The sequence below is a fragment of the Bradyrhizobium sp. 482_C4_N1_8 genome, assembly GCF_052075965.1.
Classification (GTDB): domain Bacteria; phylum Pseudomonadota; class Alphaproteobacteria; order Rhizobiales; family Xanthobacteraceae; genus Bradyrhizobium; species Bradyrhizobium barranii.
The window spans coordinates 115,343-172,068 of the sequence record NZ_CP197231.1; the positions used below are offsets into that span (position 1 = coordinate 115,343).

Consider the following 56,726-nt stretch of genomic DNA (forward strand, 5'->3'; position numbering starts at 1 on the left):
TGATCTCTCGGCCGCTTCGGCGCGAGCTCCATCACCTTGGCGATGGCATGCGCGGGCTCGAGCGCGGGGATGATGCCTTCCAGCCGCGACAGCAACTGGAATGCTGCGAGCGCCTCGTCATCGGTCGCGGAGAGATAGTTGACGCGGCCGATCTCGTGCAGCCAGGAATGCTCGGGGCCGATGCCGGGATAGTCGAGGCCGGCGGAGATCGAATGCGCGTCCTGGATCTGGCCGTCCGCATCCATCAAGAGATAAGTGCGGTTGCCGTGCAGCACGCCGGGACGGCCGCCTGCGATCGAGGCCGCATGCAGTTGCGTGAGCCCATGGCCGGCGGCTTCGACGCCAAAGATTTCGACGGAGGGATCGTCGAGGAACGGATGAAACAGGCCCATCGCGTTCGAGCCGCCGCCGATGCAGGCGACCAGCGAGTCCGGCAGGCGTCCCTCGACCTCCTGCATCTGCGTCTTGGTCTCGTTGCCGATGATCGACTGGAAGTCGCGCACCAGCGTCGGATAGGGATGCGGGCCCGCCACCGTGCCGATGCAATAGAACGTGTTGTGCACGTTGGTGACCCAGTCGCGCAGCGCCTCGTTCATGGCGTCCTTCAGCGTGCGCGTGCCCGACTGCACCGGGACCACGGTTGCGCCCAGCATCTCCATGCGGATGACGTTGGGCTGCTGCCGTTCGACGTCGACGGCGCCCATATAGACCACGCATTCGAGGCCGAAGCGCGCGCACAGCGTCGCGGTAGCAACGCCGTGCTGGCCGGCGCCGGTCTCGGCGATGATGCGCTTCTTGCCCATGCGCCGTGCCAGCATGATCTGGCCGAGCACGTTGTTCACCTTGTGCGAGCCGGTGTGGTTGAGCTCTTCGCGCTTGAGGTAAATCTTGGCGCCGCCGAGATGCTCGGTGAGGCGCTCGGCGAAATAGAGCGGCGAAGGCCGGCCGACATAGTTCTTGAGATAGCCGTTCATCTCGGCCTGGAAGGCCGGATCGGCCTTGGCCGCCGTGTAGGCCTTCTCCAGATCGAGGATCAGCGGCATCAGGGTTTCGGCGACGAAGCGGCCGCCGAAAATGCCGAAGTGCCCGCGGTCGTCGGGGCCGCTGCGGTAGGAGTTTGGTTTGGCGATGTTCATCGAACGCTCAACTCTTGACTTGCATCTTGGGTGGCGCGCGCGGCGCGAATGAAGGCCTTGATCATCTCGGGATCCTTGACGCCGGAGGCGCTCTCGACACCGGAGGAAACGTCGACGCCGCCGGCGCGCGTGACCCGAAGGGCCTCGGCGACGTTGTGGGCGTCAAGTCCGCCCGAGACCATATACGGCAGCTTGAGTTCCAGGTTTTCGAGCAGGCGCCAATCGAAGGCCGCGCCGAGGCCGCCGGGACGTGTCGCGTCCTTTGGCGCCCGCGCGTCGAACAGGATGCGATCGGCAACCTCTGCGTAGCCAGGCAGCACGGCGAGATCGGCGGCGGTTGCGACCGGCACCGCTTTCATCACCGGGCGGCCGAACCGCTGCTTGATGTCGCGCAGCCGTGCGACGCTCTCCTTGCCGTGAAGTTGAAGGATATCCGGCGACAGCGCGTCCATGATGTTGTCGAGCGTGGCGTCATCGGCATCGACCGTGAGCGCGACCTTGAGCGCGCGCCGCTTCACCTGGCGGCCGAGGTCGCGGCCAAGCTCGAGAGAGACGTGCCGCGGCGACGGCGGAAAGAACACGAACCCCACCATGTCGGCGCCGGCGTCGAGCGCTGTTTCGAGCGTCTCGCCCGTGGACAGGCCGCAGATTTTGACGAGCAGGGACATGGTCTCGAAGCAGGTGAAGGCCGCGGGTCTGCGGCCGGAAAACCGGGTTTTCGGTTGCGGCCGCTTCTACAACGTCGCGCGCTGCTTGTCTCGTCCGATGGGCCCGTAAAGGCCCACCCCGGAGGGAACGGGGAGGCGCTGGGGCTGGGGCTTCGCTGCGGCCGCCTGGGCCCGCAGATCGGCCAATTCGGTCCTGGCAGCCCGTGCATCCGCATCATTCCGGCGCGCCGCGCGCCGCCAGCGCCGCTGGCCGAACCAGACCGCGCAGCCGCCCGCGAGGACCCCGAGGGCAGCCACCAGGATGAGGAGAAGGAACAGCGGCAGCGTCACCGAGAATGACGGGTCGTTCGTAATGAAGGGATCGAATGAGACCGTGACGAAATGCCGGTTGGCGACGGCGAAGGTCACCAGGATCAGGCCCAGCGGAATCACGATCAGCGCGGTCAGGAACTTTCGCATCTCGCTTCGCTCGCCTTGAATCAAGCTTCCGGCCGCATCGCTCGCGACCGCGGAAAACCCTGACGCCGGTCTCAGTCTGGCGCGCCTGGATCCGGATGGTCGCGGTTCAGCCGTTCGCGCATTTCCTTGCCGGTCTTGAAGAACGGAACGCTCTTCTGATCGACGGGCACATGGGCGCCGGTACGCGGATTGCGCCCTGCGCGCGCAGGGCGATGCTTGACCGAGAAGGCACCGAAGCCGCGCAACTCGACGCGATCACCGCGCGCGAGAGCCGCTACGATCTCTTCGAGAATCGCATTCACAATGTTCTCGACATCCCGCTGGTACAGATGCGGGTTGTGCTCGGCGATACGCTGAACAAGTTCGGATTTGATCATCGAGAGATAGGACCCGGAAGCGTGCGGATGACCATTTCCGTGAAAATACTGTGATCTGTCAAGACGCTAAATGAAGGTTGAGCGTCGGGAAAATGCGTGACAAATGCCGAAAAAGCGGGCTGCCCCGCTACCCGCCAGACGGGAAAAGCCTCTGAAGCTCGCCCGGTTCCATCAATTTGACGCGGCCGGCTGCCACAGGGCCAGCATTCCATCCATTCCGAGCCGATCGACGGCCTGCGTGACGCCGGTTTGCCCGATCTGATGCGCAATCGAGCCCAAACCAAGCGCTTCCAGCGTAACGACAGCAGCCGTTTTGAGGAACGGCAGATCGCCAAAGCGGGGCTGGAGCTTGTAATCGCGGACGGTGAGGCCCTTCTTGACGCCCTTCTGCTCGACCAGCCAGGTCACGGCGGTCTTCTCGTCGCCGAGCTGATCGATCAGCTTGAGATCGATCGCCTGGCGTCCGGTGAAGACGCGGCCATCGGCGACTTTTTCGAGCTGCGTGTCATCCATGCCACGCCGCTCCTTCACCAATCCCTTGAACCAGGCATAGGAATCCTTCACCAGCGCATCGAGCGCGGCGCGTGCCTCGGGGCTGGTCGGCTCAAAACCGTTCGGCGCGGCCTTCAGCGGCGAGGATTTGACCTCCTCGACCTTCACACCGACGGTCTTCAGCAGCTCCGTGACGTTGGGAAACTGGAACAGCACGCCGATCGAACCGACCAGCGAGCTCTGCTGGGCAATGATGTGGTCGCTCGCGATCGCGGTGATGTAACCGCCGGACGCGGCGAGGCCTTCGACCACGACGACGAGCGGCTTCTTCGCCTTTAGCCTCACAAGCGAATCGTAAAGCTGCTCGGAACCGGCGGTGGTGCCACCCGGCGAGTTGATGTGAATGATGACGGCGGCGGCCTGCGAGTTCTCCAGTCGCTCCAGCGCCTGGGTGCGATCGGAGTCGCTGCGGATCAGGCCATCGATCTGGACCCGCGCGATCGAGCCGGCGGATGCGAACGTGCCGCGCGCACCGGGTGTTGCGATCAGCGCAAAGCCCGCAATCGCCGCGATCGCGATCAGCGCAGCCATCACGCGCCAGAACGTCAGCTTGCGACGTATCCTGCGACGATCGACGATGATGTCCGAATCGAGCGACATCGGAATATCTCCAAATGAAAGGCTGGGCGCGTTGTGCCGTCACAGCGTGACCATTGGCTTATCTGGATACATCAATTGCGGCGTAATTTGAAGAAAACAAGGCTGGCGTAGCCCGGATGGTAGCCAAGCACTCAGATGTCATCCCCGCCTAGTGCGCAATTGCGCACGGGGCGCGGGGACCCATAACCACAAGAAGGAGTGTGACGCGAGGCGCCCACTCCGAGTCTTCGTCAAACCACTCCCCGTGGGTATGCGTCCCCGGATCGGCGCTCCGCTTCGCTGCGCTTGTCCGGGACGACAATGGTATGCCGCCGCAACAAAAAAGCCCCGGCTCGCGCCGGGGCTTTGATGGTTGCGAAACAGGCGTTTCGCTTACTTGTCGCGGTTCTTGAGCGCGGTGCCGAGAATGTCACCGAGCGTCGCCCCCGAATCGGAGGAGCCGTACTGCGCGATGGCTTCCTTCTCTTCGGCGACTTCGAGCGCCTTGATCGACACCTGGACCTTGCGGGCCTTCTTGTCGAACTGGATCACGCGGGCATCGACCTTCTCGCCGACGGCGAAGCGCTCGGCGCGCTGGTCGTTGCGGTCACGGGCGAGCTCCGAACGCTTGATGAAGGTCGAGAAGTCGGTACCGGTGATCTTCACCTCGATGCCGCTTTCCTTCACTTCGAGCACTTCGCAGGTCACGACCGCGCCCTTCTTGACATCGCCCGGCTCGGCGAAGGGGTCGCCTTCGAGCTGCTTGATGCCGAGCGAGATACGCTCCTTCTCGACGTCCACATCGAGCACCACGGCTTTCACCACGTCGCCCTTCTTGTAGTTGTCGATCACCTGCTCGCCCGGAAGCTTCCAGTCGAGGTCGGAGAGATGGACCATGCCGTCGACGTCGCCCTCGAGGCCCAGGAACAGACCGAACTCGGTCTTGTTCTTGACCTCGCCTTCGACCACCGAACCGGTCGGGTGACCTTCGACGAAGACCTCCCACGGGTTGCGCATGGTCTGCTTGAGGCCGAGCGAGATGCGGCGCTTGACGGAATCGACTTCCAGCACCTGCACTTCGACTTCCTGCGAGGTCGAAACGATCTTGCCGGGGTGCATGTTCTTCTTGGTCCACGACATCTCGGAGACGTGGATCAGGCCTTCGATGCCCGGCTCGAGCTCGACGAACGCACCGTAGTCGGTGATGTTGGTGACGCGGCCGGTGAAGCGGGCACCCAGCGGGTACTTGGCTTCGATGCCCTGCCACGGATCGTCCAGCAGCTGCTTCATGCCCAGCGAGATGCGGTGCGTCTCGTGGTTGATCTTGATGATCTTGACCTTCACGGTCTGGCCGATCGAGAGCACCTCGGTCGGGTGGTTGACGCGGCGCCACGCGATGTCGGTGACGTGCAGCAGACCGTCGATACCGCCGAGATCAACGAACGCACCGTAATCGGTGATGTTCTTGACCACGCCGTCGATGACCTGCCCCTCTTCGAGGTTCTGCACCAGCTCCTGACGCTGCTCGGCGCGGGTCTCTTCCAGCACCGTGCGGCGGGAGACGACGATGTTGCCGCGGCGGCGATCCATCTTGAGGATCTGGAACGGCTGCGAGTTGTTCATCAGCGGCGCAACGTCGCGGATCGGACGGATGTCGACCTGCGAGCGCGGCAGGAAGGCCACGGCACCGTCGAGGTCGACGGTGAAGCCGCCCTTGACCTGGTTGAAGATGACGCCGTTGACCTTCTCGTTGTTCTGGAAGGCCTTCTCGAGCTTGCCCCAGCTCTCTTCGCGGCGCGCCTTGTCGCGCGACAGCACGGCTTCGCCGAGGGCGTTCTCGATGCGATCGAGGAACACTTCGACCTCGTCGCCGACCTTGATCTCGCTCTCACGGCCGGGGCCGGAAAATTCGCGCAGGGCAACGCGGCCCTCGGTCTTCAGGCCGACGTCGATGACGGCCATGTCTTTTTCAATTGCAACCACCTTGCCCTTGACGACGGAGCTCTCCTGCAGGTTGCCACCTGCGAAGGACTCGTCGAGCATCGCGGCGAAATCGTCGCGCGACGGGCTATAGGTATCAGCAGAAATCGAAGCCATTTGTTCTCCAGTTGCGGATGTCGTGCCGGCCGTTGGGTTCATGGGCGCATCGCACACGCAGTGTCGGAAGGTCCGCAAGACCTTCGAGCGACCGCTCGTTGCTCCGGCATGGAGGCGGAACAGCGGAGGCGGGCCGGCTGAGGCCCGCGCGTTCGATACGTGGAAATCTTGGTCCGGAGCCTGGATCGCGCCGGGCCCAAACAGGGGACCGGGGTTATCGACCTCAAAGAGCGGGAGCGGGCGCTTCCTCCAATGACGGCGGCGGCTTAACCCCGCGACCGGCCCGCTCGGACGGCCTCGATAATGTCGATGGCGGCCCGGACGCCGCCTTCTATATCCAGTTGGGAGTTATCTAGCAAGTAAGCATCCGGGGCCGGTTTCAAGGGCGCAATCGGCCGGTTCTTGTCGCGCTCGTCGCGCCGGATGATGTCAGCGAGCACCGCCGCCTCGTCCGCCTCCTCGCCCCTCGCCTTGGCCTCCATGGTCCTGCGGTGGGCGCGGACCCTGGGGTCGGCCACGACGAAGATCTTCACGTCGGCATGGGGGCAGATCACGGTTCCAATGTCCCGGCCGTCGAGCACGGCGCCGGGCGGATCGGCGGCGAATTGCCGCTGGAAATTGAGCAGGACCTCGCGAACCCTGGGGATCGCCGAGACGATCGAGGCGCCCTCGCCGGCCTCCTGGGTCTTCAGGGCGGGATTGCCGAACTTTTCGGGATCAAGCTCCAGCGCAGCCTGCACCGCAGCCGCCTCGTCCCGGAGATCATGACCGGATTCCACCACGGCGTAGGCCACCGCGCGATAAATGACGCCGGTATCGAGATGACGATAGCCGTAATGGTGGGCGAGGCGCTTGCCGAGCGTCCCCTTGCCCGAGGCCGCGGGCCCGTCGATGGCGATGATCATGAAAACTCGGCCCCAAGCGAACGCATCATCGGGATGAAGTCCGGGAAACTGGTGGCGATGAAGGCGGTGTCGTCGACGGTCACGGGCTGGTCGGAGGCGCAGCCCATCACCAGCGCGGACATCGCGATGCGATGATCCATGTGCGTGGCGACTGTGCCGCCGCCGGGGACATGGCCGCGGCCTTCGACGATCAGGTCGTCGCCGGAGACCTCGACCTTGACGCCGTTGACGCGGAGCATGTCGGCGGTGGCCTCAAGCCGATCGGATTCCTTGACGCGCAGCTCCTGGAGGCCGCGCATGATGGTCGTGCCCTCGGCGAAGGAAGCCGCCACCGCCAGCACGAGATATTCGTCGATCATCGAGGGCGCGCGCTCCGGCGGCACCTCGACGCCGCGCAGTTTCGACGCGCGCACGCGCAGCTGCGCCATGGGCTCGCCGGCATCGCCCCGGACTTCGCTTTCCTCGATCGAGGCACCCATTTCACGCAGCGTGGTGAACAGGCCCGTGCGCAGCGGATTGGTCATCACGTCGGACAGGACGACATCCGAGCCTTCGACAATCAGCGCCGCGACGACCGGGAAGGCCGCCGAAGAGGGATCGGCGGGCACAACGACGGTGGCGCCGTGCAGCTCGGGCTGGCCAACGAGCGTGATGCGGCGGCCGTGCTGACCCTCCTGCGCGGAGGTGATGTCGGCGCCAAAGTGCTTCAGCATCAGCTCGGTATGGTCGCGGCTGGCCTCGGTCTCGATCACCGTCGTGGTGCCGGGCGCGGCCAGGCCCGCCAGCAGCACGGCGGATTTGATCTGGGCCGAGGCGACCGGGGTCTTGTAGGTGATCGGCAGCGGATCGCGCGCGCCCTGGACGGTCAGCGGCAGACGGCCGCCCTCGCCGCCGGACACCACTTTGGCGCCCATCTTCTCGAGCGGGTCGAGGATCCGGCGCATGGGCCGGCTGCGCAGCGAGGCATCACCGTCGAAAACCGCCGAAATCGGGCAGCCGGCGACGGCGCCCATGACGAGCCGGCAGCCGGTGCCGGAGTTGCCGAAATCAAGCGGCGCCCTGGGCTCGGCGAAGCCGGCGACGCCCACGCCGTTCACCCTCCAGGCGAAATCGCCGGTGCGCTCGACCCTGGCGCCCAGCGCCTGCATGGATTTGGCGGTGTTGAGGACGTCCTCGCCCTCGAGCAAGCCCGAAATCCGGGTCTCGCCGACCGCGAGCGCGCCCAGGATGAGGGCGCGGTGGGAGATCGACTTGTCCCCGGGGACCCGTACTTTCCCGGTCAGGGGACCGCTTGCGCGCGACTGAAGCGGCGTCGGCTTGTCGGAATCAGTCAAGTTTGTGTCCTTGGATAGGCCCGAAACGTCCCTGCGGGGCTCGCGGGGCAGGTACCACAAGGTCTGCCCGCCGTCACGGGCATGTCTTTCTCCCGTAATGCGCTATTGACAGCGGGCCGCCAACTAGCCAAGTGAAACACCGCTTTTCAGACATTCCCAGGATTCCTGCCGTGGCCAAGTCCGAACTCGGAACCAAACGTATTTGCCCGACCACGGGCAAGAAGTTCTATGACCTCAACAAGAATCCGGTGATCTCGCCCTATACCGGCGAAGTCGTCCCGATCGCGCCTGTGGCGCCGGCCCGCGCGACTCGCGGCGCCGAACCTCGCCACACGCCGGCTGCCGACACCACGCCGGAGCCGGCAGAAGTCGAAGAGGTCTCGCTCGAGGAGGCCGACGCCGAGGAAAACACCGGCAAGGTCAAGGCCGCGGTGCCCGAATCCGAGGACGACATCGAGGTCGACGAGACCATCGAGGACGATGACGACGATGATTCGACCTTTATCGCCGACGACGAAGAGGGCGATGAGGACGTCACGGACATCATTGGTGATGTCGGAGGTGATGAAGAGACTTGAGATCAGCCCTGATCTGTGAAAAAGGGTGCACCGCGCGAGTCACCAGGCTCGGCGGTCGGGAGTGATCCACCAGGATCCTCCCAACTGGAAGACTAAGGGGCCATAGCTCAGCTGGGAGAGCGCTTGCATGGCATGCAAGAGGTCGGCGGTTCGATCCCGCCTGGCTCCACCAGCCTTCGCTGGCTTCGCCAGCTTCGGCTCGGCAAGCCCTATCGTAGCGAAGGCTGCCGCGGCGTAGCCCGAAGGGCGAAGCCGGGCCTCGGCAAAAGCTGATCCTGAGAGATACTGTCCATCCACTGCGCAAGGCGGGGGATAGGATGAAGTACGTCTACATTCTCGAAAGCCTCGATTCCGGCCATTTCTACATCGGCATCACTGATGATCTGCGAGCCCGGCTCGCAAAGCACAACGCCGGCGAAGTGCCACATACATCAAAGTATGGCCCATGGCGCATCAAGACCTGCATCGCTTTCAGCGATGAGGCTAAGGCTGTTGCGTTCGAGAAATATCTGAAATCGGCTTCGGGCCGCGCATTTGCAAAGAAGCGGCTTTGAGGAGAGAAACTCGCGGCGAGGTACGAGAGGATTGAGCTCGCCGCCCCCCCTACTCCCCGATCACCGCATTCAACCGATCCCGCAGCGCCACGATCTCGTCCTTCATCGCGACCAGTTCCGAGACCGAGCAATCCGACGCCGCCAGGATCGATTGCGGCACGGCGCGCGCTTTTTCCTTCAAGGCATGGCCCTGCGGGGTCAGCGCGATCAGCACCTGACGTTCGTCCTCGCGCGAGCGCGTGCGCCTGACGAGGTGGGCGGCCTCGAGGCGCTTGAGCAGCGGCGTCAGCGTGCCCGAATCCAGGAACAGCTTTTCGCCGATGTCCTTGACCGGCACGTCGTCGCGCTCCCACAGCACAAGCATCACCAGATATTGCGGGTAGGTCAGGCCGAGCCGGTCCAGCAGCGGCTTGTAGACCCGGTTGAAGGCATGCGCGGCCGAATAGACCGCGAAGCAGATCTGATTGTCGAGGCGCTGCGGGTCCAGCGCCGATAATTTCCGGGGCATCGAGAATCTCACGCGGTTTCCTCCATTCTGGGACCGGGCGGCCGTACATTCAATTGCGAACAATTAAATGTGAGGCATGCAAATTTCAATTGCGCGCAATCTAATTGTTTGCGATGTAGGTTCCACCCCAACCCGAAGACCTAAGGAGACGAAAATGTCAGTAAACGTCCTGTATAAGACCAGCGCCAAAGCCACCGGCGGCCGTGACGGCCATGCGGCGACCCTCGACGGCGCGCTCGACGTCAAGCTCACCACGCCGAAGGAACTCGGCGGCGGAGGCGGCGCCGGCAACAATCCCGAGCAGCTGTTTGCGGCCGGCTATGCCGCCTGCTTCATCGGCGCGATGAAGTTCGTGGCCTCGCAGGGCGGCCCGAAGGTTCCGGCTGACGCCTCGGTCACCTCCACCGTCGGCATCGGCCCGCGCGCGGCCGGCGGCTTCGGTCTCGACATCGATCTGGCCGTCTCGCTGCCGGGCCTTGCCCGCGCGGAAGCCGAGGCGCTGGTCGAGAAGGCCCACCAGGTGTGCCCCTACTCCAATGCCACGCGCGGCAATGTCGACGTTCGCCTGACGGTCGTCTGATCAAACGGCGGATTGGCTGGCCCGAGATCCCCCTCGGGCCGGCCGCTTCCGCTTGATTTGCCACGTTGCGGGATAGCGCAGCGGCGGCGCATGCGGCCCTACGCAGCAAGCCATTGCTGGCGCAAAAAAACCTCGCTAGGCCTGTGATCAATGATCGACACAGGGGAAGCGAAGGCATGACTGAAGCCGTTTTGGGCGCAATGAGCGGACTGCGCGTCATCGATCTCACGCGCGTGCTTGGCGGTCCCTACTGCACCCAGATCCTCGCCGACCACGGCGCCGACGTGATCAAGGTCGAGCCGCCCGCCGGCGACGAGGTGCGCGACTGGGGCCCTCCTTTCCACGAGGAAGACGCGGCCTATTTCATCGGCATCAACCGCAACAAGCGCTCGATCGGCCTCGACCTCGCCTCCGAAGGCGGCCGCCTCGTGCTGCTCAAGATGCTCGAGACCGCCGACGTCCTGATCGAGAATTTCAAGCCGGGCACGCTGGAGAAATGGGGCATCGGCAACGATGTGCTCAGCAAGAAATTCCCGCGCCTGGTGCATTGCCGGATCTGCGGCTTCGGCGCCGACGGTCCGCGCGGCGGCAATCCCGGCTATGACGCCATCATCCAGGCCATGACCGGCATGATCGCGGCGACCGGCTCGCCGGAGAGCGGACCGATGCGGATCGGCGTGCCGCTGGTCGACATCACCACCGGCCTCTATGCGGCGATCGGCATCCTGATGGCGCTGTCGGAACGGCAGCGCTCGGGCCAGGGCCAGTTCCTGGAGACGACGCTGTACGAGACCGGCCTCGCCATCATGCATCCGCACACCGCGAATTATTTCATGCACGGCAAGCCGCCGTCGCTCACCGGCAACGAGCATCCCAACCTCGTGCCCTACGCGATCTTCCCGACCAGGACCGACAACATCTTCATCGGCGTCGGCAATGACGGCACCTTCCGCAAGCTCGCCAAGGAGATCGGCAAGCCCGAGCTCGGCACCGATCCGCGCTTTGCCCGCAACAAGGACCGCATCGCCAATCGCGAGGCGCTGCGGGCCGAGCTTGCCGCCGTGTTCAGCCAGCACGAGGCCGAGCCGCTGTGCAATCGTCTGCTCGCCGCCGGCCTGCCCGCAGGTCCCGTGCAGAAGATCGACCAGGCCTTGACCAACCCGCACACGATCGCCCGCGGCGATGTCATCGAGAAGGACTGGTACAAGGGCGTGGCCTCGCCGATCCGGCTCGATCGCAGCAAGCCGAGCCTGCGCCGCCTGCCGCCGAAATTCAGCCAGCACTCCCAGGAGGTGCTGGGCGAGTTCGGCTACTCCAAATCGGAGATCGACGCGATGGTCGAAAAGGGCACCGTCTGCGGCCCCGAGCGCAAGCGCTAAACGCCCTCGCCGCCTCACCCGAGCAAATGCCGCACTGCGGCGCGGGCACGCATGTGCGCCGCGAACGGAGGAGGCTGCGCGCTCGGCATTCGCCTATTTGACGGCTTCCCATTTGGCCGCGCTTGCTGCTTTCGTTTCTCCCGCTTACACAGTCATGTGAACGTCATATGGCGCTGCTAGCGCAAGCGCTTCTTTTTGACGGCCCAAGGGAGGTTTCTTGATGGCTCTTCGACACTTTGGCGCGGCTGCCGCGCTTGCAGTCACCGTTGGTTTTGGCGCTTCGCCGGCGTGGGCAGTGACCGAAATCCAGTGGTGGCACGCGATGACCGGCGCCAACAACGACGTCATCGTCAAGCTCGCCACCGACTTCAACGCCTCTCAGACCGACTACAAGGTGATCCCGACCTACAAGGGCAACTATCCCGATACGATGAACGCCGGCATCGCGGCGTTCCGCGCCGGCAACGCCCCGCACATCATGCAGGTGTTCGAAGTCGGCACCGCGACCATGATGGCCGCGACCGGCGCCGTAAAACCCGTCTACAAGCTGATGGCCGAGGCCGGCGAGAAGTTCGACCCCAAGATCTACCTGCCCGCCATCACCGGCTACTATTCGACCTCGAAGGGCGAGATGCTGTCCTTCCCGTTCAACTCGTCGTCGACCGTCATGTGGGTCAACCTCGACGAGCTCAAGAAGGCGAACGTCGAGATCCCCAAGACCTGGCCCGAAACGTTCGAGGCCGCCAAGAAGCTGAAGGCTGCGGGTCATGACACCTGCGGCTTCTCCGGCTCCTGGGTCACCTGGGTCAATCTCGAGCAGCTCTCCGCCTGGCACAACGTGCCGCTCGCCAGCAAGGCCAACGGCCTCGACGGCTTCGACACCGTGCTGGAGTTCAACGGCCCGCTCCAGGTCAAGCATCTCGAAACCCTGGTCGAGCTGCAGAAGACCAAGACCTACGACTATGCCGGCCGCACCAACACCGGCGAAGGCCGCTTCACCTCCGGCGAATGCCCGATCTACCTGACCTCGTCGGCGTTCTTCGGCAACGTCAAGGCGCAGGCCAAGTTCAACTTCACCGCCGTGCCGATGCCATACTATCCGGACGTCAAGGGCGCGCCGCAGAACTCGATCATCGGCGGCGCTTCGCTCTGGGTGATGGGCGGCAAGTCGGCCGACGAATACAAGGGTGTCGCGAAGTTCCTGACCTTCCTCTCGGACACCGACCGCCAAGTCTACATCCACAAGGCCTCGGGCTATCTGCCGATCACCAAGGCGGCCTACGCCAAGGCGAAGGAAGAAGGCTTCTACAAGGATCAGCCCTATCTCGAGACCCCGCTGATCGAGCTGACCAACAAGGAGCCGACCGACAATTCGCGCGGTCTGCGCCTCGGCAACATGGTTCAGCTCCGTGACGTCTGGTCGGAAGAGATCGAGCAGGCGCTGGCCGGCAAGAAGACCGCCAAGCAGGCGCTGGATGCTGCCGTCGAGCGCGGCAACACGATGCTGCGCCAGTTCGAAAAGACTGCCGTCAAGTGAGGCGATGAGCGGCAGGCCGCAAGCCGGCCTGCCGCTCACCTGACATCATGCAAAAGCAAGCCATTTTCCAAGCAAAACTATTGCCCTACGCGCTGGTTGCGCCGCAGCTCGCGATCGTCCTGATTTTTTTCTACTGGCCGGCCGCGCAGGCGGTGATCCAATCCTTCCTGCTCCAGGACGCCTTCGGTCTGTCGACAAGCTTCGTCTGGTTCGAGAATTATCAGGACCTGTTCAAGGACCCGGCCTATTTCGAGGCGGTTGTCCGTACGTTCGTCTTTTCGTTCGCCATCGCCGTCTCGTCGCTGTCCTTCGCGCTCTTGCTCGCCGTGATGGCGGACAAGCCGCTGCGCGGCTCAATGCTCTACCGCACGCTGCTGATCTGGCCCTATGCGGTGGCGCCGCCCGTCGTCGGCGTGCTCTGGATCTTCATGCTGCATCCTTCGCTCGGCGTGCTGTCGCGCTATCTGCGCAACCTGGGCGTCGACTGGAATCCGCTGCTTGACGGCAACCAGGCGGCTGGGCTGATCATCCTCGCCGCGGCGTGGAAGCAGATCTCCTATAATTTCCTGTTCTTCCTCGCCGGCCTGCAAGCCATCCCCCGAAGCGTGTTCGAGGCCGCCGCGATCGACGGCGCCCGTCCGATGCGGCGGTTCTGGACAGTGACCTTCCCGCTGCTGTCGCCCACGATCTTCTTCCTGCTGGTCGTCAACATCGTTTACGCCTTCTTCGACACCTTCGGCATCATCGACACCATGACCCGCGGCGGTCCCGGCACATCGACGGTCACGCTGGTCTACAAGGTCTATTCTGACGGCCTGCTCGGCGGCAATCTCGGCAGCTCGGCGGCGCAGTCGGTGATCCTGATGGTCATGGTCATCGTGCTGACGGGAATCCAGTTCCGCTTCGTCGAACGCAAGGTGACCTACTGATGGTCGAAGAAGAGGGCTTTCGGCGCTACGTCGCCCACGCGATTCTCTGGATCGGGATCGCGATCGTCGCATTCCCGGTCTACATCGCGATCGTCGCCTCGACCCAGGACAACGCCCTGATCGCGAACGGGCAGATGTCGCTGCTGCCGGGCGGCCATTTCTTCGAGGTCTACTACAAGACCATCTTCGTCGGCACGAGCGGCTCGACCCGCGAGCCCGTCGGCAACATGATGCTGAACTCGCTGGTGATGGCGCTGGCAATCGCGATCGGCAAGATCGCGATCTCGATCATCTCGGCCTATGCGATCGTGTATTTCCGCTTTCCGTTCCGGATGGCGATCTTCTGGATCATCTTCATCACGTTGATGCTGCCGGTCGAGGTGCGCATCTATCCGACCTACAAGATCGTCGCCGATCTGCACATGCTCGACAGCTATGCTGGCCTCGCGCTGCCGCTGATCGCGTCGGCCACCGCGACGCTGCTGTTCCGCCAGTTCTTCATGACCGTGCCGGACGAGTTGCTGGAGGCCTCGCGCATCGACGGTGCCGGCCCCTTGCGTTTCTTCTGGGATACGCTGCTGCCGCTGTCGCGCACCAACATGGCGGCGCTGTTCGTGATCCTCTTCATCCTCGGCTGGAATCAATATCTCTGGCCGCTGCTGATCACAACGCGCGACGACATGCAGACCATCCAGGTCGGCATCCGCAAGATGATCACCACTACCGATGCGCTGACCGAATGGCCGATCGTGATGGCCACCGCCGTGCTCGCCATGCTGCCGCCGGTGTTCGTCGTCGTCGCCATGCAGAAATTGTTCGTGCGCGGCCTGGTCGAGACCGAGAAGTAGGTTTTTGGGAATGAGTTTTCATGGCTAACGTCACCCTGCGCAACGTCCGCAAGACCTATCCCGGCGGCTTCGAGGCCATCAAGGGCGTCAACGTCGATGTCGGCGACGGCCAGTTCTGCGTGCTGGTCGGTCCCTCCGGCTGCGGCAAGTCCACGCTGCTGCGCATGGTCGCAGGTCTCGAGACCGTCACCGGCGGCGAGATCGACATCGGCGGCCGAATCGTTAACCAGATCGAGCCCGCCGATCGCGACATCGCGATGGTGTTCCAGAACTACGCGCTCTATCCGCATATGAGCGTCTTCAACAACATGGCCTACGGCCTGCGCAACCGCGGCATGAAGGAGGCCGAGGTCAAGACCCGCGTCGACGAGGCCGCACGCGTGCTCGAGCTCACGCCGATGCTGGAGCGCAAGCCGCGCCAGCTCTCCGGCGGCCAGCGCCAGCGCGTCGCCATGGGCCGCGCCATCGTGCGCCAGCCGAAAGTCTTTCTGTTCGACGAGCCGCTGTCGAACCTCGATGCAAAGCTGCGCATCGCGATGCGGGTCGAGATCCGCAAATTGCAGCGCCGGCTCAACACGACCTCGATCTACGTCACCCACGACCAGCTCGAGGCGATGACGCTCGCCGATATTCTCGTGGTCATGAATGGCGGCCAGGTCGAGCAGGTCGGCAATCCGCTGGCGATCTACGAGAAGCCGGCGACGACCTTCGTCGCCTCCTTCATCGGGGCACCGCCGATGAACCTGATGTCGACGCGCGCCGATGAGATCAAATCGCAGCTCGACGGCAGCGCGACCGAGGCCGGCATCCTCGGCATCCGCCCGGAAGATTTCGTCATCACCGACCAGACCCCGGCCGGCGGTGTCGCACTGCCGCTGACCGTGGAAGCGATCGAGCGCGTCGGCGCCGAAACTTTCGTCTACGGCACGCGGGCCCAGGACGAGCAGCGCGTCGCCGCCACCCCCGGCGAGCTGCCGCCCGGCGAGGTCATCGTCCGCATTCCCGGAACCGAGGCCCCAGCCATCGGTGAGAGGATCCGCGTCGCCGCGGTACGGCCGAAGCTGCACCTTTTCAGCGGCGACGGGCGGACGCGGATCGAGGCCTGACCGGTTCCGAGGGCCGGCCGATCAAAAACGCGAAAAACAACCCCATGCACAGTAGCCGGGGGTTTGATTTCATTGAGATAAATCGGCGGCCGACTCGTCATGCCCGGGCTTGTCCGAGCATTTGCGTTCCCGGTGACGAATTGGGCGCTTCCGCGCGACCGCGGGCGGGGTCAGGCGCGAAAATGGGCAATCCACAGGCTCCCGCTACGTCCTTGAACCGACACGGGGTTATGACCATATTGCTGACCAAGGGGCGCCGCTTCCGGGCCCCGAAATGCCAAAGTCGCTTCGAGAGGACTTTGTAAACTATGTCTCGTGTTCCCACGCTTTCCAGTCCGTTCCTTCTGGGCTTCGACGAGATCGAGCGCGTGCTCGACCGCGTCGTCAAAGGCGCCGACGGCTACCCTCCCTACAATATCGAGAGGTGCGACCGATCGGACGGCCAGCCCGAGCGGCTGCGGATCACGCTGGCGGTCGCCGGATTCACCCGCGACCAACTCGATGTAACCATTGAGGAAAACCAGCTCGTGATTCGCGGGCGTCAGCAGGACGACAAGTCCCGGCAATACATCCATCGCGGCATCGCCGCGCGCCACTTCCAGCGCACCTTCGTGCTGGCGGAGGGGATGCTGGTGCTGGGTGCGGATCTGAAGAACGGGCTGCTGTCGGTCGATCTTGCCCGGCCTGAACCGGAGAGGATCGTTAAGACAATCGCTATCAATGAGCACGAATAATGGAACGAGTAGCGGACTCGACCGCTTAGTTTCTGTGAAGGAGTCGAGACCATGAGTGAAGGTCACGTTGCGTTCGAATACGAAGCCAAGAACGTCTCGCCCGAGACGCTGGCAACCCTCGGCGAAGGTCATATCGCCTATGTGAAGCAGATCCGCTCCGAGGATGTGCCGGGCCTGTTTCCCGAGGCGCCGAAAATCGCGCCGGGCCTCAAGCTCTTCGCGCTCCACGCCGCCGACGGCACGCCGATCATGCTGACCGACAGCCGCGAAGCCGCGGTCGCCAACGCCTGGAGCAACGAGCTGCAAGCCGTGAGCGTGCACTGACGCACGCTTAGCGCGACATCTGCGAATTCAAATGCGCGGGCATGCCTCAAGGCGGCCCGCGCATTTTTTATGGGCCATCTGGCGAAGCGTCGACGTTCCGGCCTAGCATCGGGCTCAACGCCGAAGCGGGGTGCTCTGAGAAGAGAATCGAGAATGACGTCGGACGGTCCAAGTGCGGTGCTCTCATCCGAAGAGATCGAGGCGATTGCGCGCGATGCCATTGCGGAAGCTCAGGCGGGAAGAACACAGGCCGCGTTGCACAAGCTGATGCCGCTGCGAAAAGCGCAGCCCCGGCAGCCCGAAGCCGCCATGGCATTGCTGCGGGTCGTCCATGATCGATGCTTGCAAAGAGAAGCCGCGATAGACGTTCTGTCAGAGGTCGCACAATCTCACGATCAGGACTTCTGGATTCTCTCGACTGTAGGGCTCTGCCTTGAAGCAGCGCGCGACATTGACGATCTCAATGCACCGCCGCCCGATATTGCATTGTTCCGTTTGGTCGTCGAAAAACTGAGCGGGTTGGCCAAGGTCCACGAGGGGCAACCCGAACAGGAACCGATTCTCGAAGGTCTGGCCACTGCGGCGCGAATGCTGTCGCGCCAGCAAGATGCGATTGCCAAGAGCAGCTATCGGAAACTCACCGAACTCAATCCGCAAAACAGCACCCACCATTACAATCTGGGTCTTTTCTACAAGACACGCGGCAGATTCGCAGATGGCGCGACCGCAAACCAGATCGCAGCCAGCCTCGCGGACGAAGTCACCGAGAGTTACGAGTGGAATCTTGGTATCTGCGCCACCGGCGCAAAGAATGCCTCTCTGGCACTGGATGTCTGGAGGCGCATGGGGCTTGCGATCGAGATCGGGCGCTTTGGCTTGCCGGAATGCTCATTGTCTCAATGCAAGGTCAAGCTGGCGGAGCGGCCCCTGGCGGAGCGCACGGCCGATCAGGACGATCCGGGCGCGGAGGAAACCATCTGGATCGAACGGTTGAGCCCGTGCCACGGCATCGTCCGCAGTGTGCTCTACCAGAAGCTCGGCGTGGACTATGGCGACGTCATCCTGATCGACGGCGCGCCGATTACACATCACACGTATGGTGAGGTGCAGGTCCCGGTTTTTCCACATTTGGCGACGCTGGAGCGGCGGAACTATCAGCTATTCGACTTCGCCGGCACACAGGATTCGGCACGGCAACTGGCGGACTTGACCGCAGAGCTGGATGAGGACGCCGTCGTCTATTCGCATTCCGAGAGCTTCGTGATGATATGCGCGAATTGCTGGCGCGACCCCGATCTCGATCACGACCGTCACGAGGCAATAGAAAAGCACGTCGTCACGGGGCGAATTGCCGCTCCCGCGGGAATGGCCCCCGCACGACTGCTGGAGTTGATCGACAAGGCTATCGAGAAGCAGGAACGGCGCTGCCAACTCTATGCGCCAGATCTTTGCAAGGCGGCAGGGCTGGTGGCGCGTGAGGCGATCGACCGACGTCGGTTCGCTTTGCTGACGGGCAACTAGCGCATGATCCGTCGCCCGCGCTCCCGCCATTTTTCTTCGCCGACCAGACAGGACACCCGGGGCTCATTCTCGGCAGTTGGGACGATCCTCCCCTCCGGCGCGAGGCCCGCAACTTCGAGAACAAGCTTGGTCCGGATCGCTTCCTGGAATTTTTCGCGATCCTTGATTGTCATGATGAAGGCACCCGGCCCTCCGATCACGCAGTCCTCGTAATACAGATCGAGATTCTCGATATCGGTCGTCAAATAGGACGGCTCCTTCACCATGATCGGCAGGCCGTTGATGATGATGCCTTTCTCAACGGCAGCGTCGCGCGCGCCGGTGACGGGGGCTCCGTCGTTGTTCGGCCCATCGCCGGAAATGTCGATGACGCGCCGCGACCCGCGATAGGGATTTTCTTCGAACAGCTGCACTGCGAAATTGATCGCGCCGGAAATCGAGGTGCTCGAACCTCGGCGAATCGGCGTTTTCATGATCTCGGCGGCCACGGCGTCCGCCGATTCCGGGCCGTCGATCACGCGCCACGGAATGATGATCCTGTCGTCGCCCGACATCGACCACTCGAAATAGGTCAGAGCCACCTTGCTGGCCGGACGGGCCCTTAGCGCCTGAAGAAAGTCTTTCGAGACGATGGCCTGTGCATAGCCCTCGCGCTGAATGGCGAGTTCGTCCAGATCCATCGAATAGGAGACGTCGACGGCGATAACGAGCTCGACATTGACGGACAGTGCGCTGTGCCTGGCGTCGGCTATCCCTGATTTCGGGCTCGGCGCGGCAATGCTGGCAACGTCACCTCCGACGATCGCCCCCGCAACAAGCACCGCCCCGACCGAGACACACCAGCGCATGGCGGCCCTCCCGTCCGTTCAAAAGCATGGTGACACCCAAAACGCGCATCGAAAAGCGGAAACATGCCTTTGCCTGCCCGGACACGGATGAGAGTTCCAGGCCCGCGCGAATGTCCGCGTCAGCGCGTCTCGCGGATATCTTCGAAGCGATGGGCGCTGCAATAAGATGCGCCTCAGCCGCCTGAACGCTCCGCCAGCCGCGCGCGGATGTCCGGCTTCAAGACCTTGCCGACCTTGGAACGCGGCAGGTCGTCCCAGACTTCGATCTGCTTCGGTGTCTTGACGCTGCCGATCCGCGCCTTGACGAAGGCAGCCAGCGCCGTCGCATCGACGCTTTGGCCGGCGCGGGGCTGCACCACGGCGACGATCCGCTCACCCCATTTCTCGTCCGCCAGCCCGATCACGGCGCAATCCTGCACCGCCTCATGCGCCCGCAGCGCGTTCTCGACCTCGATCGAGTAGACGTTGAACCCGCCGGTGATGATCATGTCCTTGGCGCGATCGACGATATAGAGGTAGCCGTCGTCGTCGATGTAGCCGATGTCGCCGGTGTGGTGCCAGCCATGCGCGGAGGCCTCCGCCGTAGCCTCGGGATTTTTGTAATAGCCCTCCATCACCAGCGAACCGCGGACCACGATCTCGCCGCGGGCGCCGGTCGGCAGCAAATTGCCGTCGCTATCCATGATGCCGGCCTGCACCAGCGGGCTGATCCGCCCGGCCGAGGCGAGACGCTCCATCGCGATCGTGCCGTCGGCATTGTAATGCTCGCTAGGTGCCATCATCGAGATCATCATCGGCGCTTCGGTCTGACCGAACAACTGCGCCATCGGCCCGATACGCTGGAGCGCTTCCGCAAGCCGCGCGGCCGAGATCGGCGCCGCGCCGTACCAGAAACATTGCAGAGACCCGAGCCTCGCGGAGTCGAGCTTCGGATGATCGAGCAGCATGTAGATCACGGTCGGCGGCAGGAAGGTGTGCGTGATACGGTAGCGCTCGATCAGATCGAGAAATTCTGCGATGTCGGGGTGATGCATGATCACGATGCGGCCGCCGAGCGCCATGATCGGGAAACACAGCACGCCGGCCGCGTGGGTCAGCGGCGCAAGCGCGAGGTAGATCGGGCGGCCCTTGAAGGGATAGCCCATCAGCGTCAGGGCCGTCATCGCCTCGATGTTGCGGCCCGACAGCATGACCCCCTTCGGCTTGCCTGTGGTGCCGCCGGTGCCCGGGATCATCGCGAGATCGTCGACCGCCTCGCGTTGATAATGGTCGTCGGCGAGGCCGGCGAGCCAGCTGTCGAACGAAGGCGCGAAGGGCAACTCAGCATCGAGGCAGACGACGGCGCGCAGCTTTGGCAGCTCTGCACGCACCGCCTCGACCATCGGCGCGAAGCTTGAATGAAACAACAGCAGGCTGCAGTCGAATTGCTCGAGGATGAGCCGATTTTCGACCGCCTCGTTGCGCGGATTGATCGGGCACCAGACCGCGCCTGCGCGGGAAATGCCGAACACGCAGGCAAACGCGACCGGATCGTTGCCGGAGAGGATTGCGACCTTCTCGCCGGCAGCAATGCCCGATCGCGCGAGCCCGCGCGCGACGCGGTAGCTCAGCCCCTGCACCTCGCCATAGCTGAGGTCGCGTCCATCCATGGTGAGGCACGGCGCGTCGGCGCCGAGCGAGGCACCTTTGTCCAGGTAATCGATGAAGCGCATGATCAACACCCGAAGCGGTAGCGGGTGACGCGGAGGTCCGCGCCACCCGCGATTGACTTAATCGTGCACGGTCAGAACAGGCTTGCTGACGAGCCCGAAGCTGCGCAATTGCCCGAGCAGCTCGTGATGGCCGAACGCCTGGCAGCCGGAGGCGAAGCCTACGCGCTTGGGCGGCTGCTGCAACAGATGGGCCGCAGCATAGGCCTGCAACATGCCGGTCTGCTTGTAGTTGCTGTTGCCGTTGATGACGCAGTGCGCGCGCCCCAACGGGCCGGAGGCATGTACCGAATCCATCGACTTGTTGACGCGCGGGTTCTCGCGCGGCGGCATGGTGTTCATCACACCGGCGGCGGTCTGCGCCAATGCGGCGTAGCGGTCGTCGGGATTCATATCCTTGGTCGCCTCCAGCGCGGCCGCGACGATCTGCGGCACGCCCAGCATCAGCGCGCGATTGAACACGCCGCCCAGCACCTTCACGTTGGCCACGCGCGGATCGCGCTTGAACCACACCGGGTGCGAGGTGCCTCCCCAGGGCAACGCCAGCGCCAGCTCGTGCTGACCAGGGATGGCGAGGTTGTAGAGGCCGGCATCGGGCTGATGCTCGACGTACTTGTTCTGCTCCAGGTAGTAGGCCTTGGCCATCGCGGCGTTGACCAGGATGGTCTGCGTCGATGCGATGGTCGGGCTGCCACCCCAGAACACGGCAATGTCCAGCGTGTCGAGGCCGGGCGTCTCCAGGCACAGCTGCGCGGCGATCTCGCCGGTGGTGTACATCTGCGCGATGCCTGGCGCCAACAGCAGCCCGGCATTGGCGAACTTCGTGCCCCACTCCTGCTCGAGCGTGATCAGCCAGTCCTGCTCACCGGTGGTGTCGGTGTAATGACACTTGGAAGCGAGGCAAGCCTGCACCACTTCGCCGCCGAACTTGGCGAAGGGACCCACGGTGTTGAGCACCACCGAGGCGCCCTTGAACAATTCAGTCAGCGCAGCCACGGTGTGCGGCACCTTGACCACCTCGTAGTCGGCGGTCTCGATGCCCGCTACATTCGACTTCATCGCGGCGTTGAGCTTCTCATTGCTGCGGCCGGCGGCGATGAAGGGGATGTTGTATTCGCGTAAGTATTCACAGACCAGCCGGCCGGTATAGCCGGAAGCGCCATAGACGATGACGGGCTTCTTCTCGCTCATTGCGTTCCTCCGAAATGCTTGTTGTCGGCTTTGTCGTTACATGCCCATGCCGCCATCGACCGGCAGTCCGATGCCGGTGATGAAGCGCGCCTCGTTCGAGCACAGGAACACCGCGGCATCGCCGATGTCCGTGACCTCGGCGAGACGGCCGAGCGGGGTTTGCTCCACCACCGAGCCGACTGCGGCGTTGACGTCGGCCGCGAGCCCGACCTTGACGATGTCGTTGGCGAGCTGCATGCCCATGTCGGTCGGGATCAGGCCCGGATAGATGCAGTTTACGCGCACGCCGAAACCGAGCTTGCCGGCTTCCATCGCTCCGACCCGCGTCATGCGGTCAACCGCGGATTTGGTGCCCGAATAGACCGCGATGCTCGGGAAGGCGATCGTTGCCGCAACCGAGGCGATGTTGACGACGGCGCCGCCCTTGCCGGCCGGCCCGCCCGGGCGCATGGCACGGAAGGCGTGCTTCATGCCGAGCACGGTGCCAACGATATTGACGTCGCACATCCGCCGCGCGTCCTCGGCCTTGACCTCGGAGATCAGCGACGTGATCTCGATGCCGGCATTGTTGATCAGAATGTCGTAGCCGCCGAGGGTTGCGACGGTCTTGGCAACCGCCTGCTCCCATTGAGCGTCGTCGGTGACGTCGAGCTGGACGAAGCCCGTGGCGACGTCTTCCTTCGCGATAGCGGCTGCGCTGGCGCGGCCGGTCTCTTCCAGGATGTCGGCGATCATGATCGAGGCGCCGGCTCGCGCCAACGCTTGCGCGATGGCCGCGCCGATTCCTCTAGCACCGCCGGTGACCAGGGCGTTCCTGCCTGCAAGGCTCTTCCCACTCATGACGCACTCCTCCGTTGCTGGTGATCGATTCGTGCTGCGCCAATCGGCGCGCACCAGGTCGATGGGCGCAGGCCTTTCGGCGGCACCCAGCGAAGCGTTCCTCCATGGTCGGACGTCTTGACGACTGTCCAAATTCTTGGTGCGAACCTCCGCCAAAATCTTGACACTTGTCAAGAACGAATTTGACAGTTGTCAAAGGAAGTGGTTGTGAGGGATGGAGCATTCCGCGGTCGACGCGGTATAAGTCCTTGAAAGAACGGGACTGAGGAAGGAACGAGATGGCGCGGCAGGTGACGGGAGCGGCCCGGCGTGTGGCTGATGCGGCCGAGGTGCTGCGCGACGAGAAGTTCAACGCGCGGCGCGTCGAGCTTGCCGAGGCCGCGCTCGAAACGCTTGGAGAGCTCGGCTTCGCACGCACCAGCCTGCGCGAAATCGCGCAGAACTCGGCGTTCACGCACGGCGTGTTCCACTATTATTTCAGCGACAAGCTCGACCTGATCTGCTGCTGCGTCCGCCACTACAAGGCGAAGTGCGTGACGCGATATGACGATGTCGTCGCGACAGCAACGAGCCGCGACGAATTGACGGAGGGTTTCCTCGCCAAGCTCGCAGCAACGCTGCAGAACGAAGCCCGTATGCACCGCCTTTGGTACGACCTGCGCTCGCAGGCGATGTTCGAGGCGGCGTTTCGCAAGGATGTACTCGAGATCGACAAGAGCCTGGAAGCGATGATCTGGCGCATCGCCTCCCGCTATGCCGAGCTCGGCGGCAAGCGGCCGGCGTCGTCGTCCGCCGCGCTCTATGCGCTGTTCGACGGTCTATTCCAAAGTGCGCTGCTTAAGCACCTCGCGGGTGACAAGACGGCGATTCCCGAACTGCTCGACGAAGTCCGGCGCCTGTTGCCGACGGTCTGCTGAAGCGCACGAGCGGCGCCGGCGAAGGCTCTGCAGCGCACCGCTCTCGACGATGCTTCGCATCGCGAGGGAAGCGCTGCGCTGCGTCCGGGGGACTAGAGCGGAGATGCACGCTCTTTCGAGACGCATCACTTCAAAAAGCCAAGTCCTTCGCGCGCCGTGTCCACGGCCCATTGGTCGCCCGGCGGCAGCGCGAGCACGCTTTTGAAATCCGCGCGCGCCTTGGCGGAGTCGGACAGCTTCATGTAGAGGATGCCGCGATTGACGAGCGCGATCTGATTGCCGGGATCGAGCCGGATCGCCTCGTTGTAGTCGGCGAGCGCGCGGTCGTTCTCGCCCATGTCGCGAAACGCACTGGCGCGATTGCTGTAGGCCATCGAATTTCCCGGCTGCAGCCGGATGCCCTCGTCGAAATCGGCAATGGCGCGACGATCATCACCCTTCTTGCGCCAGGCGGTTGCACGAACGAAGTAGGCCTTCTCGAAGGAAGGCATGATCCTGGTGACGTCATCAAGCTCGCGGATGGCATTGTCGGTGTCGTCCTTTTTCAGGAGAACGATGGCCCGGCAATAATGGCCGCCAGCGCTCCCGGGCTCCAGACGGACGGCGGTGTTGCAGTCGTCGAGAGCCTCGTCGATCTCGCCCTTGTTGAAATGGACGGTGCTTCGCAGCTCGTAGGGCCATGCGGCGGCGGGATTGCGCCGCATCGCCTCGTTGTAATCGGCGACGGCATGATCGGAGTCGCGCTTCGCCGCATACGCTTCCCCTCTCTTGATAAGAGCAAAGTAGGCTTGCTTGGGATTGCGTTCGATGGCCTCGGTAAACGCGCCGATCGCCAGATCGAAGTCGCGCTGGTTGAAATATTCGAGGGCACGGGAGGTGTAGGACGGACCGTAGCCGGGATCGAGGCGAATGGCCTCGTTGTAATCGGCCAAAGCGCGATCCCGTTCGCCCTTCGCCGAATAGGCGCGGCCGCGGCAGTTATAAGCCCGCCCGAAATTCGGATCGATCCGTATCGCGGCGCTGCAATCCTCGAAGGCGCGATCCCTGTCCCGCTTGAGGTACCAGGCTTCGCCACGCAGCTCGTAAGCAACCGCGTTTGTCGGATCAGCCGCAATGATCTCGGTCTTTTCGGCGATGACGCGGTCGTTGGACGTATCATCGGCATGAACGGCAACCGTCACGGCAATGGTGACCGCGCAAAACAGACCGAAAATCCGGCCGATCGAACCGCAATTCATGGCTCAAAAAACCCTGCATCGAACCCGCGCCGGGTCGCGCAAGCGGGTGACGGTCGTATCCGGCGGAGAAACATCGCAGCGCCCGGCTGCGAAAATAAGTCGCAGACGGCGGGGCTTCGGTTCGAACGAGTAAGTGCCGCCTCTGCGGTCTCACCAGGCGTAGCGCAGGACGCCCTTGCCGGCGTAGCTGCGCGTGAGGTTCGAGAACTCACCTTCAAACGTCGCTGCCGTGGACCAGCCGTTCAGCCATTGCCTTTCCACTGAGGCCGTGACGAGCGCGGCCTCAGTGGCTTGCGCTGCGCCGTTGACGACGAAACTCGCGCCGGGCAGCGTCTGGAAGGTCGCTCCGATCGCGCGATCGGGGTTGAAGTCATGGACCCAGGCGAGGCGGCCGCGCAGCGTGGTGACGCCGTCCGCCGCGGCAAAGGATTTGTCGGCACGCAGGCCGAATTCGCTGCGGGTGTCGGTGACGCTCTTCGCAGCGTAGCTCAGGGCAAAGGTGCTGGTCCCCGTGATTGCCTGCTCCGTATAGGACGGCAGGTCGAACGTGGTGAACTGGACTGCGGCATAGGGCGTGAGGCCAACGCCGCCGATCACGGGCGCCACGAAGCGATAGCCGCCTTCGAGCCGGCCGGACCAGGCGTTGGCATTGAAGCGGGCCTGGAGGTGATCGGCCCCGGCGATGGTCACAGTGCGATCGGTGGTGACGTCCTGCCAGCCATAGGCCAGCGCGCCCGTGACATAGGCCGCCCCGGCATTGTGCCGCACGAACGCGCCGGCCTGGAACAGGTCGGAGCGGCCAGTGCCGCCATTCGCCACCGAGAAGCTGGTGCCGCCGCCGGCAAGGGCAAAGCCCGCGACGGTGTTGGGCGAGAACCAGTAGTCGGCTCCCGCCGCAGTGCCTGCGATGCGGCTGGTGGTGCTGTTCGAACCGAGCGTCGCATCGCCGTCCGTGGTCTGCGAGCCGCCGAAGCCAGCGGCCCAGACATTCCAACGCTGCGCGAAGGTCTGCGCCGGCGCCTTGCGCGACATCGCGGCATAGGCGTCGCGCTCGGCGCTCGTGCGCTTGCGGCCGCCGGCATAGGCGAGCGCATCGCTGTCGTCAGTTGCGTAGCCCGTCGCACCGGACGACGAACGCGGATCGCCGCGCCCGGCGGCGAACGGATCGGTCAGCACGCCCATGAACTGGTTCATCGCGTTGAACGTGGTCTGCTGCGTGCCGGCCGCCGTCTCGCCCGAAACCTGCGTCAGCGGATTGAGCAGAGCATTGCCCGAGAGCGCGAACAGCGGGTTGAAGCCGGCCGGCAGGGGAGCGCCGCCGATCAGCGCACTATCGATGCCCGCCGCGACGTTCCTCTGATTGACGTTGGCGTTGCCCGGCAGCGACGGCGACAGCAGGCCGGCATCGAGCGTCAGCAGCACGTCGTTGCCGACATAGCTCAGCCGCGCGTTGCGGGCGAAGCTGGTGGCGGTGAGGAAGTCGACACCGGAGAAGGTGCCGTTCACCGTGCCCGCCGTCGCGATCGTATAGGTCGTGGTCGCCGCGACGCGCGCCAGCGGATCCACCATCACCTTGCCGGCGAGGCCAGCCGTACCGCTGACGTTGAGCCGGTCGGCACTGTGGGGGTCAACGTCCACGATGAATTTGCCGCCCCCGCTCTGAACGAAATTGCCGGTGAGCGTCGTGGTGCCGACAGTGCCGAGACCTGATGGAGCCAGGATGCCGCTATTGCCCAGCATGTTGCCGGCGCCGAGATCGACCGTCGCGCCGCTGTTGAGCACGCTGCCCGAAAGATTGTTGAAGGCGTTCGTGCCGCTGCCGAGACCGACATTGCCGGTGACCGTGCCGGCATTGTTCACCGTGTCGTTGCCGGTGCTGGCAACGATGGCGTAAAGGCCTCCCGCGACCGTCGCTGTCGCACCGATGGTCAAGGTATTGGTTACGCCGCCGGCCATATTAACGCCCGCAGCAGCGCCGGATAAGACACCGCCATTGACCGTGACGCCGATATTGCCGCCCGCACTCGCATAGATCGCGTTGCCGGTTGTCGAGGTGACGTTGCCGGTGCTGTTCAGCGTGGTGGTGCCCACGCTCTCGGCGTGGATGCCGTCGCCATACGCACTGACATTTCCCCGGCTGATGACCGACGTGTAGCCGGCATAGCCAACGGCATGAATTCCTTCAGCGCCGGACGAGGTGATGTCGCCGGTACTGTCCACCGTGACGTAGTACCCGAGCATCCCACCCGCAAACGCGTAAATGCCGTAATCGCGCGCGCCGATGTTTCCCCGGCTCGTCACCACGACGGCATTCGTCCCCACGAGATACATGCCGGTGCCGTTGCGCGAGGTAATGTCGCCGATGCTGTCCACGTTGGTGCCGATCTGGGCGCCCGCGAGGATGCCGTAGTCGTTGCCGACGAGATTGCCGCGGTTGGTAATGTAGACGTCGTTCAGAGCATCCGCATAGATAGCCATGCGGTCGGACGTGATGTTACCTCCATCATGCGTGATCCTTACGGATCCTCGCCCCGAGTTCCCTTGAATGCCGAAAAGGGCAGAGATGTTTCCGCTGTGCCGGATCACTGCATCGCCAAGATCTGCGGAGGCGAGGATGCCGGCGGTCGCGGCAATGTTTCCGATGCTGTCGATCGTGGCACCAAAGTCAGCGAACGCGTAAATACCGAGACTGGCCGCGTTGATATTTCCGACATTGGTGACAGAGATGCCGTAGGTGTACGTCTTGGCATAAATGCCGCTACCATTGCTGGAGGTGATGTCGCCGCTGTTCGTGATGGTGATGGCGTCGCCATAGCCGGAATGGGCGTTAGCGTAAATGCCATCAAGATATGCAGTGATTGTGCCGCGGCTGGTGATGTTGATGTCGACGATGCCGAAAAGGCCAACTGTGGATGCGTGGATGCCGAAACCGCCAGCCGAGCTGATGTCGCCGGTGTGGTTGATCGTCACCACCCCGGTTTCCCACGACCCCGTCGCGGCGGACGAGGCACGAATGCCATCGGCGGCTCCGGTCACGATGATGGAATGGGGCGCCATGTCGTTGTTGATGGTGACCGCGCCGCTCGAGCGCACGAATTCTATACCGGACGTGCCGGCGGCCGGCGCGATATTGGTCGTCAGCGAATTGGCGTTGAGCGTGTCGACGAGGGCCTGGTTGAAATCAGCGGCACCGATCCCGGCCGATTGATCGCCGGTGCAGCTCGCGGTCGTCCCGGCCGTCGTGCAGCCATTTGGTCCGGCTTGCGCCGGCCGCGGTTCCATCAGCCACAGCGCGCCGCTGGCCGCTGTCCCAAGCAGCGCCACGCGCCAGCCACGGCTCGCGCTCAGCGCCTGGAACGTGCTCGCCCCTTCGCCGGCAGGAGCGCGGTCGTTGGTAAGATCCGATTCGGCAAGTCGGGCGAATCGCGCCCGATCGTCTTGCCGCCGTCCCGCGGTTGCGCCGAAGCGCAACGGCACCTTTTTCTTCCCCATCACGTCCACCCGCGTGCCCCTTGCGTCCTGGGGCGACCTTAAGGGACTCGGGCGCGGTACAATGTGCCGGGCGTCTCAAGCGGAAAAGTTTTCGCGTTGTCGGTTCTTGCAGGATCACCACATCCCGCGCGCGCATGCCACGAGGATGGCCGGCGTGCATTGGCAATTGCGTGGATCGATTCCGCTTCTCAGCGGACGACGAGGACAGGCGACGTTACGCCGCGGTCGCCGGCGGCAGCGCCAGCACCGAATAGATCGCCTGGGCGTCGCGCGAGGCGCGGAGCTTCTTGGCGATGTCCTGGTCGCGCAGAAGGCGGGCGATGCGGGCGAGCGCCTTGAGGTGATCGGCGCCGGCGCCTTCGGGGGCGAGCAGCAGGAAGACGAGATCGACCGGCTGGCCATCCATCGCCTCGAAATCGATCGGACGATCGAGGCGCGCGAATAGGCCGAAGATCTTTTCCAGCTTGGGCAGCTTGCCGTGCGGAATGGCGACGCCGTAGCCGACCGCGGTGGTGCCGAGCTTCTCACGCTGCAGCAGCACCTCGAACACGGAGCGTTCGTTCTGCCCGGTCAACTCGGCGGCCTTGGCCGCGAGCTCCTGAAGCGCCTGCTTCTTGCTGTTGACCTTCAATGCCGGGAGAATCGCCTCGGGTGCGACCAGATCGGTAATCGGCATGGAAGGTTTCCGAGGTGAATTAAACCGTCAGGTTCCGAATTGGCCAGCTTGGTCAAACCATGCCTGGCCGGCATCAAGAAGGTGAAGCAGGAGGGGGACTTAGCCCCGATCCTGATGTGGGGCGCTTCTACTCCAACGCAATCCCGGTGCCAACTGCTGCGTGCGGCTTTGCCCCGCTCATTGTTAAGGGCTGCGGTTGGTACGGGGGCCGGTTCCAGCCCTTAACCGTCCGGTTTGGGCCCCGGCGGGTCGATCCAGCCGACATTGCCGTCGGCCCGGCGGTAAATGATGTTCACCCGGCCGCTGGAGCCGTGCTGGAATACCAGGCAGGGCGCTCCGCTGAGGTCGAGCTCCATCACCGCCTCGCTCACCGATAGCTGTTTCAGCGAGGTGGTGGCCTCGGCGATGATGACGGGACTGTAGCCGGTGACCTCGTCCTCGTCCTCACCCTCGCCCGGCGCCTCCAGCACGTAGCTCGTGGCGTCCATGGCGGCCAGCGCCGCGGAGGCGACATGGGCCTTGCGGGCCGAGCGGTCCTTGAGCCGGCTCTTGTAGCGCTTGAGCCGCTTCTCGATCATCAGGAGCGCCTGGTCGGCGCTGGCATAGGCATCCGGCGCGTTCGAATCGGCCTCCAGCGTAATTCCCGTATCAAGATGCAGGGCACAGTCGGTGCGGAAGCCGAAGCCATCCTTGCTCAGGGTGATGTGGCCGGAATAGTTCCCGTCGAAATATTTACGCAGGACCTCGTCGGTCCGATCGGTCACGCGGCCGCGCAGGGCGTCGCCGACGCTGACGCTCTTTCCCGAGATTCTGAGGGTCATGTGATGCCTCGCTTGGTTTTAAGTGCCCAGCTTGGATCGGTCTCGATGGGGGATCGAGAGTAGCGCGATTTCGCGCCAGCGCAATCAGGCCGGCTCGGTGTTGCGGGAGCGATCGGGCATTGCGGTGGAGAGGACGTTACCAAGAGCGCTCTGCTTGTCACGGCGGCGTTGCACCGAAGAGGGAATGCGCATGGCTTCGCGGTACTTCGCGACCGTGCGGCGGGCAATATCAATTCCCGAGGCGCGTAAGCGTTCCACGATGGTGTCGTCCGACAGGATCGCCGACGGAGCTTCCGAATCGATCAGCTGCTTGATGTGGTGGCGCACGGCCTCGGCGGAATGCGCCTCGCCGCCGTCGGCGGAGGCGATCGAGGCCGTGAAGAAATATTTCAATTCGAATGTGCCGCGATTTGTCGCCATGTACTTGTTGGCGGTGACGCGCGACACGGTCGATTCATGCATCTGGATGGCGTCGGCAACGGCCTTCAGATTCAGCGGCCGCAGGTGCGCCACGCCATGGGTGAAGAAGCCGTCCTGCTGGCGCACGATCTCCGTCGCAACTTTCAGGATGGTGCGGGCGCGCTGATCGAGCGCGCGCACCAGCCAGGTCGCGTTCTGGAGCGCGTCGGTGAAATAGGACTTGTCGCCGTCCTTGCCGACCTTCTTCGAGAGTTGCGAATAGTAGGTCTGGTTGACCAGCACGCGCGGCAAGGTGTCGCTGTTGAGCTCGACATGCCAGCCGCCATCCGGGCCCGGGCGGACATAGACGTCGGGCACCATGGTCTGGAGCCGCGCCGAGCCGAACTTCATGCCGGGCTTGGGATTGAGGCGGCGGATCTCGCCGATCATGTCGGCGATGTCCTCGTCGTCGACGCCGCAGAGCTTGCGCAGCGAAGCGATGTCGCGCTTCGCGAGCAGATCGAGGTGCTCGACGAGGGCCTGCATCGCCGGGTCGTAGCGGTCGAGCTCGCGGAGCTGGATCGCCAGGCATTCGCTCAAATTGCGCGCGCAGACGCCGGGCGGATCGAATTTTTGCAGCACGGCAAGGACGTCCTCGACGTCGGCTTGCGATGCGCCAAGGCGCTCGGCGGCCTGGCCGAGATCCGGCGGCAGATAGCCGGCCTCGTCGACGAGGTCGATCAGGTACTGGCCGATCATGCGCTGCGCCGGGCCGGTGAAGGCGACCGAGAGCTGCTCGGCAAGATGGTCGCCGAGCGTGATCTCCGCGGCGACGAAGGCTTCGAGATTGTAGTCCTCGTCGCCGGAGGCCCCGCCGCCCCATTCGGTATAGGTGGTCGGCGCCGCATCCTGGGCGTTGCGCGCGGCGGCCTCGGCCGGTTCCTCGGAGAAGACGTTGTCCAGGCCCGTATCCAGGGTCTGCTCGATCTCGGCGCGGGTGCCGAGATCCTTGCTCATCCATTCTTCCTGGCCCGGCTCGAACGCCTCGCCCGGACCGCCACCCGGCTCGTCGTTGTGGCCACCGTCGGAGTCGCTGAACTGGCCGGTCTCGGCCGGGGCTTCACCCGCGGGCGGCTCGTCGTTGGCCCGCTCCAGCAGGGGGTTCCGCTCGAGTTCCTCTTCCACGAAGGTCGTGAGATCGAGGTTGGACAATTGCAGCAGCTTGATCGCCTGCATCAGCTGCGGCGTCATGACCAGCGACTGCGATTGCCGGAACTCTAATCTCTGCGTGAGCGCCATGAAGCAAGAACCGATCCCAAAAGTTGGTCCGATTTTTGCTTATCCTAGTCTTGGCGCGATGTACACGGCTTGACGAACGGGAAAAAAGGGCTAGAGGCGGAATTCCTCGCCAAGGTAAAGCCGGCGAACGTCGGGATCGGCGACGATCTCATCCGGGCTACCCTCGGTCAAGATTTCACCGGCATAGACGATATAGGCACGATCGGTCAGGCCGAGCGTCTCGCGCACATTGTGGTCGGTGATCAGCACGCCGATGCCGCGGTTGGTGAGATGGCGGACGAGGTCCTGAATGTCGCCGACCGCGATCGGATCGATGCCCGCGAAGGGCTCGTCGAGCAGCATGTAGTTCGGACGCGTCGCCAGCGCGCGCGCAATCTCGACGCGGCGGCGCTCGCCGCCTGACAGCGCGATCGACGGCGATTTCCGCAAGCGCGTGATGTTGAATTCGTCGAGCAGCGAGTCGAGCTGCTGCTCGCGCTTCTTGCGCGAGGGCTCGACCACTTCGAGCACGGCGCGGATATTCTGCTCGACGGTGAGGCCGCGAAAGATCGAGGCTTCCTGCGGCAGATAGCCGATGCCGAGCCGCGCGCGCTGATACATCGGCAGCTTGGTGACGTCGTGGCCGTCGAGCTCGATCGCGCCGCGATCGGGCTTGATCAGGCCGGTGATCATGTAGAACACGGTGGTCTTGCCGGCGCCGTTCGGGCCGAGCAGGCCGACCGCTTCGCCGCGGCGCACATAGATGCTGACGCCGCGCACCACCTGGCGGCTGCCGAAACTCTTTTCCACGCTATGCACAGCCAGGAAACCCGGCCGCTTCAGAAGCTGCGGTCCGCCGGCGCCGTTGGGCCTGCTGGCGGCCCTCACGGGATGCACCGCCTGGGCACGCGGCGGTTCGGTCTGGTAGTCGGCTTGGTAGTCGGCCTGGAAATGGTCGGGCGCGCGCATCTGGTCGCGCGCGATCGGCGATGCATCCCGCACCGGGCTGGGCACGAGACCGCCGACGCTGTCACCGAGGGCAGTGATGTCCTGGCGCGCAAATCCTGGCCGGCCGCGCTTGGCGGGGCGCCGACGGAACATGCTGAAGAGATCGACCATCCCGCCTTCTAGCCTTTCACGACAATCCTGCGCGATGATCCGCGCGTGATCCCGCGATCTGCCGCACCGGCCTTGCGATTCGCCGGCACAGCATGAGTGAAGGGATGTCTCATGCCCAGTGAAACACGCCCGAAAAGCGGCGAACCCCGCTTGGAAAGCCCTTCGCGCTAGATACAGCCTCGCCGGGCAAGCTTCAACCTCGGATCGGGAGAATCTGGCCCAAGCGATTGAAGTTACTTCAGGAATTTACTTTTGTTTGCCTGCGCCGGGCAATTGCAGAGGCGGCGCCGGAGCGGGCTTGCCCGGGCTCCCCGATCCGCAATCATTGCTGCCGCCCTGCGGCAGCAATGCCTGCACCCTGCCGCTGTCGGATTCCACCCGCGAGACGCCCGTGGTCATGTCGACCGCCAGACGGTCGCCGCGCAGCACGTTCCTGCACTGCGTGAGAACGACGCCGCCGAGCATGGTGATGAGGTTGGTTTTGGTGTCGAACACGGCGGTCTCGCCTGTTACCACCTGGTCCTTCTGGGTGACGACGACGTTGCCGCGCGCTTCCAGCCGCTTGATCGAGGAACTGCCGCCCGGCCCCGGCTGCGCCGACTGCATCGGCGCACCCTTGGTCCCCTTCGCCGCGGGCTGCGGCGCGGCCGGCTTGTCGCCGCCGCCGGAGTCGTAAAACACCACGAGCGTCTTCGAGGTCATGGTGGTGTCGCCCTGGATGACCTTCACATTGCCGGAGAAGGTCGCCTCCTTCTTCTTGTCGCGCATCTCGAGCGAGGCGGCTTCGATCTGGATCGGCTGGTCGCGGTTTTGCGAAAAGCCCTGCATTGCGTTGGGCACGCCTTGCATCGTGCTCTGCGCGACGGCCGCACCGGTTGCGACCAGCGCGACGGTGAGCGCGGCCACACCGAGAATGGCGCACCGCTTGTCTTCGTTGCGCGAAAAGAATCTCATCATGAAAATCACTTTGAATTGGCCGACTTGTTCTGAGGCGTGCGTGTCTTCACCGGCGGCGCGGGCTGCTCGGCCGGCGCAGGCTGGGCGGCAGCGGGATCGTCCAGCTTGTCCAGATGCATCACCACATTGCCCTCGAAGCGGATGACGTCGCCGCCTTCCGTGATCCGCAGCCGGTCGGCGGTCAGCGTTCCGTTGGTCAGCTTGACGTCGACATGCTCATCCGAGGAGACCGTTCCCTTGCCCATGTCGACGAAGGCCGAGTTCAGCCGCGCCTCATAGCCGGACGAGGTGCGCAGGAAGATATCCTTGTGCAGGTCGAGCTGCTGCTGCTTGTTGTCGAAGCGGCCGGTGCGCGCATCGAGCAGCAAAGTGGATTTGTCTTCCATCAGCACCTTTGCGCGCAAATCATTGAGATCGACATGATCGGGGTCGGTGATGTCCTGCGTCGCGGTCTTGGCCCAGAGCTCGTAGGGCCGCTGGTCCGGGGTGAAGCCGGACATATGCGGCGTTTCCATCGTGATCTTGGTGCCCGTCACCACGAGATTTCCGGAGTCGAGCTTCACGGGGATCTGGAAGGGATTGAGGAAAGTCGAGACGGCGACGATCGCGGCCATGGACGCAGCCACCGTCACCGGCACCGCGATGCGCAGAATCCGCACCAGGCGGCTGTGGCGCGCCGCGCTGGCAAACTTCGCCGCAAGCGCGGCGTCGTAGGTTGGATTCTGGGCCGAATTCACCTGAGCTCCCGAGGTGTCGCTCGTCTCGTCCGGTTGACGGGCGCACGCCATTGTATCCGGCGCCGCCTGAATATGCAGCCTGCGACAGGCCGCACGAAAGTGTCCGAAACGGGGCGGCAGCCCTAAGCTAACAGCGGCCCGAGGCCTCAGGAATGCGCGAAAATGTCCTCTTCCGCCCAGCCCTGGAGATCGAGCAGAGCGCGGGTCGGCAGGAAGTCGAAACAGGCTTTTGCCAGCGCGGTGCGGCCTTCCCGCACCAGCATGGCGTCGAGCCGCTCGCGCAGGGCATGAAGGTGCAGCACGTCGGAGGCGGCGTAGGCGAGCTGCGGCTCGGTCAGGCTGTCGGAACCCCAGTCGCTGGATTGCTGCTGCTTGGAGAGGTCGACATTGAGCACCTCGCGCACGAGGTCCTTGAGGCCATGCCGGTCGGTGTAGGTGCGGGTCAGGCGGGAGGCAATCTTGGTGCAATAAATCGGGCCGGTCATGACGCCAAACGTCTGGTACAGCACCGCGACGTCGAACCGCGCGAAGTGGAAGATCTTCGTGATCGCAGGATTGGCCAGCAGGGCCTTCAGGTTCGGCGCGTCGGTGTGGCCCTTGGGGATCTGCACCACGTCGGCGCTGCCGTCGCCGGGCGAGAGCTGCACCACGCAGAGCCGGTCGCGGTGCGGGTTCAGCCCCATGGTCTCGGTGTCGATCGCCACCGCTCCGGTGTAGCGGGACAGGTCGGGCAGGTCGCCGCGATGCAGGCGTACGGTCATGGCGTTTCAAAACCTCAATCGAATTGGTCGGTCGGCATCATAAGCTAATCGGGTTGCCCGCGATGTAGCCACTGGCGGCGGGCCGCGCAAGCGGCAGCTGTGCCCGCCGGGGCGCGGTCAGATCGCCGCCAGCATGATGCAGATCATCGCCGCCACCGTCGTGCGGCTGGCACCATCGCGAAAAGTGTAGAGAATCGGGTCGTCGGGCATCTCGCGGCGATGCGCCATCATCAGGGCGCGGCCGAACCAGTAGAGCAGCAGCGGATTGAGCAGCCATAACATCCAGGGACGGCTGTAGAGCGGCGTCACCGCGGAGGAGGAGACGTAGAGCGAGAACACGGTCACCGCGTTCATGGCGCTCGCCGCCGCCATCGCGCCGATGATGTGCAGGTCGGTGATCCTGTAATCGCGGTTGGAGGGATCGGCGAGGCCGGCGCTCTCGCGCATGCTGAGCTCGCTGAAGCGCTTGATCAGCGCCAGCGAGGTGAACACGAACAGCGAGAAGATCAAGAGCCATTCCGACAGCACCACGCCGACGCCGACCGCGCCGGCGATGATGCGTAGCGTGTAGAGGCCGGCGAGTGTCACGACGTCGACCAGCATCTTGCGCTTGAGCACGAGCGAATAGGCGATCGTGGTGGCGAGATAGCCACCGAGCACGCCGAGGAACAGAGGCGAGATGCAGAGGCTGGCGGCAACCGCGAGCAGCCACAGCGCGGGAATCGCAAGCAGCGCCGAGGACATCGGCAGTCGACCTGCCGCCAGCGCGCGATGGCGCTTGGTCGGATGCTGCCGGTCGGCTGAGAGATCGAGCAGATCGTTCATCAGGTAGGCACCCGACGCGCAGGCCGAGAACGCGAGGAACGCCAGCAACGCGTAGCCGAGCGTCGCAAGATTCATCTGATGCGCCGTGATCGCCGGCACGAACACCAGCGTGTTCTTGGCGTATTGATAGACGCGCAGCGCCTGCGCCCAGGTTTTGAGGCTGGCACGGCTGCTGCCGCGCGTCTCGATGCGCTCCATGGAGGCGCGGTCGAACGGCAGCCGGTCAGGCGCCGCGAGATCGGCCGGCGCAACGACGCCATCGAACCCGAGATGCGCGGCAATGCCCGCCGCGTGATGCGCAAACCGGCCGGCCACCAGATAAATCTTGTCGCCCCGCGCCCGCGCCGCCAGGGCCTGGTTCAGCACGTCGGCATCATAGGGCAGATGGGCGTAGTCGAGCTCGGCCTGCGCCAGGATATCCGTGAGCGCCGCCATGCCCGGGCGTCCACCCGCGCCGAAGCGGGCCAGCATCCGGCCGGGGCTGGAGAACAGCGCTTCCAGCAGCAGCTCGGAACGGAGCAGGGCGCCTTCGAGATCGATGACAAGCGTCCGCGCCGCGGCGGGAACCGCCGACGGTGTGGGGACGCCCGAATCGTAGTGCCAGGCAGGCTGCTCCATCCGAAAACGCTCTGACTTGCCGCAACATGACCGGCCCTGAGGCCGGGGAGCAGGGAAATGGACGGCCGAGAGCCTAGGGGGCATTCGCTAAGGGCGACTTAACCGGGGGGAGAAGGGCCGGCGCCCCTGGGGGATGCCGGGTCCAGGCCATGCACCCTGCTGTTGCATGGATCCCACAACCCGGCGCCAGCTTCATGTTCCGGCGGGGCTTTTGCCGCGCGCCCCGTGAAAATCCTCCCGGCCGACCCCATCTGCGAGTTTTCGCGCGCTCGCCCGCCGCCCACAATGAAATCAGGTGTCATGACCGAACAGACGCTCGCTGCGCCTATCGACGACCAACAGGAACGCCAGCGCGGCTTTACGCGCTACCAGGCGCTCCTGATCGCACTGCTCGCGTTCACGCAGTTCACGATCATTCTCGATTTCATCATCATGTCGCCGCTCGGCGCCATCCTGATGCCGGCGCTCGACATCACGGCCGGGCAATTCGGCGTCGCGGTGTCGGCCTACGCGTTCAGCGCGGGACTGTCGGGGATCCTGGCCGCGGGCTTTGCCGATCGCTTCGACCGCAAGCGCCTGCTGCTGTTCTTCTATGTCGGCTTCACGCTCGGGACCCTGCTCTGTGCCGCCGCGCAGACCTACCACGTGCTGCTGCTCGGCAGGATCGTGACCGGATTGTTCGGCGGCGTGATCGGCTCGGTCGTGCTGGCCATCATCACCGATTTGTTCGCGCTGCACCTGCGCGGCCGCGTGATGGGCTTCGTCCAGACGGCGTTCGCCGCGAGCCAGGTGCTCGGCATTCCCGCGGGGCTGTTTCTCGCCAATCACTGGAACTGGCATGTCTGCTTCGTTGCGATCGTCGGCTTGTCGATCGTCGCGATCGCCGTCATCGCCTTCGCGATGGAGCCGGTCGACGCGCATCTGAAACTGAAGCAGGACAGAAACCCGTTCCGCCATCTGATCGCGACCATCGGACAGCCGCGCTATACGCTGGCCTTCGCCGTCACGACGTTGCTGGCGACGGGCGGGTACATGCTGATGCCGTTCTCCAGCGCCTTCACCGTGCATAATCTCGGCATCGACATCCTGCATCTGCCGACGATCTATCTCGTCTCCGGCCTGTTCAGCATCGTCACGGGACCGCTGGTCGGCAGGGCGAGCGACGCGTTCGGCAAGTACCCGACCTTCGTCTTCGGCAGCGTGGTGTCTGTCATCATGGTGCTGATCTACACCCATCTCGGCCACGTCTCGCTCGCGACCGCGATCCTCGTCAACGTGCTGATGTTCGTCGGCATCTTCTCGCGCATGATCCCGTCGCAGGCGCTGATGTCGGCGATCCCCGACCCCAGCCAGCGCGGCTCGTTCAGTGCGGTCAGCGCGTCGCTTCAGCAACTCTCCGGTGGGCTCGGTTCGGTCCTCGCCGCCGCCATCATCGCGCAACAACCGGATGGTTCGCTGCTCCATTTCGACCGGATCGGCTACGTCGTGGTCGCGTCGGCAATCGTCTCGCTGGTCGCGATGTACTTTGTGCAGAAGGCTGTGGCAGAGCGGACCGGGAGACGGGTGGTCTGAGGGCTCGACTTGAAAAAGCCCGCTATGCCCGCCCGCCGGCCAGCCTTTCAAGCTGGTCGTGAAGCTGCGCAGGAAGATACGGCTTGGGGATGAACCTCGCCCCGAGTGGGATGTCATCCGCTGCCGGGCTGAGTTGGCCGGACGTAATGAGGAGCCGCACGGGCGGCCATCGGTCTCTGATCACCGCCGCCAGCCGAAGGCCATCCATCGAGCCCGGCATCTGGATGTCGGTAAAGACGACGGTGATCGCCGGTTCCGTCTCCAGCAGATTGACAGCCTCGTCCGCGTCGGCCGCCTCGAAGACATCGAAGCCCATATCCCGCACCATGTCAGCCGCGTTCACGCGGATGAGGAAGTCATCTTCCACGATGAGGATCACGTCCCTATGCTGGCTGAGATTGGACACTTATGCTCCGGCATAACCGAGCATAAGGTTTGAACGGCTTCTTTGTTCCACAGAACGTCTTGCAAAGGATCGCGTTTGTTAGAGCAGGGCGTTAGGGTTCACCATGGCAATTGACATCAAGGCGGACGTGGATGCCGTCCAGCAGATTGGGGCAGTTCCCAAAGTTCTGGATTTGGCCGCACGCATAACGGGCATGGGCTTCGTCGCCATAGCGCGCGTAACTTCAGATCAATGGATTTGCTGCGCCGTTCGGGACAGCATCGCCTTTGGCCTTGAGCCGGGCGGAGAACTGCGTGTCGAGACGACCATCTGCAACGAGATCCGGCAGCACGGCAACACGGTCGTCATCAACGATGTGCAGACGGACAGCGACTTCTGCAATCATCCGACACCGGCCATGTATGGATTTCGCAGCTACATCTCAGCTCCCATCGTCCTGATCGACGGAGCCGTCTGGGGAACATTGTGCGCCATCGACCCCACGCCTCGACAACTTCGTACGCCTGAAATCCTCGACACGTTTCAGCTGTTGGCCGAACTGATCGCTGCACAGCTCGAACTCAATCAACGTCTGGAGCGGAGTCAGGCCGATCTCATCGACGAGCGAAAAACGGCAGAGCTTCGCGAGCAGTTCATCGGCGTATTGGGGCACGATCTTCGTAATCCCCTCGCAGCCGTCGATGCAGGCATGCGCGTGCTGCTGAAGAACCTCGACACCGGGCGGGCGCCCGAAATCGCGCTCGGCGTTCAAAAAGCCGTCTATCGCATGGCCGGCATCGTCGAAAACGTCATGGACTTCGCGCGAGGCCGACTTGGCGGAGGCCTTACGATCAAGCGAGATGCGACGCTGCCTTTGGCGCCGGTGCTGGAGCAAATCATCGCGGAGTTCAGGACGGCTTGGCCGACCGTGACGATCAGTTCATCGGTCCAAATCGAAGAGCCCATCAGCTGCGATCGGAGCAAGATGGGCCAACTTTTCTCGAACCTGCTCGGGAATGCAATTACGTACGGTGACCAGAGTAGGCCGATCCACGTCGTAGCCAGAACCTTGGACGGAACGTTCGATCTGACGGTGTCCAACGAAGGCCCGCCAATCTCCGAAAAGGCGCTGGCAAACCTCTTCAAGCCATACACGCGAGGCGACCGGCCCAGTCAGCAGGGTCTGGGACTTGGTCTTTACATCGCTTCGCAAATCGCCCAGGCCCATGGCGGCAAATTGAGTGCGATATCGACCGGACGCGAAACGACCTTCTCTTTCGAGATGCCGATCTAAGCGGGCCGGGAGCAAGATCGTCTGGAGCCAGGTTATTGCTTTACGCTGGCCGGGAAAATGAGCGACTGATCATCGATCTCCTGATCCGGGAGCTGATGGACGCCCGCCATGGCGTGCAGCTCGACCAAGGGCGGCATGGCCGCTGCGGATAGCTCTATCGAGCGAGGTTGCGTCCTGAAGATCAGGGCAGAAGCGGCGATCAGAGCTGCAACGACGAAACAAGCGATCAGCGACCGGCGCATATGGCGTCTCCCACGTCTATGTGGAGAACAGAAAGCTTAACAAACAATAATGACCGCTAAACGCGGGCGCTCGACTCAGCGAACGCCGTTGTGGCGGACTCCTGCACGAAATGATCAAGGATGCCGGCGGCACCAAGTGCGACGACGGCGGCGAACAGACAGGCAATTATGAAAACGCGCATTCTGTTGATCCCTACCCCTGCAACCTAGCACGCTTCCAAACGGATTTGTGCAGCGGCCGTACAAAACGCTGTGTTCAACCTGGAAGTGCGAAGGCCTCCGCCTCGATATCGATGAACGTCCGTCCGAGCGCGCCGACCGCCGCATAGAAGTCCGCCGAACTGGCCCGCTCGAGATCAACGAAAAAGCGCCTCATCCAGCGTGAAACATGCTGATCAAAGAAAATGCGCTCGGCATCCGCTGGCGCTGGAATGCTCCCGCCGGCGAAGCCTGCCATGATCTCACAGAGAAATCCCGCGTGATCTTCGGGCTCCGTACGTTCCGGAGCCGCTTCGAGGCCGAGACCCTCGAGAGTTTCCCGCAACCGCGCGAGTGGACGGCCATACAGGGTATCGGACAGGTAGTGTGACGCATAAGGCAGCAGCGCCCCCTTGCCCAACCCTGCAAAGAGGGCGAAGAACTCGCTCGATGCGGCCTGCTCATTGGTCCGGCGCGCTGCATCCGCCAGCGCCATGTGCGCCTTGCCCATCGCACTCGCATCGCTGTGCAATGCAGAGATCCGGCGCAGCAGCTGCGCGTCCGGGCTGCGCGTCAGCAACGTCGCCAACAGGGCATATTCCTGCGCCCGGGCGAGGTCGAATTCATCGACGATACGCACTGAAGCGATTGTTGAAGTTGGATCCATCATTGTTCGATCGCGCAAGACATATGATCCTGCCGGTTGCTAGCGGGGCAATGCGCTGCCATGACGTCGTGCTCGCTGGGAGGGCGGCTCTCCGGCAGCAGGACTGACGGACTGCATGCTCTCATTCCGGTCCTGGTCCGGTCGTGCCGTGGCATCATCGGGCAGCGATTGAGCTGCCACTATCGTCGGTTCGAGAATGGGCTGTTCGGCATCGGGCCGCCCTTGCGGAATGAGCTCGGTTGGCGGCGGCACGTCCGCAAGCGCGTCACCCACCTGCTCCAGCCCCTTCGACATCTGCGCAACGAGATCGGCGACGTTGTCCGCCGGATCGAGCGGGCCAAATCCTGGAATTGCGTTGGGATCGTTGAAATCCCACTGGTTCTCCGCAATCCCGATGAAGTCGCGGATCGCAGGGTCGGCCGCCCAGGCACGGCGCAATGCCAGGCGCGTCAGTTCGGCCGGAACGCCCGTCTGCAGGAACGCCGCAATGTCGGTGTGAGCGGTGATCGATTCGATCGACGGCAAACTGGCGAGATCGAAAGGCCGGTCTGTCTCGTCATTCGCTACGGACGGCTCGGCAGCCTGCTCTTTGTCGGCCGGGGCAAGTTCAGCGTTTTGGCTTTTCGAGGCTTGCTTGAGCCGCGCCCAGCGAACGAAGACGTTAGTCTCTGACATCGATCTCTCTCATGCCGCTGCTAACGATTGCGCTGCCGTTTGACGAATGGTCGTTCGACATGATGCTCGGCGATGAACCGGCCGACGATCTCGGAGATGCCTGGTGGCATCGGCACGGCTTCGACCAGATTGCTGCCTGCATCGGTAAACGCCTCGCCCTCCGCCGGATCGGCCGTGACCGCGAGCAGCTCGTAGGGCGGCTCGGAGCCGGTCGGACGCAAATTGACCCACAGCGTGGGCGAGCCTGACGTGAGATTTTCGCGATAGTTGGTGGTTTCGGTCCGGTGCAGCTCGATCACGGCATCACCGGCGTAGAACAACGTGACCTCGCCTTCGCCACCAATCGGAGTCCACGGCTTCGCAGTCGGCTCTCCCGCGAATACCGAGACGGGCCGCCACAGAAAATCGGCCCACGCACTCTTCGCCTTGCGCCGCTCGATTGCGACACCGACAGCAATGCGTGCAAGACTTGTCGATATCAATGTGCCCTCTCGAGATCGAGATGTGGTTCCCGCTTCCGAAGCCAATCCTGCGAAGCTGCGCTCGCGCCCGGCGAGAGCGATAATCGTGCGCTCATGATACGGGCGTCGTCTTTTCCGATACGCGGAGTATATACTTCGGGGGTGAACGGGCCAGTAGGTGGCCGCTCTATTTTGGGAGCCGCGAGATATTGTGACCGTCATATCTGATACCGGCAGGCGCCACCTGATCTGCTCGTGCGAAGGGACGATGCCGCTCGATGCAGACGCAATTCGCCGCGGCTGCCGCGGTGAAGTGACGGCAGCGACGCAGCTCTGCGGCGCCGAACTCGGCCGATTCAAGGCTGTCGCCGCCGAAGATGGTCCGCTCACGGTGGCCTGCACGCAGCAGGCGGCGTTGTTTTCGCAGGTTGCTTCCGAAAATAATCGTGCGAATTCGATACAGTTTGCCAACATCCGCGAGACCGCCGGATGGTCCGGCGATGCCGACCGCGCGGGACCGAAGATGGCCGCGCTGCTGGCCGCCGCGGCCGAAGTCGCCGCACCCGCGCCGATGGTCCAGTTGGAAAGCAGCGGGGTCATCCTGATCTACGGCCGCGACGAGGCCGCGATCGAGGCTGGCGACTTGCTGAAGGAACATCTCGACGTCACCGTGCTGATTGCGCCACCAGCCGCGATCGCACCGCCACGTAGCGCCGACTATCCGATTGCCAAAGGCCGGATAACGAGTGTCAAAGGACATCTGGGCGCGTTCGATGTGGTGGTCGACGATTTCGCCGAAGCCGCACCGTCCTCACGTCGCGCCCTGACGTTCGGCTCGTCACGCAACAACGCCCGTTCGAGCTGCGACATCGTCCTCGACTTGACCGGCGGGCCTGCGCTGGTTCCTGCCGACTTGCGCGACGGCTATCTGCGCGCGGATCCCGGCAGTCCCGCAGCAATCCTCCAGGCCGTGCTGAAAGCGCGCGACCTCGTCGGGACCTTCGAGAAGCCGCGCTACATCACCTTCGACGCCGGGCTTTGCGCACATTCGCGCTCGAAGCGGACCGGCTGCACCCGCTGTCTCGATTCCTGTCCGGCCGGCGCGATCACACCTGCCGGCAACCATGTGGCGATCGACGCCAACATCTGCGCGGGCTGCGGCCAATGCGCGACGGCCTGTCCCACCGGCGCCGCGTCCTATGCGCTGCCGGCGGAAGACGCGCTGGTCAGAAAGCTGCGTGCCATGCTGCTCGCATACCGTCAGGCGGGCGGCGAGCGGGCCGTTGTCCTCGTCCATGACGAAAGCAACGGCGCGCCGCTGATCGACGCGCTGTCGCGGTTCGGCGACGGCTTGCCCGCGAACGTGCTGCCGTTCGCGGTCAACGAGGTCACGCAAATCGGGTTGGAGAGCATCATCGCGGCTTTTGCCTATGGCGTGTCGGCGGTGCATTTCCTGCTACGGGCCAAGCCGCGCCACGACGTCTCCGGATTGACGCGGACGATCGCGCTCGCCGATCCGATCCTTGCCGGACTCGGCTTCGGCCCGGCCCGGCTTTCCGTCATCGCGACCGACGATCCGGACGGTCTGATCGAAGCGCTCCGTACCGCGCCGGCCGACGCCCCCACTCCGCGCCCTGCGAGCTTCCGCGCCGTGGGCGGCAAGCGCGACGTGCTGCGTTTTGCGCTGGCCGAACTGCACCGCGCGGCGCCTGCACCCGTCGATGTCGTTCCGTTGCCCGAAGGCGCGCCGTTCGGGGCCGTCGAGATCGATGCTGCCGGCTGCACGCTTTGCCTGTCCTGCGTATCGGTCTGTCCGACGAGTGCCCTGCGCGACGACCCCGAGCGCCCGGCATTGCGTTTTGTCGAAGACTCCTGCGTCCAGTGCGGCCTGTGCCGGACGACGTGCCCGGAAAACGTCATCACCCTGGTTCCGCAGATCGACTTCCGCGCCAGCCGCGCGCCAACCCGGGTTCTCAAGGAAGAGGAGCCGTTTTGCTGTATCCGCTGCGGTAAGCCGTTCGGCGTCAAGAGCAGCATCGAGCGTGTGGTCGCGAAGCTCGAAGGCCAGCACTGGATGTATTCGGGCTCGGCGCAGCGGCTCGACGCCGTCAAGATGTGCGGCGACTGCCGCGTCGGCTTCGTCGCCGAACAAGGTTTTGAATCTTATGGCGCGCAGAGCCCGACCGTCCGCACCACCGACGATTACCTGCGTGACCGGGACGGGAAGCGAGACCCGGACGGCCGCTCCAACTGAATTGCCCGGTTCAGGTTGGTCCGAGCGCCATCGCGCTATTCAGCCGGCGTGGCCGAGGGTTGCCGGCCTTCCGCTTCGAGCTTTTCGGCGAGCCAGCGGTCGTGATGCTCTCTCGCCCAATTGATATCGACCTCGCCGGTACCCATGGCTTCGAATGCGCCTTCCATGCCGAGCGTGCCGATATAGATGTGTCCCAGGATCAGCGCGATGAAAAGGATCGCGATGACGGCGTGGGCGACCTGGGCGATCTGCATGTCGGCAATGTTAGTGCCGTAGAAGGGAAACAGCAGCACGAATCCCGATGCGGAGACCAGGAGGCCGGCCGCGACCGACAGCCAATAGACCATTTTCTCACCGAGATTGAAGCGGCCTGCAGGCGCATGCTTCGACTTGATGAAGCCGCCACCCTGCTTGACCCAGTCAATATCGACTCGCTTGAACAGATTGTCCCTGAAGAAAAGCACCGTGATCAGAACGAGGCCCGCCACGAAGGCGAAGCTCGTGAAATTGTGCACGTACTTGGCGACCTGGGAGATGTCGGAGAACAGATCCGGGCCGACCAGCGGCCGCAGCAGGACCTTGCCGAAGGTGATGTTCAGGCCGGTCAATCCGAGCAGCACGAACGAAACCGCTGTCAGCCAATGCGCGAACCGCTCGAAAGCCTTGAAGCGGACAATCTTCTGGCCGGAGCGCCCCGCTTCGATGCGAAGCCGGCCCATGATCAGATAGGCAAGCGCGAGCACGGCAAGCATGCCGACGATCACCACCGCCCCACCCCAGTGCAGCAGGACCTCGTGGAAATAATCCCAGGTCCGTCCCGCCGGCTGCATCAGCACGCTGGCTTTGACATCTGGAATGTCGATCCGGCCCTGGATGCGCGGCGCCTGCTCGAGAAGCGTCTTCTGATTGGCCACACTGGCGGTCGGATTGGGCGCCCCGTCGGGACCGAGCTTCTGGGCGAGCACCGGGGCTGTCGTGAGACCGAACAGCATCAACAACAGCGCTACGAAGCGAATGCGTGCGAAAGCCGTCATGACGGATACCCAATCTTCGTCCCTAATCGTCGCGGTAAACGCAGGTCCCCTTACGACTTGACGTCCTCGTGATAGGCGGTTGTCCAGCCCCAGGCTCCGGAACCATAGCCGCGCTTCTCGACGCGCTCCTCGTAGATCTGGGCGATGATGTCGCCATCGCCTGCGAGCAGTGATTTGGTCGAGCACATCTCGGCGCACAACGGCAGCTTGCCTTCGCCGAACCGGTTCGAGCCGTATTTCGCATATTCTTCAGCGCTGCCCGGTGCCTCCGGACCGCCGCCGCCCGCGCAATAGGTGCACTTGTCCATCTTGCCGCGCGAGCCGAAATTCCCGACCTGGGGATATTGCGGCGCTCCGAACGGGCAGGCGTAGAAGCAATAGCCGCAGCCGATGCACAGATCCTTGTCGTGCAGGACGATACCGTCTTCGGTCGGATAGATGCACTTGACCGGACACACCGACGCGCAAGGCGCATCGGTACAGTGCATGCAGGCCATCGACACCGACCGCTCGCCGGGCTTGCCGTCATTGATCGTGACGACGCGCCGCCGATTGATGCCCCAAGGCACTTCGTTCTCGTTCTTGCAGGCGGTCACACAGGCATTGCAGTCGATGCAACGGTCCGCATCGCACAGGAATTTCATGCGTGCCATTGGTCTAACCTCTCATGCGGCCCTGATCTGACACAGCGTGGCTTTCGGCTCCTGCATGCCGGTGGCAGGATCATAGCCATAGGTCGTCAGCGTGTTGTTGCTCTCGCCGAGCACGATGGGATCGGCCCCCGTTGGATATTTCGCCCGAAGGTCGGTTCCCTCGTACCAGCCGGCGAAATGGAACGGCATCCAGGCAACGCCCTTGCCGACGCGTTCAGTCACCTGCGCCTTCATCCGGGCCCGCGAGCTGTTCTCTGCACCGGTCACCCAAACCCAGCCGCCATCGACGATGCCGCGCTCGGCTGCGTCCGCCGGGTTGATCTCGACGTACATGTGCTGCTTCAGTTCGGCGAGCCATCTGTTGGACCGCGTTTCCTCGCCACCGCCTTCGTATTCAACCAGACGGCCCGAGCTCAGGATCAGCGGGAACTGCTTCGAGATCGCGCGATCGACGGCCGCCTTCTGCACGGAGAAGCCGATATTGGGCACGCGGAATTGCTTCGCGTCCGGCAAGGTCGGATAGTCGGCGACGAGGTCGGGACGCGGCGTGTAGATCGGCTCGCGATGCACCGGAACCGGATCGGGAAGATTCCACGCAATCATGCGTGCCTTGGCGTTTCCGTAAGGCGAACACCCGTGTTCGATCGCGACCCGCTGGATGCCGCCGGAAAGATCGGTCGACCATGACACCTTGTCGGGATCGGCCGGATTGATGCGCTCGATCACCTCGCGTTCTTGCGTCGTGAGGTCCTTGTCCCAGCCGAGTTTCTTCAGCACGCCAAGGGTGAACTCGGGATAACCGTCCTTGATCTCCGAACCAACGGAGTACGAGCCTTCGGCAAGAAGATTATCGTGATCTTCCCGCTCCACCTCCTGCCCGTTCTCCATCACCTTGCGCTTCACGACGCGCTCGACTCCGAACCGCGCGCGGAAGGTACCGCCGCCCTCCTTCACCGGAAGGTTGGTATTGTAGAGGATCGGCGTGCCCGGATGCCTGTACTCGGGCGTGCCCCAGCACGGCCATGGCAGGCCGTAATAATCTCCACCAACCTCCGGATCATCCTTCGGCGCCCGCAGCGTCACCAGGTCGAACTTATGCTGGTTTCTCATGTGGGCCTTGAGCCGCTCCGGCGACTGGCCGCAATAGCCCGTCGACCAGCCGCCGCGGTTGATCTCGCGCAGGATGTCCTCCGCCGAGACCGCGCCGTTCTCGACCTTGATGTTCTTGAACATCAGGTCGGCAAATCCGAATTTGCGGGCGAACAGGTACATGGTGTCGTAGTCGTTCTTCGATTCGAAGACCGGATCGACGATCTTTTCGCCCCATTGCAGGGAGCGGTTGGAGTTGGTGCGCGAACCTTCCATCTCGAAGCTCGTGCAGGCCGGCAGGAGGTAAGTGCCGTTCTTGCGCTCCGACAGCACCGACCATGCGGTCGGATAGGGATCGCAGACCACCAGCAACTCCAGCTTCTCGATGCCCTTCACCGCTTCCGGCATCCGCGTGATGGTGTTGACGCCATGGCCCATGATGAACATGGCCTGCACCGGATTGGGCTGGCTGATCTGATTCTTCGGGAGCAGGGTTGCGTCGAACCAGCGCGTGCTGGGAATGCCAGGCGTTTCCATCAGCTTCTTGTCGGGGAAGCGCGACTTCATCCAGTCGTAGTCGACCTCCCATACCCGGCACCAATGCCGCCAGGCCTCCTCGGCAAGACCGTAGTACAGCGGCAGCGAGGTGACATCGAGACCGAGATCGGTTGCACCCTGCACGTTGGTGTGGCCGCGGAAAATGTTGGCGCCTGCGCCGGGCAGCCCCATGTTGCCGGTGGCGAGCAGCAACAGGCAGCTGGCGCGGACATTGGCGGTGCCGGTGGTGAACTGGGTCTGCCCCATCGCCCAGATCAGGGTGGACGGCTTCTGTTTGGCGAACAGTTCGGCGACGTGCTTGACCTGCGCCTCCGGCAGGCCGGTCACGCGCTCGACCTCCTTGGGCGGCCACTTCGCAACCTGCTTCCGGACCTCATCCAGGCCATAGACGCGCTGAGCGAGGAATTCCTTGTCCTCCCAGCCATTCTCGAAAATGTGCCACAGCATGCCGTAGATCGTGGCGATATGCGTGCCGGGGCGAACCCGGACATATTCGGTCGCGTGCGCAGCGGTCCGCGTCATCCGGGGATCGACCACGATCATGTTGGCGCGGTTGAGCTCCTTGCCTTCAAGAATGTGCTGCAGCGAAACCGGATGGGCCTCGGCCGGATTGCCACCCATCAGCAGGATGGTCTTGGCGTTGCGGATGTCGTTGTAGCTGTTGGTCATCGCGCCGTAGCCCCAGGTATTGGCTACACCGGTGACCGTCGTGGAGTGGCAGATCCGCGCCTGATGATCGGAATTATTGGTGCCCCAAAACGCCGCAAGCTTGCGATTGAGATAAGCGGCCTCGTTGGTGAACTTGGCGGAGCCAAGCCAATAGACCGAGTCGGGCCCCGCCTTCTGGCGGATATCCAGCAGCTTGTCGCCGATCTCGTCGATCGCCGTCTCCCAGGAGATGCGCGTCCACTGTCCGTTGACGAGCTTTACGGGGTAACGCAGGCGTCGTTCGTTCAACACGTCGTCGCGAACTGCCGCACCCTTGCAGCAATGCGAGCCGCGATTAATCGGACTGTCGTAGTCGGGCTCCTGCCCGATCCATACGCCGTTGGCGACCTTGGCGATCACCGAGCAACCGACCGAGCAGTGCGTGCAGACGTTCTTGCGGGTCGTGACCGTTGCGCCGACGGGTGGCGGCGGACCGGCTTCGGCCTTGCGCACGCTGTGCAGCGCGATCTCACCCACCGCGGCCAACGCGCCAGCCGTGACTCCCGAGCGCTTCAGGAACGTCCGCCGGTCCAGTTTCGCCGATGCTTCGTCGGCCGCCGCATCGAAAAGCCTGGCACGCTCCGGACGACGTTCGGACTTCCTGATCAGCACGGAAGTCTCCTATCGAGCGGGATAGCTGTTGACGCGGTAGAAATTCCTGACTTCCCGGGAGTCAGGTCGATAGCGAGCCTTCCGCTTCTGATCGAGATCAACGGGCTTTGCGGAAGCCGCTGCCGGCAACAATTGGCCGGCACCCAACGCACCGGCACCGACAATCGTCAGCCGAAGCAAGTCACGTCGAAGAAGCTTTGGCGCTTGATCATTCTTCAACGAAGCACACTCCCTGTCGGGGTCAGGCCTTCCCGAAGGCTATCCGAGTTTTGCGCCGGACATCAATCACAGACCTGCGTTGCATAATCTGCAGGAGCAGCCGTGCACGCAGCTTTGCTGCTCGTGTTACCGCAACAAGCGGTCAATCGCCGTCAACATCATTGTTATCAGCCGTTCGGCTCCGCAGATTGTCGTGCGAATTGGAAACGCCGAAACATCGAGCAGATGATTGCCGGACGGGTGACGTCACACGCGTCGCGAGTGACGGACTCGCGATCGATACGAATGATACGTCGACATCGTGAGCGATCGCGGAAATCCGCGTCGGGTCGGCGGGGCCGCGCCCCTTCGTTGCGCGTTTGAGATCACGCAACACAAGGATGCGATTTATCTATCTGGAAATGCTGGGTATCCAGAAAAAGCTGGCGCCCCGGAAAGGACTCGAACCTTCACGGCCGCGAAGGCACCTGAAGCCAGAGCGTCTACCAATTCCACCCACCTGCGCGCCGTTTGGGGCACGGAGGCGGTTACCATGGTTCGGTGACGCGCTTGGCGCAGGACGATGCGCCTCTCTGGCAGCGTCAGAAGTCAACCGTCATTGATAACCACAACGTACGCGGCATGCCGCTGATCACATAACCGGTCGGATTGCCGATCCAATAGCGTTTGTCGAAGAGGTTGGTGAGAGAAGCACGGAACGTGGTGGGTCGTCCCGCCAGTTGGGTTGCGTAACGTGCACCAATGTCGAACGTCATCCAGGCCGGAACACTTTGGATGTTGTCAGCACTGACATAGGCCTGGCTGGTGTAGATGGTACGCGCCGTCGTAGTCAGCCCGGGCAGGAACGGAGTGTCCCACTCGACACCGAGATTGCTCTGCCATTCCGGAGCGCCGATGGCACGGTTGCCATCATGGAGGTGCCCTTCAGTCTTTGTCAGCCGCGCGTCGAGGTAAGTCACCCCTCCCAGGACGCGGATCCCGGGCCCGACTTCACCGAACGTATTGAACTCGATGCCCCGGTTCCTTTGCTCACCATCGAGACTGAAGATCCTGGTAACCGGATCGGTCGCGCCGCTCGGCAGGCTGATCTGGAATGCCGCGAGGCTCGCGCCGAAGCCTCCGAGATCAAGCTTGGTTCCGACTTCATACTGCTTTGTCTTGAAGGGCGCGAACACCGCATTGGTGTTGGCGGCGCCGGACGGCGGCGTTGGTCCAGGCGTGAGGCCTTCGATGTAGTTGGCGTAGAAGGACAGCTCCTTGATCGGCCGAACCACCAGCGCCACGGAAGGCGACGTGGCGCTCTGATCGTAGTGGGTCGCTTCCAGGCCGCTCACGGGGGCATAGCTGTTCGCGATAACCTGCTGCTGTCGCGCTCCGACGATCACCTGAAGCATCCCGTTCATCATCGAGAGCGTATCGGCGACGCCGACACTTCTCAGACCAAGGAAGGCCGACTTCCCCTCAGGGAATGAAGACAGCGGGGTGCCCGGACTCGCCAGCAGGTTCGGCGTGTAGATGTTGGTAAGATAGTTTCCGTAATTGGTCTGACCGAGCCAGTCAGTGCGGTTCAAGGCACTGCCGCTGACAACGACCTCATGACCGACCGGACCTGTGTCGAAACGCGCCCGCACGCCGGCTTCGCCCGATACGCCGTCGTTTTTGCCGGTCTGGAAGCGAGAGGTCGAGAGGGCATCGCCTGCCGTGTTTAGAATGGTGGCGCCGGGGGCTTCCTGCTTGTCGAAGGTGAATTGGTTGGCGCCGATTGCGCCGAACACGGTGACATTATTCGACACATCATATTCGGCGCGCGTAAGCCCGGTGAGGCTCTTCGCGCGGGCATAGTCGAACGGCTGGGCGAGGTTGATGCGGGGGTCCGGAGCGTTCGGCACCGCGATGCCAGTGACGGGCGTGTAGCCGCGAGCTGCCGCTTTCATCCAGTCGTCCTGATAGATGACATCGGCGGACCACCTGAAGCGCTCGCCCCGATAGTCAACGCCAAGCGAACCGACTCCGTCGCGTACCGACTGACGGTCGATCGTCGTATTGCCGCCATCGATCCCGCCGTTGAAACGAACGCCCCATTCCCGCTGCTCGCCGTAACGGCGCGCCACGTCGATCTCCGTGCCAAACCGCGCATTCGAGATGTAGCCGGCAGTCAGACGCGTCAGGTCCTCGTTTGCCCGTTTGGTCACGACATTGACGCTGCCGCCGATGCTGCCGGACGGAGCCATGCCATTGAGGAACGCCCCGGGTCCCTTGAGCAGCTCGATGCGCTCGATCGGCGCAGGGTTGATCCGGTAAGCCGGCACGAGGCCGTACAGCCCATTCAGCGCGATCTCGCTGTTCTCGACCCGGAAGCCGCGAATGGTCAGCGCGTCATAGCGATTGCTGCTACCGATCGCCGCCCGTACCGACGAATCGGAATTGGTCAGGACCTCGGCGACACTGGTCGCCTGCTGATCGCGGATGGTCTTTTCAGTGTAGCTCGTGAGGCTATATGGCGTTTCCATATAATCCCTGTTGCCGAGGAGGCCGACCTGTCCGCCCCTTGCGACTTGCCCTCCAACATACGGCACCGGCAACGCTGCCTGTTTTGCTCCAAGCGTGGCAGGCGCGCTCATCACTGGCGCGTTCTCACGTCGCTCTGCCCGCCGCGTCGTCGCAGCGCGCGATGTATTGGATGACCGCTGTCGCCGCGCGGGAGAGGCTCGCTGCTCAGGCGCGACGACGGTCACGGGAGGGAGTGACTGTCCGGACGTCGCCGATTGTTGGCGGCCCGATTGCTGTGCGACGGATGAGGTCGTGGTCAAAAACACTGACACGCACGCAAGCCCGAATGCGCGCGAGAAGGTCACGTCGTTAAGCATGCAGTCCCCGGAGTCTTTTCTTCTTGATGCCCCGTCCCAGACACGAATCGCTTGGGACGAGAGCGACTAAGCATTCGGGAAAATCCATGCCAACTAGAAGGCGTCTAAGCTTCCAGGTGATCCTGGCGCGCCGCTCTACGTTTCGATTTCACATCGCATCGATTGTTGGTAAGCGCGAAAGCCTTTTGCTGCCGCCCGAACGCACGATTCGAAAAAATTCGTAAGACCGCAACGCGCCGGATGTGATCGCGACGAGCCATGAGGCAGACCGCGCGAAACCACCGCGGTCAATTGTCACAGACGCGCAATTGCTGGGGACTCAAGACCCGACATGACATCGCTACTGGTAAATGCGTCGCGTACCGCCGCGCGGAAGCGACCCAACATGCGATCGCTGCGGACGTGGGCCGGCATCCACCGCTGGACGAGCATCATCTCGACGCTGTTCCTGCTGATCCTCTCCCTGACGGGCTTGCCGCTGATATTCCAAAAGGAGATCGACGAGGCGTTTGGTTCATCGGGAATGTTGGCCGAAGTCCCGGAAAGCAAGGGCGCGCCAACGCTTGATTCCATCGTCTCGGCAGCGCTGGCGCGACACCCCGGCGATACGATGATCTCACTCGAATTTGCAAAGCGGTGGCCGATCGTGGAGACGCGCTCGGCGCCAACCCCGGATGCCGGACCCACTCGGATACACCGCGAGGCGATCGACCTTCGCACCGGTCAGCTCACAACGATGCCGCAACGGCGTAGTCCCGTGATGCAATTCCTGCACACGCTGCACGCGGATTTGTATCTGGGGCTGCCCGGCGGCTTGTTCCTTGCCGGCACGGCACTCGTCGTCATCGCCTCTGTCGTCTCGGGCTTGATACTCTATCCGCCATTCGTCCGCCGATTTGGATTTGGCACGGTTCGCACGAACAAGAGCCGAAAACTATTGTGGCTCGACCTGCACAATCTGACGGGCATCATTACGATGACATGGCTGCTCCTCGTTGCCACGACCGGAGCAATCAACACCCTGCATGGCCCCGTTTCCACTTCGGTAAGGACAGCCATGTCCGACGAGATTCGGCGGCGGGTCGTCATGACACAGGCAGGGCGTATGGAAGAAGTCGATCGGCCTGGGTCAATCGAAGCTGCGATCGCTGCTGCCCGCGGCAAGGTGCCAGCAGCGCGAGTGATGTCGTTGTTGTTCCCGAACGCTGAGATCAGTCCGTCCAACCACTACGTGGTTCTGATGAAGGACGGACAAATGATGACACAGGAGCTCTTCTACGCGGTGCTCATCGACGCCCATACCGGTGGCGTGTCTGATGTATTCGAGCCGACGGGTGTCACGAAGGCGCTGCTGATCGCCGAGCCGTTGCATTTTCCGACGACGTTTCCCGGCCTGGCGCCCAAGCTCGTCTGGGCGTTTTTCGACATCGTGACGATCATGGTGCTGGTGAGCGGTTTGTATTTGTGGGCCAGCAAACCGGGCGGTCGCATCCAGCGCAAACGCTCTGCGAAATAGGAAGCGCCGGTGCCGACACGGCGAGCGCATTCTTGCAAGCCAAGGAGCCAAACCACCCGTGGCCAAGGGAGCCGTCCAAGCACGCAGATGGGGCTCAACTAACTGGAATTGCTCATTTTCCAGAATTGTATGGTGCCCAGGAAAGGACTCGAACCTTCACGGCCGTTAAGCCACTGGCACCTGAAGCCAGCGCGTCTACCAATTCCACCACCTGGGCATGCCGTTTGGGGCACGGAGGCGGTTACTACGGTTCGGTGACGCGGTTGTCAAATGCTGCTTGGCACCTGCGCGGGGATGCGGATTGCGCATCGCAAACCGGCCCGATACAAGCCTGATAACACGCACTCTTTCCGCAGGAATGGACCCCAGGAATGGATCCCATGGCATCGAATCTGGAAACTCTCGTCACGGTTTTCGGCGGATCGGGGTTTTTGGGCCGGAATGTCGTCCGCGCGCTGTGCCGGCGGGACTACCGGGTCCGCGTCGCGGTGCGGCGGCCGGAACTGGCCGGGTACCTCCAGCCGTCCGGCAAGGTCGGGCAGGTCCACACCGTGCAGGCGAATCTGCGCTATCCGGCCTCGGTCGAGGCGGCGCTGCGTGATTCGCATGTCGTGATCAATCTGGTCGGCATCCTCACCGAGGGCGGCGCGCAGAGCTTCGACGCCGTCCAGGCCAGGGGCGCCGAGACCGTCGCCAAGGCGGCGGCCGCCGCCGGGGCACGCCTGGTGCATGTCTCCGCGATCGGCGCCGATGCGGAATCGCCCTCGCGCTATGCCAAGGCCAAGGCGGCCGGCGAAGCGGCTGTGCTGGCCGCGGTGCCCTCGGCCACCATCTTCCGTCCCTCCGTGATGTTCGGCCCCGAGGACCAGTTCACCAACCGTTTTGCCGCGCTGGCGCGGATGTCGCCGGTGCTGCCGCTGATCGGCGCCGAGACCAGGATGCAGCCGGTCTATGTCGGCGACGTCGCCACCGCGATCGCGGATGCCGTCGACGGCAAGGCCAAGGCGGGCGCGACCTACGAGCTCGGCGGGCCGGAAGTGCTGACCATGCGCGAGATCATCGAGGCCATTTTGGCCATCACCGACCGCAAGCGGGCGCTGGTCCCGCTGTCGTTCGGCCTTGCTCGCTTCCAGGCCAACTTCCTGCAATTCGCGCCGGGTGCGCTGAAGCTTACGCCGGACCAGGTTACGCTGCTCGAGCACGACAATGTCGTGTCGGAGGCGGCCAAGGCGGCGGGGCTGACGCTGGAAGGCCTCGGCATTGCCGCGGATTCGCTGGAGGCCATCGCCCCGCAATATCTCTGGCGTTTTCGCGCGGCCGGGCAGTTCCAGCGAATGAGCGTTTGAGGTTTCCGCAGCGTCATGGCCGGGCTTGACCCGGCCATCCACGTCTTTCTCACCGCGGCCACCAAGAACGTGGATGCCCGGCACAAGGCCGGGCGTGACGAGACTGTGGTGTGGGTCGCAACCGCCTCAAAACTTCAGCTTCTTGAACACCGCTTCCGGCAGCGTCTTGATGATCAGCATCACGAGACGCCATTTGCCGCTGACATAGACGACGTCGGTCTTCTTCTCGACGGCGTTGAGGATCGCATCGCCGACGACCGGCGCCTCGACGGTGAGCGGGCCGATCAGCTTCATGCCTTCCGTCATTTTCGTGCGGACGAAGCCGGGTTTTACGGTGACGACATGGACGCCGTCGCGGCTGGCGCGGGCGCGCAGGCCCGACAGGAAGGCGGAGAAGCCTGCCTTGGCCGATCCGTAGACATAATTGGAGGCACGGCCGCGATCGCCGGCGACGGACGAGACGCCGACGAGCGTACCACTGCCGCGCGCCAAAAATTTCTCTGCGAACAGGCCGAGGATCAGCGACGGGCCCTCGTAGTTCGAGCGCATGATCGTGGTGGCGTGCGCGAGATCGCTCTCGGCATTTTGCTGCACGCCCAGTAGGCCGACGATCGAGACAACGACATCAGGCAACGCAGGAAGGCCGCTCACAAAACCCTCGAACGAAGCGGTATCGAGCACATCGAATGTGTGGAGGCCAACCTCGACATTGTAGCGCGCGCGCAGATCGGCGGCGTCAGGCTCGAGTGCGGCGACGTCACGGCCCGCGAGGGCGACATCGTATCCGGCCTTGGCAAAGGCGCGCGCGGCGGCGCGGCCGATATCGGAGGAGCCACCGAGCACAATTGCGGACTTGCGTGACGTCACGGCTTAAACCTCATCGAACAGGCGTTGTGAAAGTTTTGAGCGGATGGTCCCGGCGGGATCGAGCGATTTGCGGATTGCGTTGAAGCGCCGCAAGGCCGGATAGCCAGCTTCGAACGTGGCGCGCGACTGGCGTGCATCCTTGGCCAGATAAAGCCGGCCGCCGGCGGCGACGACCAGGCGGTCGATCTCGTCGAGGAAATTCAGGATGTCGCCCTTCACCGGGAAATCCAGCGCCAGCGTGTAGCCGGGCAGTGGGAACGACAGGATGCCGTCGCCCTGGCCGAGTTTCTTGAGCACCGCGAGGAAGGAGGCATCGCCGCGCCGGGCGACGCGATCGAGGATCTCGCCGAGCACGGCGCGGGCGCCCAGCTCCGGGAT

The 56,726-nt window shown here is 63.6% G+C and carries 52 protein-coding genes and 2 tRNA genes (2 of these 54 running past the window's edge); 18 read left to right on the forward strand and 36 right to left on the reverse strand.

The genetic code is table 11. The annotated features are described in order from the left end of the window. The 8 genes from trpB to aroA all read right to left on the reverse strand — a co-directional run. Nucleotides 1–1,136: the 5' portion of a tryptophan synthase subunit beta gene (gene trpB, locus AB7Z56_RS00490; protein WP_063980170.1), read on the reverse strand. The gene continues 82 nt to the left of window position 1, outside the view; 1,136 of the gene's 1,218 nt are visible here — the first part of the coding sequence; it begins with the start codon at nt 1,134–1,136; its stop codon lies off the left edge, out of view. Continuing rightward, nucleotides 1,133–1,804 (reverse strand): phosphoribosylanthranilate isomerase, encoded by a 672-nt coding sequence (locus tag AB7Z56_RS00495; RefSeq protein ID WP_028149799.1) that lies wholly within the window; start codon nt 1,802–1,804, stop codon nt 1,133–1,135. The genes trpB and AB7Z56_RS00495 overlap by 4 nt, the downstream gene beginning before the upstream one ends. A 66-nt stretch (nt 1,805–1,870) precedes the next feature. Beyond that, nucleotides 1,871–2,263 (reverse strand): lipopolysaccharide assembly protein LapA domain-containing protein, encoded by a 393-nt coding sequence (locus AB7Z56_RS00500; protein ID WP_063985960.1) that lies wholly within the window; start codon nt 2,261–2,263, stop codon nt 1,871–1,873. Nucleotides 2,264–2,334: 71 nt separating this feature from the next. Continuing rightward, nucleotides 2,335–2,640: an integration host factor subunit beta gene (locus AB7Z56_RS00505; RefSeq protein ID WP_007598410.1), complete on the reverse strand. Its 306-nt coding sequence runs from the start codon at nt 2,638–2,640 to the stop codon at nt 2,335–2,337. Between the two features lie 171 nt (nt 2,641–2,811). Beyond that, the gene (sppA, locus tag AB7Z56_RS00510) at nt 2,812–3,792 is read right to left on the reverse strand and encodes a signal peptide peptidase SppA (protein WP_063980171.1); all 981 of its coding nucleotides are present in this window, start codon (nt 3,790–3,792) and stop codon (nt 2,812–2,814) included. Nucleotides 3,793–4,164: 372 nt separating this feature from the next. Then, nucleotides 4,165–5,868 (reverse strand): 30S ribosomal protein S1, encoded by a 1,704-nt coding sequence (rpsA, locus tag AB7Z56_RS00515; protein WP_063980172.1) that lies wholly within the window; start codon nt 5,866–5,868, stop codon nt 4,165–4,167. Nucleotides 5,869–6,134: 266 nt separating this feature from the next. After that, on the reverse strand, nt 6,135–6,773 hold the full coding sequence (gene cmk / locus AB7Z56_RS00520; protein WP_063980173.1) for a (d)CMP kinase: 639 nt from the start codon (nt 6,771–6,773) through the stop codon (nt 6,135–6,137). Next, entirely contained in the window at nt 6,770–8,107 is a 1,338-nt protein-coding gene (gene aroA, locus AB7Z56_RS00525; protein ID WP_063980174.1) for a 3-phosphoshikimate 1-carboxyvinyltransferase, read from the reverse strand. The genes cmk and aroA overlap by 4 nt, the downstream gene beginning before the upstream one ends. A 170-nt stretch (nt 8,108–8,277) precedes the next feature. On the opposite strand from aroA, the gene AB7Z56_RS00530 reads away from it, so the two are divergent. The 3 genes from AB7Z56_RS00530 to AB7Z56_RS00540 all read left to right on the forward strand — a co-directional run bounded on the left by AB7Z56_RS00530 (nt 8,278) and on the right by AB7Z56_RS00540 (nt 9,239). Continuing rightward, the gene (locus AB7Z56_RS00530) at nt 8,278–8,685 is read left to right on the forward strand and encodes a TIGR02300 family protein (RefSeq protein WP_063980175.1); all 408 of its coding nucleotides are present in this window, start codon (nt 8,278–8,280) and stop codon (nt 8,683–8,685) included. Nucleotides 8,686–8,781: 96 nt separating this feature from the next. Next, a tRNA-Ala gene (locus AB7Z56_RS00535) sits at nt 8,782–8,857 on the forward strand. Nucleotides 8,858–9,002: 145 nt separating this feature from the next. Further along, nucleotides 9,003–9,239 (forward strand): GIY-YIG nuclease family protein, encoded by a 237-nt coding sequence (locus AB7Z56_RS00540; RefSeq protein ID WP_063980176.1) that lies wholly within the window; start codon nt 9,003–9,005, stop codon nt 9,237–9,239. A 49-nt stretch (nt 9,240–9,288) separates the two neighbouring features. Here the strand turns inward: AB7Z56_RS00540 and AB7Z56_RS00545 are convergent, their stop codons facing one another. Then, the gene (locus AB7Z56_RS00545; protein WP_028149792.1) at nt 9,289–9,747 is read right to left on the reverse strand and encodes a MarR family winged helix-turn-helix transcriptional regulator; all 459 of its coding nucleotides are present in this window, start codon (nt 9,745–9,747) and stop codon (nt 9,289–9,291) included. Nucleotides 9,748–9,901: 154 nt separating this feature from the next. On the opposite strand from AB7Z56_RS00545, the gene AB7Z56_RS00550 reads away from it, so the two are divergent. The 9 genes from AB7Z56_RS00550 to AB7Z56_RS00590 all read left to right on the forward strand — a co-directional run bounded on the left by AB7Z56_RS00550 (nt 9,902) and on the right by AB7Z56_RS00590 (nt 18,705). Continuing rightward, nucleotides 9,902–10,327 (forward strand): organic hydroperoxide resistance protein, encoded by a 426-nt coding sequence (locus AB7Z56_RS00550; protein ID WP_045004850.1) that lies wholly within the window; start codon nt 9,902–9,904, stop codon nt 10,325–10,327. Between the two features lie 176 nt (nt 10,328–10,503). Next, nucleotides 10,504–11,706, forward strand: coding sequence for a CaiB/BaiF CoA transferase family protein (locus tag AB7Z56_RS00555; protein WP_063980177.1), 1,203 nt, complete (start codon nt 10,504–10,506; stop codon nt 11,704–11,706). 220 nt (nt 11,707–11,926) lie between these two features. Further along, a complete protein-coding gene (gene ugpB, locus AB7Z56_RS00560; protein WP_063980178.1) occupies nt 11,927–13,243 on the forward strand; it encodes a sn-glycerol-3-phosphate ABC transporter substrate-binding protein UgpB in 1,317 nt (438 codons plus the stop codon). 47 nt (nt 13,244–13,290) lie between these two features. Then, on the forward strand, nt 13,291–14,172 hold the full coding sequence (gene ugpA, locus AB7Z56_RS00565; protein ID WP_063980179.1) for a sn-glycerol-3-phosphate ABC transporter permease UgpA: 882 nt from the start codon (nt 13,291–13,293) through the stop codon (nt 14,170–14,172). Further along, on the forward strand, nt 14,172–15,020 hold the full coding sequence (gene ugpE / locus AB7Z56_RS00570; protein WP_063980180.1) for a sn-glycerol-3-phosphate ABC transporter permease UgpE: 849 nt from the start codon (nt 14,172–14,174) through the stop codon (nt 15,018–15,020). Before ugpA ends, ugpE begins: the two co-directional genes overlap by 1 nt. A 20-nt stretch (nt 15,021–15,040) precedes the next feature. Continuing rightward, nucleotides 15,041–16,126 carry a sn-glycerol-3-phosphate import ATP-binding protein UgpC gene (locus tag AB7Z56_RS00575; RefSeq protein ID WP_063980181.1) on the forward strand — a complete coding sequence of 362 codons (1,086 nt, stop codon included), beginning with the start codon at nt 15,041–15,043 and terminating at the stop codon, nt 16,124–16,126. A 308-nt stretch (nt 16,127–16,434) separates the two neighbouring features. Further along, the gene (locus AB7Z56_RS00580) at nt 16,435–16,860 is read left to right on the forward strand and encodes an Hsp20 family protein (RefSeq protein ID WP_018645065.1); all 426 of its coding nucleotides are present in this window, start codon (nt 16,435–16,437) and stop codon (nt 16,858–16,860) included. Between the two features lie 51 nt (nt 16,861–16,911). Beyond that, nucleotides 16,912–17,184 (forward strand): DUF1150 family protein, encoded by a 273-nt coding sequence (locus AB7Z56_RS00585; RefSeq protein WP_011083553.1) that lies wholly within the window; start codon nt 16,912–16,914, stop codon nt 17,182–17,184. A 153-nt stretch (nt 17,185–17,337) separates the two neighbouring features. Next, nucleotides 17,338–18,705, forward strand: coding sequence for a prenyltransferase (locus AB7Z56_RS00590; protein WP_354123842.1), 1,368 nt, complete (start codon nt 17,338–17,340; stop codon nt 18,703–18,705). Here the strand turns inward: AB7Z56_RS00590 and AB7Z56_RS00595 are convergent. The 4 genes from AB7Z56_RS00595 to AB7Z56_RS00610 form a co-directional block, all read right to left on the reverse strand. Continuing rightward, nucleotides 18,702–19,553 carry a DUF1194 domain-containing protein gene (locus tag AB7Z56_RS00595; RefSeq protein WP_063980183.1) on the reverse strand — a complete coding sequence of 284 codons (852 nt, stop codon included), beginning with the start codon at nt 19,551–19,553 and terminating at the stop codon, nt 18,702–18,704. The two genes, AB7Z56_RS00590 and AB7Z56_RS00595, sit on opposite strands and share 4 nt — an antisense overlap. 173 nt (nt 19,554–19,726) lie before the next feature. Then, complete coding sequence (locus AB7Z56_RS00600) at nt 19,727–21,265, reverse strand: AMP-binding protein (RefSeq protein WP_063985961.1); 1,539 nt, start codon at nt 21,263–21,265, stop codon at nt 19,727–19,729. Nucleotides 21,266–21,322: 57 nt separating this feature from the next. Continuing rightward, nucleotides 21,323–22,453 carry a DUF5938 domain-containing protein gene (locus tag AB7Z56_RS00605; protein ID WP_063980184.1) on the reverse strand — a complete coding sequence of 377 codons (1,131 nt, stop codon included), beginning with the start codon at nt 22,451–22,453 and terminating at the stop codon, nt 21,323–21,325. A gap of 36 nt (nt 22,454–22,489) precedes the next feature. Continuing rightward, entirely contained in the window at nt 22,490–23,293 is an 804-nt protein-coding gene (locus tag AB7Z56_RS00610; RefSeq protein WP_063980185.1) for an SDR family NAD(P)-dependent oxidoreductase, read from the reverse strand. A 278-nt stretch (nt 23,294–23,571) separates the two neighbouring features. On the opposite strand from AB7Z56_RS00610, the gene AB7Z56_RS00615 reads away from it, so the two are divergent. Beyond that, nucleotides 23,572–24,210, forward strand: coding sequence for a TetR/AcrR family transcriptional regulator (locus tag AB7Z56_RS00615; protein ID WP_063980186.1), 639 nt, complete (start codon nt 23,572–23,574; stop codon nt 24,208–24,210). A gap of 125 nt (nt 24,211–24,335) precedes the next feature. Here the strand turns inward: AB7Z56_RS00615 and AB7Z56_RS00620 are convergent, their stop codons facing one another. From AB7Z56_RS00620 to AB7Z56_RS00665, 10 genes are all read right to left on the reverse strand, one after another. After that, nucleotides 24,336–25,448 (reverse strand): tetratricopeptide repeat protein, encoded by a 1,113-nt coding sequence (locus AB7Z56_RS00620; protein WP_063980187.1) that lies wholly within the window; start codon nt 25,446–25,448, stop codon nt 24,336–24,338. 150 nt (nt 25,449–25,598) lie between these two features. Then, nucleotides 25,599–28,940: an autotransporter outer membrane beta-barrel domain-containing protein gene (locus AB7Z56_RS00625; protein ID WP_063980188.1), complete on the reverse strand. Its 3,342-nt coding sequence runs from the start codon at nt 28,938–28,940 to the stop codon at nt 25,599–25,601. Between the two features lie 214 nt (nt 28,941–29,154). After that, a complete protein-coding gene (gene ptsN / locus AB7Z56_RS00630) occupies nt 29,155–29,616 on the reverse strand; it encodes a PTS IIA-like nitrogen regulatory protein PtsN (protein WP_008141251.1) in 462 nt (153 codons plus the stop codon). Between the two features lie 221 nt (nt 29,617–29,837). Then, on the reverse strand, nt 29,838–30,437 hold the full coding sequence (gene hpf, locus AB7Z56_RS00635) for a ribosome hibernation-promoting factor, HPF/YfiA family (RefSeq protein WP_063980189.1): 600 nt from the start codon (nt 30,435–30,437) through the stop codon (nt 29,838–29,840). Between the two features lie 84 nt (nt 30,438–30,521). Continuing rightward, nucleotides 30,522–32,135, reverse strand: a complete 1,614-nt coding sequence (gene rpoN / locus AB7Z56_RS00640) for an RNA polymerase factor sigma-54 (RefSeq protein WP_063980190.1) — start codon at nt 32,133–32,135, stop codon at nt 30,522–30,524. 90 nt (nt 32,136–32,225) lie between these two features. After that, nucleotides 32,226–33,233 carry an LPS export ABC transporter ATP-binding protein gene (lptB, locus tag AB7Z56_RS00645; RefSeq protein ID WP_063980191.1) on the reverse strand — a complete coding sequence of 336 codons (1,008 nt, stop codon included), beginning with the start codon at nt 33,231–33,233 and terminating at the stop codon, nt 32,226–32,228. A 246-nt stretch (nt 33,234–33,479) separates the two neighbouring features. After that, nucleotides 33,480–34,190: an LptA/OstA family protein gene (locus AB7Z56_RS00650; RefSeq protein ID WP_063980192.1), complete on the reverse strand. Its 711-nt coding sequence runs from the start codon at nt 34,188–34,190 to the stop codon at nt 33,480–33,482. A gap of 5 nt (nt 34,191–34,195) precedes the next feature. Further along, a complete protein-coding gene (gene lptC / locus AB7Z56_RS00655; protein ID WP_063985962.1) occupies nt 34,196–34,927 on the reverse strand; it encodes an LPS export ABC transporter periplasmic protein LptC in 732 nt (243 codons plus the stop codon). Between the two features lie 146 nt (nt 34,928–35,073). After that, nucleotides 35,074–35,688 carry a ribonuclease D gene (locus AB7Z56_RS00660; protein WP_018323452.1) on the reverse strand — a complete coding sequence of 205 codons (615 nt, stop codon included), beginning with the start codon at nt 35,686–35,688 and terminating at the stop codon, nt 35,074–35,076. Nucleotides 35,689–35,805: 117 nt separating this feature from the next. Further along, the gene (locus tag AB7Z56_RS00665; RefSeq protein WP_084794909.1) at nt 35,806–37,131 is read right to left on the reverse strand and encodes a UbiA family prenyltransferase; all 1,326 of its coding nucleotides are present in this window, start codon (nt 37,129–37,131) and stop codon (nt 35,806–35,808) included. Nucleotides 37,132–37,431: 300 nt separating this feature from the next. Between AB7Z56_RS00665 and AB7Z56_RS00670 the strand changes: the two genes are divergently transcribed. After that, nucleotides 37,432–38,703, forward strand: a complete 1,272-nt coding sequence (locus AB7Z56_RS00670) for an MFS transporter (RefSeq protein ID WP_283017896.1) — start codon at nt 37,432–37,434, stop codon at nt 38,701–38,703. 22 nt (nt 38,704–38,725) lie between these two features. Here the strand turns inward: AB7Z56_RS00670 and AB7Z56_RS00675 are convergent, their stop codons facing one another. Beyond that, complete coding sequence (locus tag AB7Z56_RS00675) at nt 38,726–39,082, reverse strand: response regulator (RefSeq protein WP_231143738.1); 357 nt, start codon at nt 39,080–39,082, stop codon at nt 38,726–38,728. A 130-nt stretch (nt 39,083–39,212) separates the two neighbouring features. On the opposite strand from AB7Z56_RS00675, the gene AB7Z56_RS00680 reads away from it, so the two are divergent. Then, a complete protein-coding gene (locus AB7Z56_RS00680; protein ID WP_063980194.1) occupies nt 39,213–40,382 on the forward strand; it encodes a GAF domain-containing sensor histidine kinase in 1,170 nt (389 codons plus the stop codon). A gap of 32 nt (nt 40,383–40,414) precedes the next feature. Here AB7Z56_RS00680 and AB7Z56_RS00685 read toward each other — a convergent pair whose 3' ends face one another. From AB7Z56_RS00685 to AB7Z56_RS00705, 5 genes are all read right to left on the reverse strand, one after another. Next, nucleotides 40,415–40,624 carry a hypothetical protein gene (locus AB7Z56_RS00685; RefSeq protein ID WP_063980195.1) on the reverse strand — a complete coding sequence of 70 codons (210 nt, stop codon included), beginning with the start codon at nt 40,622–40,624 and terminating at the stop codon, nt 40,415–40,417. A gap of 56 nt (nt 40,625–40,680) precedes the next feature. Next, on the reverse strand, nt 40,681–40,806 hold the full coding sequence (locus AB7Z56_RS00690) for a hypothetical protein (RefSeq protein WP_256376444.1): 126 nt from the start codon (nt 40,804–40,806) through the stop codon (nt 40,681–40,683). Nucleotides 40,807–40,880: 74 nt separating this feature from the next. Next, nucleotides 40,881–41,492 carry a TorD/DmsD family molecular chaperone gene (locus AB7Z56_RS00695; protein ID WP_245328513.1) on the reverse strand — a complete coding sequence of 204 codons (612 nt, stop codon included), beginning with the start codon at nt 41,490–41,492 and terminating at the stop codon, nt 40,881–40,883. Between the two features lie 36 nt (nt 41,493–41,528). After that, nucleotides 41,529–42,164 (reverse strand): DUF3306 domain-containing protein, encoded by a 636-nt coding sequence (locus AB7Z56_RS00700; protein WP_063980197.1) that lies wholly within the window; start codon nt 42,162–42,164, stop codon nt 41,529–41,531. Between the two features lie 20 nt (nt 42,165–42,184). Continuing rightward, on the reverse strand, nt 42,185–42,646 hold the full coding sequence (locus tag AB7Z56_RS00705) for a DUF3305 domain-containing protein (RefSeq protein WP_063980198.1): 462 nt from the start codon (nt 42,644–42,646) through the stop codon (nt 42,185–42,187). A 247-nt stretch (nt 42,647–42,893) separates the two neighbouring features. Here AB7Z56_RS00705 and AB7Z56_RS00710 point away from each other — a divergent pair, with 247 nt between their 5' ends. Then, a complete protein-coding gene (locus tag AB7Z56_RS00710; protein ID WP_063980199.1) occupies nt 42,894–44,879 on the forward strand; it encodes a 4Fe-4S dicluster domain-containing protein in 1,986 nt (661 codons plus the stop codon). 35 nt (nt 44,880–44,914) lie between these two features. Here AB7Z56_RS00710 and AB7Z56_RS00715 read toward each other — a convergent pair whose 3' ends face one another. From AB7Z56_RS00715 to AB7Z56_RS00730, 4 genes are all read right to left on the reverse strand, one after another. Beyond that, entirely contained in the window at nt 44,915–45,913 is a 999-nt protein-coding gene (locus tag AB7Z56_RS00715) for a formate dehydrogenase subunit gamma (RefSeq protein WP_063980200.1), read from the reverse strand. A 50-nt stretch (nt 45,914–45,963) separates the two neighbouring features. After that, nucleotides 45,964–46,566 (reverse strand): formate dehydrogenase FDH3 subunit beta, encoded by a 603-nt coding sequence (gene fdh3B / locus AB7Z56_RS00720; RefSeq protein WP_063980201.1) that lies wholly within the window; start codon nt 46,564–46,566, stop codon nt 45,964–45,966. Nucleotides 46,567–46,578: 12 nt separating this feature from the next. Further along, a complete protein-coding gene (locus AB7Z56_RS00725) occupies nt 46,579–49,533 on the reverse strand; it encodes a formate dehydrogenase subunit alpha (RefSeq protein ID WP_063980202.1) in 2,955 nt (984 codons plus the stop codon). A gap of 800 nt (nt 49,534–50,333) precedes the next feature. Next, a complete protein-coding gene (locus AB7Z56_RS00730; protein ID WP_199877119.1) occupies nt 50,334–52,373 on the reverse strand; it encodes a TonB-dependent receptor in 2,040 nt (679 codons plus the stop codon). Between the two features lie 577 nt (nt 52,374–52,950). Here AB7Z56_RS00730 and AB7Z56_RS00735 point away from each other — a divergent pair. Further along, on the forward strand, nt 52,951–54,135 hold the full coding sequence (locus tag AB7Z56_RS00735; RefSeq protein WP_354233202.1) for a PepSY-associated TM helix domain-containing protein: 1,185 nt from the start codon (nt 52,951–52,953) through the stop codon (nt 54,133–54,135). A 130-nt stretch (nt 54,136–54,265) separates the two neighbouring features. Here the strand turns inward: AB7Z56_RS00735 and AB7Z56_RS00740 are convergent. Next, nucleotides 54,266–54,352 (reverse strand) — tRNA-Leu (locus tag AB7Z56_RS00740). A gap of 163 nt (nt 54,353–54,515) precedes the next feature. Here AB7Z56_RS00740 and AB7Z56_RS00745 point away from each other — a divergent pair. Further along, the gene (locus AB7Z56_RS00745) at nt 54,516–55,481 is read left to right on the forward strand and encodes a complex I NDUFA9 subunit family protein (protein WP_063985966.1); all 966 of its coding nucleotides are present in this window, start codon (nt 54,516–54,518) and stop codon (nt 55,479–55,481) included. 126 nt (nt 55,482–55,607) lie between these two features. Here AB7Z56_RS00745 and AB7Z56_RS00750 read toward each other — a convergent pair whose 3' ends face one another. Further along, the gene (locus tag AB7Z56_RS00750; RefSeq protein WP_063980217.1) at nt 55,608–56,348 is read right to left on the reverse strand and encodes an SDR family oxidoreductase; all 741 of its coding nucleotides are present in this window, start codon (nt 56,346–56,348) and stop codon (nt 55,608–55,610) included. Between the two features lie 3 nt (nt 56,349–56,351). Then, nucleotides 56,352–56,726, reverse strand: partial view of an FAD-binding oxidoreductase gene (locus AB7Z56_RS00755; RefSeq protein WP_063980218.1) — the 3' end only. 951 nt of this gene lie beyond the right edge of the window; 375 of the gene's 1,326 nt are visible here — the last part of the coding sequence; its start codon lies beyond the right edge, outside the window; it ends in the stop codon at nt 56,352–56,354.

Bases quoted from the DNA above. Each gene is read 5' to 3' on its own strand.
- AB7Z56_RS00580 (WP_018645065.1), top strand. From the start codon at position 16,435: ATGTCTCGTGTTCCCACGCTTTCCAGTCCGTTCCTTCTGGGCTTCGAC.
- AB7Z56_RS00500 (WP_063985960.1), bottom strand. From the start codon at position 2,263: ATGCGAAAGTTCCTGACCGCGCTGATCGTGATTCCGCTGGGCCTGATC.
- AB7Z56_RS00610 (WP_063980185.1), bottom strand. From the start codon at position 23,293: ATGAGTGGGAAGAGCCTTGCAGGCAGGAACGCCCTGGTCACCGGCGGT.
- AB7Z56_RS00715 (WP_063980200.1), bottom strand. From the start codon at position 45,913: ATGACGGCTTTCGCACGCATTCGCTTCGTAGCGCTGTTGTTGATGCTG.
- fdh3B (WP_063980201.1), bottom strand. From the start codon at position 46,566: ATGGCACGCATGAAATTCCTGTGCGATGCGGACCGTTGCATCGACTGC.
- sppA (WP_063980171.1), bottom strand. From the start codon at position 3,792: ATGTCGCTCGATTCGGACATCATCGTCGATCGTCGCAGGATACGTCGC.
- AB7Z56_RS00665 (WP_084794909.1), bottom strand. From the start codon at position 37,131: ATGGAGCAGCCTGCCTGGCACTACGATTCGGGCGTCCCCACACCGTCG.
- ugpA (WP_063980179.1), top strand. From the start codon at position 13,291: ATGCAAAAGCAAGCCATTTTCCAAGCAAAACTATTGCCCTACGCGCTG.
- AB7Z56_RS00690 (WP_256376444.1), bottom strand. From the start codon at position 40,806: ATGCGCGTTTTCATAATTGCCTGTCTGTTCGCCGCCGTCGTCGCACTT.
- AB7Z56_RS00590 (WP_354123842.1), top strand. From the start codon at position 17,338: ATGACGTCGGACGGTCCAAGTGCGGTGCTCTCATCCGAAGAGATCGAG.
- AB7Z56_RS00585 (WP_011083553.1), top strand. From the start codon at position 16,912: ATGAGTGAAGGTCACGTTGCGTTCGAATACGAAGCCAAGAACGTCTCG.
- AB7Z56_RS00625 (WP_063980188.1), bottom strand. From the start codon at position 28,940: ATGGGGAAGAAAAAGGTGCCGTTGCGCTTCGGCGCAACCGCGGGACGG.
- AB7Z56_RS00555 (WP_063980177.1), top strand. From the start codon at position 10,504: ATGACTGAAGCCGTTTTGGGCGCAATGAGCGGACTGCGCGTCATCGAT.
- AB7Z56_RS00650 (WP_063980192.1), bottom strand. From the start codon at position 34,190: ATGATGAGATTCTTTTCGCGCAACGAAGACAAGCGGTGCGCCATTCTC.
- cmk (WP_063980173.1), bottom strand. From the start codon at position 6,773: ATGATCATCGCCATCGACGGGCCCGCGGCCTCGGGCAAGGGGACGCTC.
- AB7Z56_RS00605 (WP_063980184.1), bottom strand. From the start codon at position 22,453: ATGAGCGAGAAGAAGCCCGTCATCGTCTATGGCGCTTCCGGCTATACC.
- AB7Z56_RS00745 (WP_063985966.1), top strand. From the start codon at position 54,516: ATGGCATCGAATCTGGAAACTCTCGTCACGGTTTTCGGCGGATCGGGG.
- hpf (WP_063980189.1), bottom strand. From the start codon at position 30,437: ATGACCCTCAGAATCTCGGGAAAGAGCGTCAGCGTCGGCGACGCCCTG.
- AB7Z56_RS00620 (WP_063980187.1), bottom strand. From the start codon at position 25,448: ATGAATTGCGGTTCGATCGGCCGGATTTTCGGTCTGTTTTGCGCGGTC.
- lptB (WP_063980191.1), bottom strand. From the start codon at position 33,233: ATGGTCGATCTCTTCAGCATGTTCCGTCGGCGCCCCGCCAAGCGCGGC.
- AB7Z56_RS00595 (WP_063980183.1), bottom strand. From the start codon at position 19,553: ATGCGCTGGTGTGTCTCGGTCGGGGCGGTGCTTGTTGCGGGGGCGATC.
- rpoN (WP_063980190.1), bottom strand. From the start codon at position 32,135: ATGGCGCTCACGCAGAGATTAGAGTTCCGGCAATCGCAGTCGCTGGTC.
- AB7Z56_RS00680 (WP_063980194.1), top strand. From the start codon at position 39,213: ATGGCAATTGACATCAAGGCGGACGTGGATGCCGTCCAGCAGATTGGG.
- rpsA (WP_063980172.1), bottom strand. From the start codon at position 5,868: ATGGCTTCGATTTCTGCTGATACCTATAGCCCGTCGCGCGACGATTTC.
- AB7Z56_RS00735 (WP_354233202.1), top strand. From the start codon at position 52,951: ATGACATCGCTACTGGTAAATGCGTCGCGTACCGCCGCGCGGAAGCGA.
- AB7Z56_RS00700 (WP_063980197.1), bottom strand. From the start codon at position 42,164: ATGTCAGAGACTAACGTCTTCGTTCGCTGGGCGCGGCTCAAGCAAGCC.
- AB7Z56_RS00495 (WP_028149799.1), bottom strand. From the start codon at position 1,804: ATGTCCCTGCTCGTCAAAATCTGCGGCCTGTCCACGGGCGAGACGCTC.
- AB7Z56_RS00695 (WP_245328513.1), bottom strand. From the start codon at position 41,492: ATGATGGATCCAACTTCAACAATCGCTTCAGTGCGTATCGTCGATGAA.
- AB7Z56_RS00670 (WP_283017896.1), top strand. From the start codon at position 37,432: ATGACCGAACAGACGCTCGCTGCGCCTATCGACGACCAACAGGAACGC.
- AB7Z56_RS00685 (WP_063980195.1), bottom strand. From the start codon at position 40,624: ATGCGCCGGTCGCTGATCGCTTGTTTCGTCGTTGCAGCTCTGATCGCC.
- AB7Z56_RS00545 (WP_028149792.1), bottom strand. From the start codon at position 9,747: ATGCCCCGGAAATTATCGGCGCTGGACCCGCAGCGCCTCGACAATCAG.
- AB7Z56_RS00600 (WP_063985961.1), bottom strand. From the start codon at position 21,265: ATGCGCTTCATCGATTACCTGGACAAAGGTGCCTCGCTCGGCGCCGAC.
- AB7Z56_RS00660 (WP_018323452.1), bottom strand. From the start codon at position 35,688: ATGACCGTACGCCTGCATCGCGGCGACCTGCCCGACCTGTCCCGCTAC.
- ugpB (WP_063980178.1), top strand. From the start codon at position 11,927: ATGGCTCTTCGACACTTTGGCGCGGCTGCCGCGCTTGCAGTCACCGTT.
- AB7Z56_RS00505 (WP_007598410.1), bottom strand. From the start codon at position 2,640: ATGATCAAATCCGAACTTGTTCAGCGTATCGCCGAGCACAACCCGCAT.
- ptsN (WP_008141251.1), bottom strand. From the start codon at position 29,616: ATGCCGATTACCGATCTGGTCGCACCCGAGGCGATTCTCCCGGCATTG.
- AB7Z56_RS00575 (WP_063980181.1), top strand. From the start codon at position 15,041: ATGGCTAACGTCACCCTGCGCAACGTCCGCAAGACCTATCCCGGCGGC.
- AB7Z56_RS00710 (WP_063980199.1), top strand. From the start codon at position 42,894: ATGCCGCTCGATGCAGACGCAATTCGCCGCGGCTGCCGCGGTGAAGTG.
- AB7Z56_RS00730 (WP_199877119.1), bottom strand. From the start codon at position 52,373: ATGAGCGCGCCTGCCACGCTTGGAGCAAAACAGGCAGCGTTGCCGGTG.
- AB7Z56_RS00550 (WP_045004850.1), top strand. From the start codon at position 9,902: ATGTCAGTAAACGTCCTGTATAAGACCAGCGCCAAAGCCACCGGCGGC.
- AB7Z56_RS00615 (WP_063980186.1), top strand. From the start codon at position 23,572: ATGGCGCGGCAGGTGACGGGAGCGGCCCGGCGTGTGGCTGATGCGGCC.
- ugpE (WP_063980180.1), top strand. From the start codon at position 14,172: ATGGTCGAAGAAGAGGGCTTTCGGCGCTACGTCGCCCACGCGATTCTC.
- AB7Z56_RS00540 (WP_063980176.1), top strand. From the start codon at position 9,003: ATGAAGTACGTCTACATTCTCGAAAGCCTCGATTCCGGCCATTTCTAC.